Below are 43,653 nucleotides of genomic sequence, written 5' to 3'. Positions count from 1 at the left end.
GGCTTGTTCAACACTTGGGATTTAGTGTTGGCTACGCAACACCTTAATCCTTATTAGTTATGTGCTTGACTGAGCCTTACTAATTTTTAGCCAAAATGACTCTTGGCATTGATTCGTAAAGTTCTTTTTCTTGGGCGCTATATTTAAAGCGTGCGGCTGTTCGGTTACTTCATATGAAATCCAGCACTCCTCACAAACTGCGTCCGTTGTACGTCCTGATAATTCACGCTCAGTTAGCTTTCTTACAGCGACACCATTGTTAAACTTTACGAACAACTCACTGTTTTCCATGAGAATACCATCTTCGTCGAAAGTCCGTTTGTTTAAGACTTTCTCTACTACCGACAGACCTTCAGGCTCTTCTTTCATCGCCGATATATACGTGAACAAATTATTCATTACACCTGCCTGTTTGAGATTATTTGCACATAACGCCCAATTAAGTAGCTGACAACGCTACCAATACACTCAAATTGAACACCGAAATCACTTAAGCTGAACCGAACTAAAAATGCCAAGCGTTGACAGTCTGCTTAAATTGCTTGTATGCTGCGCTCTCATTTAGCTTGATGTACCTTGTTTCAGGCGGTAAATCTAATAAGCCTGAGCATAAAAACCTAGGTCTAATATCGATGTTTGCTAAATCAGTTAATGGGAACCAGCGAAACTCTAAATCTACGTCAGACTCTATACCACGAAAAGCCTCGGTTTTTGGCAACTTCTGTGGAGAACTCAAACGCACCAAAAAGTAATTGGCTAATTCGTGATACTTTTTACCAGAAAATTCAAAAAAGCTTTCAACATACCAAAGGTGTCTTTCAACAACTGAGTCGATAGATAACTCTTCAAGCAGTTCTCTTTTCAATGTATCGTCTGAGTTTTCAAAAAACTCTACTTTACCGCCCGGTAATGCCCAAAAAGGATCGCCTACAAGTCTATGCAACAACACATGATCTTCATCAATTATCACGGCAGCACTACGACAATTAAATCGAGCGTTGCCTTGGTCAAATCTCAACATTTTTACTCCTAGCAGCATAACAGCTATATTAGACAGAATAATTCTGTACTTAAATATAGAATTATTCTGTCTAGTATCTTAATAACGTAAAACATACATCTGTTTTACTATGAATAACAATAGTTTAACTTCTACAGTTCCGTACCTACATCACTAAATACAGATTTTTCTGTATAGCATGAATTGATCGGCAAAATATGTTCAAGCCTGATGCACGAATAAGTGTTAGACGATTTGCCAGCAAGCAGTTGCCACAATAGTTCTCATGCTAAATTCATACGTTCTAAACACATATTGGGGCACAGGCTTTTCAGAAGAAAAGCCTGTTTCAGCACCTGTCAGCAGTCTGTTTTCTCAGACAACCTCAGAGCGTCTTCTAGTTCAACGCCAAGGTATCGAATTGTGTTATCTAGCTTCGAATGTCCAAGTAAAATCTGTACGGCCCTGATGTTTTTCGTTCTGGCATATATTAACGTGGCTTTGGTGCGGCGCATGGAATGAGTGCCGTAATAGTCAGCATTCAGTCCCAGTTTTACAGCCCAGTTCCTGATAATTGAACGATAGAATGAGTAGCTGATAGGTTGCCCAAAGCGTCGGCTACTCGGGAATAGAAAGCTGCTTGCCTCTAGGGATGCTGCAAAAATCCATCGGCTAATACTTTGCTGTGTTCTCGGAGTAATCTCATAGTGGACATCGGTTCCAGTTTTTTGCTGGATGCACTGAACCCTTTCATAGATAACCCCTTGCGAAGAAACATCGTAAACGTGTAGCTTTAGTAAGTCACTCGCTCTTAATTTGCTATCTATAGCTAGGTTCAGTAATGCGAGCTGCATCAGATCATTTTCAATCTCCAGCCTAGTTCTGATCCGCCAGATCTCTTCAAGCTTAAATGGCCTTTTGATGCCACTGCATTTTCCAGAAGATAACTTTCTCATGATGACCTCCTCTCAGTGTTTTGGTCAACATGAAGTTTGGCCGTCAAATTTAGTAGGGTTTAGGAAGCTCTTAAATGTCGGTGGACAGAAACTGAAAGGCTGAACTCTGAGATATCAACTTAATTAATGTAAAGTTTGTGAGATTGTATGCAACTCCCATTGAATTTCTTCCCTTGCAATTGTGACAGCGAGCTGACACCATGTAAGCCTGTTGTCATTTTTGAGGTGTAATTTATGAAGGAATCTATTTATCTAGCTGTATATGACGGAATCTCTGATTGGGAGTATGGGTATGTCTTGGCTCATATCAACTCTCAAGAGTTTCAAGCTTTCCCTGACAGGTTTGAAATAAAGACGGTTGGGCGAAATAAAGAATCGATTAGAACTAAAGGTGGATTAACTGTCGTGCCAGATTTATCTCTCGATAAGCTAAATCCCTCTGATGGTAAAATGCTTATTCTTTGTGGTTCAGATAATGCTGCTACAGGCGGCATCGATGATTTTATCGATGTAGCCAAGCGTTTTATCGACAATGGTATTTGTGTTGCAGCTATCTGTGGTGCAACCGCTGCTTTAGCGAGAAAAGGTATATTAGATAATGTTCCGCATACTAGTAATGCAAAAGAATTTCTGGAAATGACAGGATATGCAGGTAGCCAGAACTATATCCAAGAACCCGTTGTATCGACAGACTATTTGATCACCGCAGGGGGTATTGAACCTATTGCTTTTGCGGCAGAGATATTCAGGAAGTTGGAGATCTATTCTGAAACTACGCTAGATTCTTGGTTGAAATTATTCGAACAGCGGGACATAACTGGTTTTTACGAGTTAATGGAGAATTCCCTTCAATGAGTGACCCAAGACATGACCTCAGTACTTTGGCCCTAACTATTTTTTCTTTAAATGGTCAGTTTTTATCAATAGCCGAGAATATTGCTTCTCGGGCAGATCTCACCGCAACTCGCTGGCAAGTGTTGGGGGCTCTTGTTAATGATCCTCTTACACAAGCTGAAGTCGCACGTCAAATGGGGATCACACGTCAAAGCGTTCAAAGAACCAGCAAACAGCTTACCGATGAAGGTATGTTAGAAACATTAGCAAATCCATCTCATCAAAAGGCTATGCTACTTCAGTTAACGCCAAAAGGTCATAATGCTCTGTCAAAAATAAGACCATTTCATAAAGCATATGCTGAGCAACTAATTGAAACGGTTGGGGAAGAAAAAGTAGCTGAAATGGTTAAAGCCATAACTGAGCTATCAACCGCAATGAAAAGCCTTTAATCTATATGAGTGATACAGGGCGCCAATCATGAGAAAATGTAATCTGATTTCAGTGGCACGATTCACCAACGAATAATCACTCTAACGCGGAATGGGGCATTTTCGTGTTTGATGCCCCTCAGCAAATCTGTGATCACCAAGCGATTCTGTCGCCCCTACGCTGTGATCTAGTTCCTACCCTAATTTAGATTTCCTACTCACCTCCCACTCAAAAAACCAATTGACTTTATTCATCTTTCAAGGTAAATAGACTACAATGATTACACAACAATAAAGTTGGGTTATGATTCCTGAGTTTAACGAGCAAGGAAATCTTCCTGAGGGTATTCACTACGCCTCAATGCAAGAATTGATTGACCGTTTTGGTTACAACGCCAAAAGAGCATGGTTACTCGATGGGCTAAGTTTGTTAATCAAGAACTTGGGCTCAGCAGGGTGCAATTTAATTTATGTTGATGGCAGCTTTGTTACCGAAAAGGAAATACCTGGCGATTATGATATGGCTTGGAGCATTCAAGGCGTCGACCCAAACAAATTAGACGCTTGTTTACTACTAGCGCTTCCCGCACATAGGAATGAGATTGAACTTAAGTATAGAGGTGATGTTTTCCCAGCAGAAATACCAGAAGGTGCTAGCGGTAAGACCTTCCTTAACTTTTTCCAACAAGATAAAAATACAGGTCAAAAAAAGGGAATTGTGGCGATTAATATTGGGGGTGAGCAATGATTAAAAACTCAAGACAACTCGCACTAACGAAAAATCAAGTACAAGAATTCAATACTACTATCCATGCTCTTGAAGAGGGTACAAGCGACACTCATCCCCTTCTTATGCAAGCACAAAAAAATGCTCTTATTTTTCAACGAGACGACCTCTTGAAGGAAATAGAAGAGTACGAACAACTCCTATCAGGGGAGTTTGCTGTTTTCGATGTCGATAATATTGCTGATTTACCAAAGGCTCTTATTCGCTCAAGAATATATTTGGGCTTAACTCAGAAAGATCTTGCTGAAAAGCTAGGTATGAAAGAACAACAAATACAACGATACGAAAATACTGAGTATTCATCAGCAAGCTTCTCTACCATCGTTTCTATAATTAGAGCTCTAGACTTAAAGATAACTGAAGATGTCTTTTTACCGAAAGCATCCCGAACTAAAAATCTTTTATTAGCTAAGTTATCCGATGCCGGGTTAGAGGAATCTTTCATTGAAAAGAGGATAGCTCCGCGTGAAATACATAACTTTGATCGCGATTCTTGGGTTGAAAGAGTTTGTGAGAAAGTCAGTACCATTTTTGGGTGGACCAAAGAACAACTTCTTGGTGATGAACCTCTATCTATAGGACGAGATGGAGCATTAGTTGCTAGATTTAAGATGCCCGCAGGGGCTAATGAGCAATACGCAAGCGCATATACACAATATGCTTATACTGTTGCTAAATTAGCTATTAGATACTTCAACAAGCCTAAAGAAGTATTAAATGAAGATGCTGAAATCATCAGAAATGAAATAATCGGCAAGTACGGTGATGTTAGTTTTGAGTCTTTACTTTCTCATGCCTATGATAAAGGTGTTATCGTTCTCGGCTTAAATGATTCAGGTGCATTTCATGGCGCAACCTGGAGAATATCACACCGAAATATTGTCGTACTCAAACAAAAGACACTCCATACTTCCCGCTGGTCATTTGATTTACTGCATGAGCTATATCACGCTAGCCAACGACCAGAATTAAGTGAATTTTCATTAATTGAGTTAAGTGAAACCAGTGATGAAAGAAGGCTAGATCAGGAGGAGATCGAAGCTAACAAGTTCGCTTCTAAAGTATTATTAGGGATGGAAGCGGAAAATTACGTCAATATGTGTTTTGCAAGCGCGAATGGTAACCTTGCATGGCTCAAAAATGCTGTCATACAGATAGCAGAGCAATATGATTTAGATTGCGGTGTCTTGGCGAATCAAGTTGCAAACAAACATGACATTATGGAAAGAAAGGTCGGTCGAAAATCGACTTGGTGGGGAACCGCTCACAACTTACAACAAAAAAACTGTGATCCTAGAGAAGTGTGCAACTCAAAACTTAAAGAGCACATATCCATTGAAGATATGGATGAGTTTGATAGAGAGTTCTTTGAACAAGCCATATACACGTAAGTAAAGTTTTAATTCTTTTTAAAGCCAGCCTTTAGGTCAGTTTAATTCGGAGTTAGAGCATTAATAACTAAACGTTTTTTGTTTATTTTCACCTAGTTGTCATTTAACAGGCTTATAGTTGAATAAGGAATGGTTGTTCACGCTCGAAGAATTCAGTGAACAAGCTGAAGAAGCTGAAGAAGCAATTTTATACTCGGCAACAGAAGCTAGCCTACGATTAAACGTAGATCACGCAATTGCCATCATGAAAGAGTTAGAAGCTAATGAAGACACAGAGAGTATTCAATAGACTAGTATCAAATGACTTCGCTAATGCATCGCCTGAAGATGTTAAAACAGTTGCGTTGGCTGTTTGGCATGAGTCTTTCGTACCGACTGTAGAACACTTGAGGAAAGAAGCTTTGAAACGTGCTGGTTACTTGGTTGATAAGCTAATGCGGTTTAATTGTGTTCCTACTGCTGTAAAGCAGCAGCTGTGTAATCTACGTGACCAATTATTACAATTCGCTGAAGCAGTAACATCAAAATGTGAAAAACTAGCCAAACAATGGGGTTTAACCAGCGATCTTAAACGCGAAGTTAGTTCTTTGCTTGAATTCCAAACTAGGCACTACCAACACGCATAAACTCAGATTCAAATGAAGAGGGATTATTTATCAGTTCTATAAGTCAAAGCTTCCGAAAACTTCGACAAGGTAACGGTAGCTTTGCTTACTAGCTAAACTGATTACTTTCTTTTTTTGATGTTAATCTATAAATCATACTTTCAAAGCTCATTTCAATTGAAGCGGCTTTCACTACGACACTCCATTTTAGCTCTAAACAGTGCTATTCATTAGCCATTAAACGAGTTTTCTATCATAACCTCTTCAACAAACAACGAAGCTCTAACTATCCATTTCTAGACATATTTTGCTTGCTAGTTAAATCTGACTAAGAGTTATGGCGTTTTTAAATACAAAAAAACCAGCTCATGGCCGGTCTTATGAATTAGGTACAAGTAATAGCTCATTGCGGAGAAAGAGTAATTTTCTTTGCTTTACCAGCTTTAATTGCAGCATTACAAGCTTGCGACAACTTACGCATAGCTTCAAGCTTACGTTTGTTAGTTACTTCATTTTTTTTTAAACGCATAATTTATTCCTTCAGTGCCAAAACTACACCATGAATCATATTCTAGTTGATCTGCGTACTTCCTTGCAAGCAAATTATAGAACAATACTAACCTTTCATCTACAGCAGAAGCCGTATAAACAATCACATTTTTACTTCTCGAATGTGACAGGATCAAAGCTGCTATGACTCTACCTAAAAGGTTTAACTGCTGTCTAGTAATCGCTCTTTCTGGTTGCTCAAAGAGTGTTTGATTTTCGATGTTTGACTTTAAGTCAAACTTAATCTCAAAACAATTTTCGTTGAGTTTCATTCCTATTCGCTCTTCGGTATCCTCCAGCCTACCATCACTAAAGTCACCTTCTGTCGACGGAGTTAGGTAAACAGTGTACTCGCTCTCCATGATGTTGCATTCTATTTGATAAACAATAAAACCTAAATCAACTTCTGTTAACTCTATAGGTGGTAAGTTTCGATGATCTAAAAACTTGAATACTTCTGAAACATCACCGATTACCGTAGGATTACTAGTTTCACTATTAGAAACAATGTTGTAGTTTACAAATTTAGCTCCAGACGCCAAAGCATTTGCCTCTAATGCAGCTAAAGGAAAACCATTGTTACTAACACCAAGTACTATTAGGAGATCGTTTACTTCCCACTCAATATTGAAAAGGTCTACACAAGGGACATCTTTGCATTGAACGATACTGTCTGGTTCATTTATACAACCATGAAGATGTACCGCACTCCCTCCAGCTTTCTCAATTAAGTCATCAATATTTAAAGTGTAATGTAGAAACTCAACTCCTAGTGATTGACAATATGTTTCGAGATACATACATTCGTAATGTGCTCGATTCGGTAAAAATTGCTCATATTTATGCCGAATTTTCTTTACAAGAGCCAATACTTCACAAGGTGAAGCTCCTTGGAATGCTTGGTATTCAGGTGTATTTTTAATATCTTCATATGCAGGCAGTTCTGAAGGAACAGAAAGCCCAGCACCTGATAAAATAATCACTTTCATAGTTTGGATACGTTATTGTCTATCATAATTACCAACTTTCTGGCGTTTCGCGGTATTTTATCAATATAATACAGTCATTGGTAGTAAAGCATTGATACTTGGTTATGCAACAAGAAGATAAGACAACCATAAATCCCCCAACACTTCTAGTTTCAAGTTGCTTTGCGTAACCTAAAACGTAAAAATTAACTCAAACGCCTTAAATTGCTTCTAGCCAGAACTTGCCGATGGTTTAACTTCCTGTGAATCTACTTCGAATTAACTTTAATCTTTATCTCTCCAACAATTTATCCTTCTTAAAGAGAAGATTTTATGGCGACAAATTGGCGACAGAATCTCCCGAAATACAAAGTTATATGTTTTTATACGCAGTTAAACTTTCCATAACCTATTGATATTTATTCTAACACCTTGAAATACAAGACAGTCGATTTGATCGATTAAGTTCTAAACTATAACGATTAATTACACTTCAGCCCTTGTTTAACCTTTTATTGCCTCCATATTTTCCATACAATCCTAAGCGATTATAAATAAAAACAATTTCAATTTCGGAGTCCTCATGAGCGACGTAAAGCACTGTAATTTATTGATTCTTGGTTCTGGCCCTGCTGGCTATACAGCTGCAGTTTACGCTGCTCGTGCAAACCTAAACCCTGTACTGGTTACCGGTATGCAGCAAGGTGGTCAGCTTACAACCACGACAGAAGTAGAAAACTGGCCGGGTGATCCTGAAGGTTTAACGGGTCCAGCTCTAATGGATCGCATGAAAGAGCACGCAGAGCGCTTTGAAACAGAGATCCTGTTCGACCACATTAACGAAGTCGATCTATCAAACCGCCCTTTCCGTCTTAAAGGCGATTCTGGCGAGTACACGTGTGATGCATTGATCATCTCAACGGGCGCATCGGCTAAGTACCTAGGTTTAGAGTCTGAAGAAGCATTCAAAGGCCGTGGCGTTTCTGCTTGTGCAACGTGTGATGGTTTTTTCTACCGCAACCAGAAAGTGGCGGTTGTAGGTGGTGGTAACACGGCTGTTGAAGAAGCACTTTACCTATCGAACATCGCGTCTGAAGTTCACCTAGTTCACCGTCGTGACACGTTCCGCGCTGAAAAGATCCTAGTGAAACGTTTAATGGACAAAGTAGAGAACGGCAACATTGTTCTTCACACTGATCGCACGCTAGACGAAGTTCTGGGCGACGACATGGGCGTAACTGGCGTTCGTATTAAAGATACTCAGTCTGATAAGACAGAAGACATCGAAGTAATGGGCGCATTCATCGCTATCGGTCACCAACCAAACACTGAAATCTTCAAGGGCCAAGTGGATATGAAAGATGACTACATCATCGTTCAGTCAGGTCTTGAAGGTAACGCGACACAAACCAGCATCCCAGGCGTGTTCGCTGCAGGTGATGTAATGGACCACAACTACCGCCAAGCAATTACTTCTGCAGGCACGGGTTGTATGGCTGCATTGGATGCTGAACGCTTCCTAGATGGTCTTAACGATAAGTAAATCTGAGATTGCAGATTTGATTATCGGAGCTCTCGCCTCAGTAGATGCAGGGCATCATCACAATTTGTTGTAAATCCCTAGAGCCCAGCGGTATATCCACTGGGCTTTCTTTTGTATACTACCCGCCCTCAACAAATAATAATTATCATTAAGCCTTCATAATGGATAAGAAAAAACAACGCAGCTTGAACAAGTGGCTTAAGCAACAGAGTAAGTTAGCGAAACGCTGGCTTATGATTGCGATTAGCCTTGGCGTACTTTCAAGCGTGTTTTTAATTGCTCAAGCAGCTCTTCTCGCCTCTATTCTTCACCAGCTGATCATCGAAAATGTCGATAAATCTGAACTGGTTGGTCATTTCGCAGGCTTGGCATTATCGGTCGTTGGCCGTGCTGGCTGTACATGGGGACGTGAGATCGCAGGTTATCGCTGTGGTGAACAGATCCGTGTCTACATCAGGCAACTCATCCTTGATAAGTTACGTGAGTTGGGCCCTGCTTATATCAAAGGCAAACCTGCGGGTTCGTGGGCAACCCTGTTGCTAGAACAAGTAGAAGACATGCAAGACTTCTTCTCTCGTTACTTACCTCAGATGTCTTTGTCGGTAATGATTCCATTCATTATTTTGGTTGTGGTGTTCCCAGTAAACTGGGCAGCAGGACTGATCTTCTTGATTACTGCTCCACTGGTACCGATGTTCATGGCACTTGTGGGTATGAAAGCAGCCGATGCAAACCGTAAAAACTTCAAAGCACTGCAACGTCTTTCTGGTCACTTTTACGACCGTTTGCAGTCAATGACAACCATCCGTCTATTTGATCGCACTAACGCTGAAACAGAGGTACTTAAAGGTGCATCTGAAGTGTTCAGAACGCGTACCATGGATGTGTTGAAAATCGCTTTCTTGTCTTCTGCTGTCCTTGAGTTCTTCACGTCGATCTCTATCGCAATGACAGCGGTTTACTTTGGTTTCACCTACATCGGTGAGCTTAACTTCGGCCACTACGGCGCAGGCATTACGCTATTCGCAGGTTTGTTTATCCTTATCTTGGCGCCAGAGTTTTACCAACCTCTGCGTGACTTAGGTACTTTCTACCACGCGAAGCAACAAGCGGTTGGCGCAGCGGAAAGTATTGTCGAATTCCTAGAAACAGACATCACTAAGGTTAAATCAGGCGACACTCAGCTCGACACAGCTCAAGGCATCAATATTGAAGCTCAAGATCTCAAAGTATTAAGCCCTGAAGGTGTTCAATTGGTTGGCCCTATCTCGTTTGCGCTTAACACTCGTCAATCGACTGCGTTAGTTGGCCCAAGTGGTGCGGGTAAAACAAGTTTGATCAACGCTATTCTTGGTTTCATGCCTTATGAAGGAAGCTTGAAAATCAATGGAATTGAACTGCGTGACCTAGACTTAGCCTCTTGGCGTAAAACCATTAGCTGGGTTGGTCAAAACCCGTTGCTACTGCACGGCACAATTCGTGACAACGTCACTCTAGGTAAGCACGATATCACTGACCAAGTTGTCGAGAATGCACTTGAGCAGTCTTTTGCTAACGAATTCGTAAACGAGCATGGCTTGGATTACATGATTTCTGATCGCTCTGGCGGTCTGTCTGTTGGTCAATCTCAGCGTTTGGCTCTGGCTCGCGCAATGATTCAAGACGGTCAGTTCTGGTTGCTCGATGAACCAACAGCCAGCCTAGATACTCGTAGCGAACAGTTGGTAATGAAAGGCATCAATAGCAACATCGAAAGCCGCACTGCCCTGCTTGTGACGCACCAACTTGCCCCGCTTCAATCGGTCGATAACATTCTGGTTATGCGCGATGGTGGTCTGGTTGAACAAGGTCATTACTCTCAGCTTTCGACTGCGGGTGGTTTATTCGAAGAGATGCTTAACGCGAACTTAGCTCAACAAGATAATAAGGGTAATTTAGATGCGTGATTTACTGCCTTACCTGAAACTCTATAAAAAGCATTGGTTTGGCCTATCGTTAGGCATGCTATTGGCTTTTGCTACTCTGTCGGCTTCTATCGGCTTGTTAACGCTATCAGGCTGGTTTATTTCAGCTTCTGCGGTTGCTGGCCTTACGATTGCGCGTGAAACCTTCAACTACATGCTACCGGGCGGTGGTGTACGTGGTTTGGCAATGAGCCGTACTGCGGGTCGTTGGGGTGAACGTGTTGTTAGCCACAATGCGACATTCAAACTGTTAACTGATCTGCGTATCTTCTTCTTCAAGAAACTGGCTCCGCTGATCCCAGGTCGTATCTCAAACCTTCGTGACGCAGACTTACTCAACCGTTTGGTTGCTGATGTCGACGCCATGGACCACGTGTACTTGCGCTTAGTAAGCCCAGTGACGGTGGGCGTGTTCGGGATCTTCTTCCTGACTCTGTTCTTGATGTGGTTCGATAGCTCACTAGGTTTAATCTTAGGCTCTATCCTTCTTATTATGCTGTTGGTTTGGCCAATCTTGTTCTACAAATTGGGTAAACGTAACGGTGGTGAACTGACACAGAACAAAGCGGATCTTCGTGTGACTACGCTAGATTGGATTGAAGGCTACAGCGAACTGACTCTGTTCGGTGCTGAAGAGCGTTACCGTAATGCGATTCTAGAAACGCAACGCAAGCTGATGGCGAATCAGTTTGTGAACGCTAACCTAACCGGTATGGCTTCAGCAGCGCTAATGCTGTTCAACGGTTTAACGCTGGTTCTTATGCTTTGGCTTGCGGCAGATGGCGTGGGCGGTAATGCACCCGACCCGTTCATCGCGCTAATGGCATTCGCAACTATGGCAAGCTTCGAACTGCTGATGCCAATCGCAGGTGCGTTCCAGCATTTAGGTCAAACTCTGTCTTCTGCTCGTCGCTTGAATGAAGTGATTCTGTCTGAGCCTGAAGTTCAGTTTGCTGAAGAGAAGCTCGACATCAACAAGCCACTTGATATTACATTCTCAAACGTGACGTTCAACTACCCTGACTCTGAGCGCAATGTTCTGAACGCTGTCGACCTAACGATCCCTGCAACGAACAAGGTTGCGATTGTGGGTCAAACGGGTTCTGGTAAATCAACACTGATTCAGCTTCTGACTCGCTACTGGGATCCTAAGAAGGGTTACATCTCAATTGCGGGCATTGAACTGACTCAGTGGAATGAATCACAGCTTCGTGAATCAATCAGTGTGGTAAGCCAACGTGTCGACATTCTAAATGGTACTTTGCGTGACAACTTGTTGATTGCAAGACCAGAAGCAACCGATGATCACTTAGCGAATATCTTAAAAGACGTTGGCCTAGAAAAGCTGCTTGAGAATAACGCGCTTGATAGCTGGTTAGGTGATGGTGGTCGTCAACTGTCTGGTGGTGAGAAGCGCCGTATTGGTATCGCACGTGCGATTCTTCATGATGCTCCTATCCTGCTTCTAGATGAGCCAACAGAAGGCTTAGATAAGCAAACAGAGCAAAGCATCATGACGCTGTTCGAGAAGCACTTCGAAGGTAAGACGGTTATCTTCATCACGCACCGTTTGATTGGTCTGGAAACGATGGATTCTATCGTTCTGATTGAACAAGGTGAGATTGTAGAACACGGCTCTCACGAGAAACTGTTAAACGAAGCAGGACGTTACTTCCAACTTCGTCAGGCAATCTAGCTCCTCATAAGTTATAAAGAAAACCATTCAAAGCCCGAGTTTATACTCGGGCTTTTTTGTGTCTTTATGTTTTTGTATCTTCACTCTTGAGCAATCTATTAGGCAAGTTTGGTTTTAAGCCTCTTTACTAAATCACTGACTTATCGAATTGGTTTTAAACAAAGTTCTGTTTGAGCTTCTCTTCTAACGCTTGAACGCACAGTTTGATGGCAATCGGTGTGTTTGAGGCGAATGGGTTCAACGCATAAACCGTGTTAGTGGGTAGTTGAAAACTTGGTAAGAGATCGACCACTTCATTTGATAGTTGATGAAGATAGAAGTCTGGGATCACACCAATGCCAACGCCAGATTTGATCAACGCGAGACAACTATGAAAGGAGTTCGTAGTGCAGCTTGCTTGTTGTTGGTAAATAAAGTTTTGATCTGTTTGAGAAGTAAAGTGATGAGAGACTTGCTTACCTTGCCATGAGTTAGCAATGTAAGGAATAGATTCAAGCTCACGAGAACGCATGCTTTCAACGCCACACAACACGTCTTTAAACTCGCCCAAGCGTTTCTGCTTTAGGTTACTGTCACGAGAAGTTCCTACTCGTACTGCGAGATCAATATCGTGTTCCATGAAATCTAAGTGCTGATCATCGCTTATCAGCTCGGGTTTTAGCTTGGGATATTGCCTCATTAGATCTGCGACAACAGGGGCAACGAGCAAGTCCATAAGAGCATTCGGTGCAGTAATACGAATCCGACCTTGTGGCTCCTCTAGCTCAGCTTTGGCCATATCCCAAGCCGAGTCAGCAATCACGTTGATGTCTTTGCAACTCAAATAAAAACGCTCACCCATACTGGTCAGAGATTGCCTCCGTGTTGTGCGTTTGAGAAGTGAAGCACCTAGTTCTTGTTCCAGAATTTTGAGGTGCTGACTGACGACGGACTTAGACAACTCAAGCTTTTCAGCCGCAGCTGATACTGAGCCCTGCTCTACGATGTGAGCGAAAATCGACATCTGCTTTAGCTTACTCATCTTATTGTTCTCTTTTTACATACAGTATTTTCTATTATCTCTGTTTTTCAACTTAATTTCCAAGGCTAAACTGAATCCAACTTATCGAGACACCCAAATCAAAGACACAGTGTTTGAAAGAAGACTGTTATGGAGAAAGACAATGTTAGACAACCAAATTTTAGAAGCATGTAAGCAAGGCATTAACGCGTGGCAGAAAGCATTCAACAGCCAAGATGCGAAAGGTTGTGCAGATCAATATGCTGAAAGCTGTGTAATGGAAGCGCGTCCATTTGGTACTTTTGAAGGTCGAGAAGCGATTCAAGCATTTTGGCAAAACATCATCGACCAAGGCTTCAAAGACGTTGATTACACAGACGTTACGTGGGAAGAGCACCCAGAAGGCGGCTACATTTTGACGGCTAGTTGGACAATGAACAAAGCGTTTGGTGTTGTGCATCGTGAGCACTGGGCACTAGAAGCAGATGGTTGCGCTCGTTTAGTCAGCGATGATTTTGAGGTTCAAGGCGAACGCTAGCCTGCTCGCTTTTAAAAGAACAAGCCGCTTTAAAAAATAATGCGATAACAGTAGTTATGTCGCTAGAAAATAGTTATGTCGCTAGAAAATAGTTATGTCGCTAGAAAAACAAAGGCCGGTAGTCTGAATCAGACTACCGGCCTTCTCTTTTTATTCCAGCCTGTTATCGACTGCTTACGAAAAACAACCGTTATAGTGCCGCTTTCTTCGCTTCTGTAATCCAAGCATCAAACGTATTTCGGTTCGCTTTGATCCAACCGTTTACGTGCGCTTCGATATCAGCCGAGCTGTTCTTACCTTTACTCATCATCATGTTCTGAGCACTTACATCATTGATGTTAAGTTTGATGATTTCAAAAAGCTTCGCCGCAGATGGGTTGTTCTTAGCAAACTCTTTGTTCGCAATAATACGCATCGAGTTCATTTCGAAGCCGTAGTTCTTACCGTTAGACAAAGTCGTATCAACATTCGCACGATCACCCGGAAGTGAAGAGAATGGAACTTCTAACCAAACTACGTCTTCGTTAGGAACCAATACACCACTTACCCAATAAGGTGTCCACGTGTAGTAAAGAACTGACTCGCCCTTTTGGTAACGTGAAATCGTATCTGCGATGATCGCTGCATAGTTACCTTGGTTGTGAGTAACGGTATCGTCCAATTTGAATGCAGAGATTTGGTGTTCGATGACCATCTCACAACCCCAACCAGGGTTACAGCCCGTCAGGTCTGCTTTGCCATCGCCATCAGCATCAAACAGCTTAGCGATTTTTGGATCAGTCAATTGACCTATGTTAGTGATGTTGTACTTTTCAGCGGTTTTCTTATCAATAAGGTAACCTTGAGCGGCACCACTTACATATTGGCCTTCACGGTAGAATTTGTCATCGCCACCCGCCATTTTGTATTTGTCAGCGTGTAGTGGGAACCAACCTACTGTTAGGAACGTTGCGTCACCTTTTGCGATAGAAGTGTAAGCTACGTTGTAGTCCACTTCTTGCGTTGATTTCACATCGTAACCAAGCTCTTCTAAAGCACGGTTAACAATCAGTGTTTGGAACGTTTCTTCAGCAACTGAAGATTGAACGGGCTGAACTGATACACCTTCACCCGGTAAGCTTGCAGCCCACACGTTCGTTGATACAGCCAGTGTCGAAACGATGCTAACGGCTAGCTTACTCTTCCATGAATTATTCATTGGTGTTTTTCCTTAGTTGTAGTTCTGATTGTTTACCGCGATTTAAAGCTTTTAGCACAAGGGAAACAGGCCCCATGTGATACCAGCGTAATTTTGTATTACCTGCATTTACCCCGAGAACTTGGGTAATGCGGTCAAGTAGGATTGCAAGAATAACAATGCCTAGGCCACCAACAGCGGCTAATCCCATATCCAGTCGGCCAATACCTCTCAGTACCATTTGACCTAATCCACCTACCGCGATCATTGATGCGATAACCACCATCGATAGCGACAACATCAGTGTTTGGTTCACGCCCGCCATGATGGTTGGCAGTGCAAGTGGTAGTTGAATTCGGTAAAGCATCTGCTTTTTGCTGGCACCAAATGAGTGACCCGCTTCGATCAGATCTTCCGGTACTTGCTGAATACCCAAGATAGTCAAACGTACAACAGGAGGAAGTGCGAATATGATCGTCACCACCACACCCGGAACGTTACCGATACCAAACAACATTACGATGGGTACAAGATAAACGAAGGCTGGCGTCGTTTGCATGGCGTCGAGAATTGGGCGTACGAATTTAGCCGCGGTATTGCTGCGGGCGAGCCATATCCCCATGGGTAAGCCGATCAGCAGACAGAAGAATACCGATGTCATGACCAGTGAAAGCGTGGTCATCGCTTCAGACCAAGCGCCAATCAAGCCAATAAAAGTCAAAGAAACGGCTGTAGCCAAACCAAGCTTCAGGTTCGAAAACTGCCATGCAACTAAAAACAAGATGATCAACATGAATGGTGCAGGTGTCGACACCAACGCCGTTTCAAATGAACTTAGAATGAAATCGATAGGCACACGGATTGCTTGAAACAATGGACGTCCGTGCTCAACTAACCAATTCAGTCCAGACTCTACCCAAGTGTCGACGGGCAACACTGCTTCTGCAAAAGGGTTAAGTGGGTCAAAAGGTGTCGTTTCGACTGTTTCGCTGCTTAACCAATCTGCTGATGGTGAGGTATCCGCTGCTTGACCCCAAGGATCACTTGCAGGTTGAGCTGCTGGAGCTGATTGAGACCATGGGTCATTATTTGTTTGTTCAGACGACATGATCTACCCCTTATCCAATGTTTGTAACAGTCGTGACTTAGTTACCACGCCAAAGTAATTACCTTGCTCATCCACAACAGGAACGGAGTAAGGCACACCGCCAACAAGGCCAAGCACATCATTGATTGGTAAATCTGGGTTCAGCGTTAAACCATCATCGAGCTGAGCGCTGACGAGTGATTTGTTCTCTTTGTGTGCTTTACGAAGGGAATCAATAGAGACAATGCCGGAGTAACGACTGCTTTTCTCAACAACAATGCCGTATTCACGGTCGTTATCCATCAAGATTTGTAGAGCGGACGCTGGGCCGTCATGCTCAGATTTCTTAAATACCGCTGCAGGTTTCTTACGTGCAATGTCTTTCACCGTAAGAACACTTGCTACATTTACACCACGGAAGAAGGCTTCGACATAATCGTTCGCTGGGTTGTTAAGAATTTCGTCTGGGGTACCCACTTGAACCACCTCACCGTTTTGCATAATGGCAATACGGTCACCGATTCGCATCGCTTCATCCAAATCATGGGAGATGAAAACAATGGTTCGTTTGTCATCATTTTGAAGACGAATCAGTTCATCTTGCATTTCAGTACGAATCAAAGGATCGAGTGCAGAAAACGCTTCGTCCATTAACAGAATATCAGGGTCACATGCTAGAGCACGAGCCAAACCAACACGCTGCTTCATACCGCCAGACAATTCATCAGGGTAAGATTCTGAATACGGCCCGAGACCGACTCGTTCCAACGCTTCAAATGCGGACTGTTTTCTCTTATCGACTTCAACACCCGCTAGTTCAAGACCAAACGCGGCGTTTTCAATCACTGTCATGTGAGGCATCAATGCGAAGTTTTGGAAAACCATGGAGATGTTGTTGCGACGGACTTCGCGGAGCTCATCTTCTGAGGTGTGGGCAATGTCTTTGCCTCGAAGAAGCACATTACCTTTGGTAGGTTCAATCAAGCGGTTAAGAAGGCGTACTAGGGTTGATTTGCCAGATCCTGACAGGCCCATTATGACGAAAATCTCGCCTTCTTGAATGCTAAGAGAAACATCGTTAACGCCGATCGTTAACCCTGTTTCTTCGAAAACTTTATCTTTGTTCGCGCCTTCATTAATCATTGTAAAAGCACGGTCGGTGTCTTCACCAAACACCTTGTACAGTCCCTTAACTTCCAGTATGGGATCCATGTAATCTAATCCTTTCTTAGTTATTTAAACTAATAGTTATTTAAACTCAAAACCGATTAATTAAACTTAAAAACGGTTGTTTAAACTTTAAAATGGTTATTTAAACCCAAAAAACGATTAGCACTCTAAGCAATTAACCCATGCAAATCAAGGGGCATCGTTCTGTAAAGTCGATGAAAAACCGTTAAAACCCCAGCCCAAACAAAGGTCAAATATCAAGCCCATACAAAGCAAAATATTGATAATAAAGAAATTTAAATCACACTCAACACCTGCGGCATTATGTATTACTTACAGATAGATTATTGAATATTTATTTCACATCAGAACAATTAATAGGCTAAATAGACCAAGAATATGCACAAATAGTTCGTGTACAAATAGTTCGTGTACAAATAATTCGAATACAAACCAATTAAGAGGATTTAAACGCCACTAAGACCGGTAAATTAACACCATTACTAGGCGCGCACTCCCAATGACTTTTACACACATATGAAGGGCAATCTGGATAGAGTCCGTCCAATTAGGCACAGATCGGATTGATACCTTCATCTCCGATATAGAAGACATAACACCAACTGTGATACTTGCTGCAAACTGTCAAAAGTCGATTACCCAGGCCGAAAGACAACTTGTAGAGTACACATTGCTGTTCCATTCTTTATCTAAAGGTTGGGCACTCTTTCGGACGGATAAAAGGACAGGTATTAGAATGATAAAAATGCTGGTGTGTGACTTTGATGGAACGCTTGATGGCGGCTCGTCTCATGGGGTTGATCAGTTGTTTAACTACTTAACAAAGCAACCGGATATCCGCTTTATCATCGCGACAGGTAGAACACTGCCCTCAATTCGTGTGGGTTTAGCTTCTGACAACTACCCGAAACCACACACGATTATCAGCGACGTAGGCACGAGAATTCATCACGAGCACTCCCAAACACCGGATCACACCTGGCACAATCAATTAGAAGCGTCTTGGAACAAGTCAAAGGTTGAGTCTGCACTTGCATCGCTCGATTTCATGGGAGAGCGCTTAGAGAGCCATCAAGGGGAATACAAGATCACTTTCGAAGGAAAACTCTCAGAGCCTCAACATGAGCTGATCGCATCTCGTCTGGAATCACACGGTTTAGATGTACACCTTACTTATTCCCACGATTGGTACTTAGATATCACGCCTAAGGGTGTCAACAAGGCCACAGCGATTCATCATCTACTTAAACAACATCAGTTAAGCATTGAAGAGGTATGCGTGGCTGGCGACTCAGCGAACGACACCTCGATGCTAACCATAGATGGCGTAAATTCAATATTGGTCGCGAATCATTACCCTGAGATCGCTCACCTGTCCGATCGAGATAACGTATACACCAGCAGAGCAACACATGCAGAGGGTGTGTTAGAAGGCCTTAAATACTGGCAAGGGCTTGCTGCGTCGGGTAATTAATACCAGTGTATCAAGCAGATCGCCTCGACTTGATACACTTATTTCCAACCAGGAAGCCAATGATCCTTATCGGTTAGATCGCGCCAGTTAATGTCTTCTTCTCGTTTCGTCATCACCGCTTCTATCAAGCAACGAATGACCTCCCCTTCTTCGAATTCGACCTCCGTGATCATAAAGTGCTTTTCTTTCTTTACTGGGCTAACGGCCGTCCATTTACTGCGAAGTAGTTTCTTTGGATTGATTCGATTCATTGATCTTATCTCTCGCTGTGATGTCGTTGATTAATATGAGTTGTCTACTCGACACTGGGTAATAGTCTCTATGACGCAAAAAAGATCATAAAAAAAGCCAGCGATTAAAGCTGGCTCTATTCTGGTGATTGTTTCTCGTTAGAGATTAACCATTTTTAGGTGGATCAAATGCCGTCAGTTCTAATGCTGGGCCTGTGTATTTTTCAATTTTCACAAGCGCAGAATTCGCAGCACAACCATTTGCCAAACGAGAAGTTGGAATATCCAACGTGAGCACGTTACAGCCACCATTTTTACATAAACCTGTCTCTTTATCTAAATCTGGCCAACCGCCTTCATGGATACATACAGCACCCTGTTTGATACCATCAGTCACTAATGCACCAACCAGTACTTGTCCACGATCGTTATATGCACGAACCAAATCTCCGGTTTTGATGCCACGTACTTTCGCGTCTTCTACGTTAATGGAGATAGGTTCACGGTTACCAATAGCGTACTCTTCACGCAATTTTGCATAGTTAAATTGACTGTGTAAACGGTGGGCCGCATGCGCTGTCATCAACTGAAGTTCATCACTCTTCGCTTTACCAAAGAACTCTGTAGGCTCAATCCACGTTGGATGCGCTGGACAATCCGCAAGATTGTAGCCTTCGATTGTTTTAGAGAAGATCTCGATCTTACCACTTGGTGTACCTAGCGGATTCATCACAGGGTCTTTACGGAAATCAGCATGGCGAACGAACTGTGCAGCTTTCTTGTTGTATTTCATTTCAATAAGCTGGTTATCATCCCAGAACTTACCAAACTTAGGCATACGTACACGTGCAGATTTACCCGCTTTTTGCGCTGCATCGTAGAAGCCTTTCAACCAAGCCATTTCGTCTTTACCTTCAGTAAAGACATCGCGACCACCGGCTTTGATCATCTCAGACATATCTGCAAATACATCAAAGTCGTTACGCGCTTCACCTTGAGGTTCAACTACCTTCTTCATTGGTACTAAATGTTGGTTACTGTAGTCACCTGTCATCGTCATATCATTACGTTCAAATGACGTAGTGATTGGCAATACAATATCCGCATGCTTAGCCGCTGCAGTCCAGTAGATCTCAGAGATAACCACAAGTTCAGGTTTTTGCCACGCTTTGATCAAACGGTTGGTATCTTGGTGATGAGTAAAGTTACCACCGCCCGCCCACCAAATCATTTTCAGGTCAGGGAACGTCAGTTCATGACCATTGTGCATATATGATTTGCCTGGGTTTTCCAGTGCTTCTGTAATACGAGCAACAGGGAAGCTGTTCACCGCACCTGAAACTGCCCAGTCGTTACCTGCTGAAGAACCACCACCGATCGAAGCTGAAATCGCAGGTAATACACCAGCATCGCGTGTTGGGTTACCACCATTAGAATAGTGGTAAGACAGACCAAAACCACCGCCAGGAAGACCAATCTGACCAAGCATTGCAGCTAACGTCGCAATCATCCAGTGGCGTTGCTCACCGTATTGTTGACGCTGAATGCCCCAACCCGCCATAAGCATAGTGCGGTTCTGGCTAAAGATGTCTGCTAGAAGCTCAAGTTGTTTCGCAGGAACGCCTGTGATCTCTTCAGCCCATGCTGGCGTCTTTTCAACACCGTCTTCTTTACCCATTAGGTACGCTTCAAACTTATCGTAACCACTGGTGTACTTATTCAGGAACTCTACGTCATGCTTACCCTTCTTAACTAAAGAGTGCGCGATACCCATCATCATTGCGACATCGGTCATTGGGCGCGGCGCAATCCACTGAACTGTGTCACCAAAGAAATCAACGGTTTCGGAACGCATAGGGTCAATCGCGATGATTGTCTTGCCGGACTTCTTAAGTTGATGGAAGAACTCTAGGCCTGAACAGTCGGTTGAACTCCATGCAATCTTAAGCGTGTTCATTGGGTTCATACCCCACAACACAACAACGTCTGAGCTCTCTAGTACCACAGGGTGAGTGGTTTGCTGTTCATAAACTTCGATCGATCCCATTACGTGCGGCATGATCACTTGTGCCGCGCCCGTTGAGTAATCACCTAAGTGACCAGAGTAACCACCAGCCAAGCTCATGTAACGTTGCAGCAACGTTTGTGCTTTATGCAGTACGCCACTTGAACGCCAACCGTAAGAGCCCGCAAATACAGATTCAGGTCCGTTCTCTTTACGAATACGCGTTTGCTGTTCGTGGATCAGCTTATAAGCTTCATCCCAAGACACTCGAACGTAGTCGTCATCACCACGAGAGCCTGTTGGCGCCGATGGATTGTCTAGGAAACCTTTACGTACCATTGGGTATTTGATACGCGCTTTGGTATGAACCTGATCAGGGCCTGTCGTTTGCAAGCTGTTTGGCACTGTTTGTGCCAGAGCATTAGTCGTTGAAACCAACTTGCCATCTTTTACTTCACACAACATCGGACCCATACGACCTGCTGTTAATATACCTTTACCACGCTTATTCGCAGCCGATGCTGTCATTGGCGTCAATGATGTGAATGCCAGCGCACCAGCAGCCATGCTTGTTCCTTTGAGGAATCCGCGACGAGTAATATCTGTCATAATTATTTCCCTTTTGTTTCTTAGTGGCCAGCCACATCTTTTGCGTGGTTCTGGAAGTATTTAGTAAGAAGTTCTAAATCTTGGTCTGAAATGTCAGTTCTTTCGCCCATGCCTTTCGCAACGGGGCCCCAAGCATTAACGGTGAAGTGGTTCGCGCCAATTTTTGCGTGGCATGTCGAGCAGTAAACGTTGTCGAGTTCTTCAGCGTACTCCCAGATTGGCTCGAGTGAATCCAGTACAGGCGCATCAACATTCGCGGTTAGCACCGCCGTTCGCCATTCATTGCCGTATGCATCCGTTTTAAAATCACCAACGTCAAGGTTCTGTTGCCCTTGGTCTGTCAGCATCGCAACGATTGAGCGCTGACCTTCGCCGTAGTAAAGCACCTGTTCTGCACCCTTCATTTGGTAAGCATGCAACTCGATTGTGCGCTCAGTACCTTCAACACTTTTCACATCTAGGCGTGCCGTTGGATTAATAGTGCCAAGGTCACCAATACTGATGGTTTCTGCTGAGTAAACGACTTTCGCATTCGGGTCTGTTTTTTCGGTGAATGCCATCAAATTATCAAAGGCTTCGCTGTCCATTTCTGGCTCAGGAGCAAAGTGAGCAACACCTTTGTGGCAGTCGATACAAGTCTGATTATTCTCTTGTCCGTACTCATGCATTTTTGCTGCATCTTCAGATTGCTCGTAGCTGTCCATCGCATCGAAAGTATGACAAGAACGACACGTGGCTGAATCGCTTTCACGCAGTTGTGCCCACACTGTTTCTGCCATTGCCATACGATGTTCTTCGTATTTATCTTCTGTATCAATTTTGCCGGTTACGAACTCATGATAAATATCTTTAGACGCACGAATTTTTGTGATTACGTAGTCAATTGGATCAGAAGGAATATGACAGTCAGAACACTCAGCTCGAATGCCTTTTGCATTGCTGAAGTGGATTGAACCTTCATATTCTTCATACGGAATTTGCATAGTGTGGCAAGAAGTACAGAACTCAGTACTCGATGTGTAGTGCATAACGGCTGCAGTACCGCCCAGCGTTAGCCAACCAATACCTATACCAACAGCGGCAATAAGAGCGATATATCGTTTTTTAATAGACATATTTAGAAATCATCTTCAACAATTAGTAACAATTGCGATCAGAATAATACTTTAGGGGTAGTCACTATTGATTCACGTCATAAATTGTCTTTATTGACAATAAAGAAAGTGAGCAATGAGACTTCAATACAACTCACTTATAACCGTGACTGCGCAACCAATTGGTTTGATATTCACAAAACAAATAAAGCCAATCTCATTTATAAAATTCAACTAAAAATAACTACACGCCTTCCTATTTAAATCGCACTAAAATCAAGATAAGGAGTAACGAACCCGCCTATAATATTTGCAAAATTACGGCATTGAATTAGGCATGAACCAAACAGAGTTCCAACAAAAAATAGCGAGTTTTACTTCGATTGAACAAGCCCTTGATTACTTTGAAATTGGGTTTGATAGCAAGTTCATCGACCAAAATAGAATAGAGCTTGTGAAGCGCTTCAATGGTTATCTGATCCTGTCAAAGCCGGATGATTGGTTTGCTGGAAGAAGAGCGCTGAAAAATGCGTACTGTAAGGTGCAACGCAGTAAACTCGATCGCTATACACGCTCTGCCTGTCGTGGTTGCACGACTTGCCAACGTCGATAGCTCAAAGTTAACCGTTAAATAGCTGTCGATTTAAAAGTAGGCAGCTAAAAAACAGATAGCTGAAATAACATCTCATTACGATTTAGTTAGTGGTTTGCTCGAAAAAAAGTGTGCTAATCTTACGGCAACTCAACTACGAGATAAAAACTACAATGAAAATTTTAAGCAACTTCGAAAGCGGCAACATTCACGTCGTTTCAGCAGATTCACCACAAAACATTCAACTAACTATTCCAGCGGATAATCAAACTGAAATCGCACAATGGTTTCATTTCCGCTTAGAAAGTGAAGCTCAACAAGCTCACCACTTTGAAATCGGCCAATTGGCAACATCTGCCTACCCTGAAGGCTGGAAAGATTATGATGTGGTTGCATCGTATGACCGTGAAGAGTGGTTCCGCATTCCATCTCAATTCGATGGCGACACTTTAAGCTTTGATATCATTCCTGAACACGATTCAATGTACTTCGCGTACTTCGCACCGTATTCATACGATCGTCATCAAGATCTCTTGCACAGTGCTCAAACGCACCCTGCTTGTAAGCTAGAAACTCTGGGCCATACGTTAGATAACAACGACATCACTTTGCTAACCATCGGTGAGCCAAGTGCAGAGAAGAAAAACATCTGGGTTATTGGTCGCCAACATCCGGGCGAGACCATGGCTGAATGGCTGATCGAAGGTCTGCTACAACGCTTGCTTGATGAAACAGACACAGTTGGTCGTTCACTTCTAGACAGCGTTGTATTCCGCGTTGTACCTAACATGAACCCAGACGGCAGTATCCGTGGCCACCTACGCACTAACGGTATTGGCGTTAACCTAAACCGTGAATGGCAGTCACCTTCTATGGAACGCAGCCCTGAGGTTTTCTTTGTTCGCGAGCGCATGCTAGAAACTGGCGTTGACCTTTGTCTAGACATTCACGGCGACGAAGCAATCCCATATAACTTTGTTGCTGGTAGCGAAGGCACACCTTCATACAACGAGCGCATTGCAAAACTAGAGAATCACTTCAAGCAAGCTCTTCTGACTATCACGCCAGAGTTCCAAGATGAATTTGGCTACGATAAAGACGAACCGGGCAAAGCAAATATGACCGTCGGCACAAACTGGATCGGCGAACAGTTCAAGTGTTTGGCATACACTGTCGAGATGCCATTTAAAGATCACATCAGCCACGCTGACGAACTGTACGGTTGGTCTCCAGAGCGCAGTGTTGCATTTGGTCACGACATGCTAGCAGCGGTTTGGGCAACAGTAGACGAGCTATAAGACGAAACAAACTCGTTAGTTTGTCTTTAGAAGTAGTTTGTTCATATAGATGACAAAGCCCAGCACTCGTCAAAGTGCTGGGCTTTTTATATCAGATAATGATGAGTTACTTGGGTTTTAGGCGTTTAGAAGCTTTGCTTATGCCACTCTGAGGTTCGCGAAGAAAACCGGGTACCTTTGCCTAATGTGTCGTTGTTCAGCCACCATATCTTTGAAACTCGGGCCTTGTGATAACAGAACGATCACTTCATCGCCTTCTTGCCTCAATACAGAACCACGAATATCAATGCTGTTATTACCATGCAACCATAAAGTGCCTGCCATTGAGAAGCCTCGATAGACCGGGATGATGTTACTCATCATCAAGCGCACGCCTTTTTCAGAAACTTCACTGACATGAAAAAGTTCATCTTTGATTCGTATCACTGGGCGCGCCTTTTTAGGGTACTTCAGGCGGTAATACTCACGTTTCTGGGTGAATGACTCTTCACTCATCGATGACTCCCTGTCTCTATTTTTATTTCTATTTATTAAAAAACAAGCTAGTAAAACAACTCAAAAACACACCATACCGTTGGCTCTATTCATCCTTTAACTTCTAAGCTAGATTCAAAACAAAGATGCCAACCAAATGGATAACTGATAATTATATCGACTTTGTGATCAATTGCTTTAGGTTTTTACTCCAAAATATTCATAGTCTTTAGGATTCAATAAAAAATGGGATGTAAGTCGTCTATCTCAAATTCGATTTCGCCATATTAAGACTAAAGGGCAAGCTGAAGTTCACCGATAAACTGATTCTCTAACTTTTGACGTCCTGTTAAACTCCACCTCCCTTTTGATACTTGGTTCATTTATGTCATTTGATAGCCTAGCCCTTAACCCAAAAACCGTCTCCGCGATCCCATCTCAATTCAATAAGCCGACAGAGATACAGCAAGCGGTAATTCCTGCAATTATTGCGGGGAAAGACGTGCTGGCGTTGGCTCAAACGGGTAGCGGAAAAACGTTGGCATTTGGCTTACCTTTGCTGAACAGCATCAAGCATGATGTAAATGAACTACAAGCGATAATCATTGTTCCAACCCGTGAACTTGCCTCTCAAGTAGCCAAAGCACTAGAACCCATCGCAACCACACTTGATATCAAAACGGTGACACTGACTGGTGGAGTTGATATCGAGATCCAGCAACAGCAATTGTTAGAAAAGCCACAACTCGTGATCGCAACTCCTGGCCGCCTACATGCCGTTATTCAAGAGAACAAGCTCGAGCTAACCCAATGCAAGTCTTTAGTTCTTGATGAGGCAGACCGTTTACTCGACATGGGATTTTGGCCAGATGTTCAAACCATTATTTCTGCTCTTCCTAAAAAGCATCAAACACTGCTGTTTTCGGCTACGCTGCCAAAAGAGCTGATCAGTCAGACTGAGGCGCTTCTTGTTAATCCAGTAAAAGTTACGACGCATCAAGAAAACAGCGTGGTCGCGGCTATTGAAGAAACTCTGTACTTAGTGAACAAAGGCAGTAAAGCTCAAGCGCTGATCGCCCTAGTCAATCAGCACGCATGGTCGCAGGTCTTGGTATTTATTGGCGCAAAAGACAATGCAGATGCATTAACCAAGCGATTGAATAAAGCCAAAATCAGTGTGAATGCGCTACACGGAAATAAGAGCCAAGAAGAGCGAGAGCAAGCATTAGAGAGTTTCAAAAATGGCAAGACTCGTGTGCTTATCGCCACCGACGTTATGGCTAGAGGCATCCATATTGATCAACTACCTGTCGTAATTAACTTTGATTTGCCATCGCATTCGGCGACTTACGTCCACCGAGTTGGTCGCACAGCAAGAGCAGGAAGTACTGGCAGCGCGATCTCTCTGGTTAGCCACAGCGAAACTGACTACCTGAATGCAATTCGTACTCTGACCAATAAACCTCTTATGCTACAAGCGTTGGAAGGCTTCCCTGTTACAGACAAACCTGCATCTGAAACGGCAGCTCGCAAACGTCCGCCTAAAGACAAAATGGCTAACCGAAGAACCGCAAAAAAGAAGAGTGTTAAGCAATTTAAGAGCAAACCAAGTTCTTCGAAATAACCTGTTCTTCAAAATAACCACAGAAAATCGAATAGCCCAGTTTGCACTGGGCTTTTTTATGGTTGATCTCATATTAGCAGGACCAAAATACAAACTTACGCCCTCAAACCTCCATAAAGATGCCAACCTAAATGACACTTTTATGAATTATGATGCCAAGGTATTGATTCTTGGTTGCTCAAAAAAAATACTCTGAAATCACGTTGACGCCCCTATATCTGACAACTAGATTTTTCTATTAGTGTCTAAAAACCGGGAGGTAATTGAAATGAAACGTGCAAGCTCTACATATCGATTACAACTGATTAAGGAAGTGGCAACTCGCCGAGATCGTCAGCGTTCTAATGACCCGATGGCAAACTACATACAAAACCTAATAGACAACAAAGATGACTGTGATACCTCGGTGGAGCGTAACCAGAGATTCAGTGGCAGTCATTTTGATGAGCATATTGGTGGTTGGGTTAGCGACCATTGGGGTAGCAAGTAAGCCTACATCTCTAGTCACTGATATAGTCGATAGAACAGCATCGTTAGCTGTAAAATTAATATCTGCATTAACCTATTATCTGCAACAATTCCCTATCCAAGAGTAAGCAGAAAGTGTCTGAGTTAAAAAGAGAAAAAGAAGTGATGGTTGCCTTCCAAGTGATCCCTCGCGTTAAAGAAGGCAACAACTTCGAAGTGGTTGATAAAGCAATTGAAGTTGTGAAAGCTGCCGATGTGCCTTTCCAAGTCGGAGCTATGGAAACCACGATGAAAGGTGAACTCAACCAACTGCTAGATATCGTTAAAAAAGCAGAACAAGCTTGCTACGATGCAGGGGCTGTAGAAGTGATCACAAACATTAAAATTCACAGTAAAACCACCGAAGCCGATGATACATTTTGCACGTACCATCGTGGTGTAACGAAAGCGAATCACATGTTTGTTTAGCAATATGTTTATTTCAGAAAGCTGTTTATTTAAGAAAACAGGGCTTTAAGAAAGACTCTGAAGAACCAGTGATGTTATTGAAAAGGCATGTCTGAAAGGTGAGAAAGGATTTCCATTCGCTCTTCTTCTGACATCGAATGCCAATCACGCGGAGTCTCTTCAGGGTCATCTTTCGCCCCGATTGGTTTTCGATCCAGTGCTTTAACTGGCTCTTTTTTGAATTTTCCGTTCTTTTTATTCATACCGACACCACTCCTTCAGGTACAAAGGTACCTACCTTAATATTACACCCCAACCATTATGTAAAGTAATAGTTACCTCGAGGTTAAATAAAATTTCAATACTTCCTCTTTAGCCGAAAAGATCTCTTTGGGGACTTGTACTTCCCTCTTCGTCAACCGACTTACCAACCAAATTTTTTTGCTTCATTATTTTTCTTCTATAGCGCTGACGACACAGCTTTATGACGTGTAACTGTTCTGACGGCGTCATCGACATCCAATTAAAGCGCTCCTCCCTTTTACGCATACAGCCATTGCAATAGCCTTTGTCATCGCTTGAGCAAACCCCCACGCAAGGGCTTGGAACTTGGAAAAACTCTAACTGCTCCACCGCGCCTCCTTACATAATCAAAATTACGCTTACTATCTCAAAAATAAGCGATTAATTTGTCGCCTAGCTCATGAAATCCATACTAAACTATGACCTTATACTGACACATATAGTGTTTTGTAAACTATACTTTGAACCCATCAAGTTACACTTATTCGGTAACTTCGTTCTTTCCTTTGGAGCCTTATAATATGAAGTTTAGTTCAAAAAAATTACTAGCAGTAGCCGCTTTACCTATGATGCTAGCAGCATGCACAACAACAGGTGATAACGCGATGCAAGTAACACCAACCGATCTACAGCACCATAATTGGGAACTTGCGCAAATTGATGGCAAGAACATTGAGAAAAGCGAACACCAAGCGACACCTCGTCTAGAGATCGGCGAAAAGATGACGGCAAACGGCATGGCTGGTTGTAACAACTTCTTCGGTCAAGGCGAACTAAAAGACGGTCAATTCCGCATTAAGCAAATGGGCATGACCATGAAAATGTGTCACGGCTCAGCAATGGAAATCGAACAATCGGTTTCCGCGACTCTAAGCGAGTGGAGCGACGTAACACTAACAAACGATACGCTAGTATTGAAAAACGATGTACACACGCTAACGTACACAATTCGTGACTGGGTAAACTAATCAGTCAAAGAAACCAAATATTGATTGAAGGAGCCCTAGTGGCTCCTTTTTTATTGCTTTTTTACACTCATGATTCCTTCAAAACTGACACTCATCGCTTACTTTTCGTACCAACCTCCAATAAACCTAAAAAATCTATCATTTGAGTGCAATAAATTCATCAGTTCAACGGTCTGTTGCTAGGATGGTAATAGCCCTTAAGTAATTGATTGAATTTACTGTTGAATTAGAAATTATTTCAGAAACAGATAGAATAACTGTAGGGAGTTCGAAATAACAATGCTCTTGCCCGTTCACTACCAAATGGAAAAGTTTATGAACAAGATAGTAAGTACGTTAGGAATCATGGCAACCGTTGCATACAGCGCAGCCATTTACGCTGATGAAGCAACATCAACCAATAGCTGGAACCAAATAGAACAGCAGGCAGAGGGACAAACTGTCTACTTTCACGCTTGGGGCGGAAGCCAAGAAATTAATCGTTACCTACAATGGGCAAGCAAGGAGTTACAAAGTGACTACGGTGTGACCTTAAAGCATGTAAAAGTAACCGACATTGCTGAAACGACTACTCGACTACTTGCAGAAAAAGCCGCGGGCAAGAACAGCGAAGGCAGTGTCGATATCGTTTGGATTAATGGTGAGAACTTTCGCTCGATGAAAGACAATGCGCTGTTATTTGGACCATTCACAGAATCACTTCCAAACTGGCAGTACGTTGATAAATCTTTACCAATTGATGTCGATTTCTCGGAGCCAACCGAAGGCTTAGAAGCACCTTGGGGCGTCGGACAACTGGTGTTCATTCACGACCAAGAGACGCTAAACAATCCGCCACAATCTTTTTCAGAGATGTTGAGCTACGCTCAAGCTTTCCCTAACCGCTTAAGCTACCCTCGCCCACCTGAATTTCATGGCACCAGCTTCATCAAGTCTCTACTGATTGAGCTAACAGACAACAACCCTGCACTGGCTCAACCTGTTTCGGAAGACAACTTCCAAGAAGTTACAGCACCACTGTGGGCTTACTTAGATAAATTCCATAAAGTGGCATGGCGAGGCGGAAAGCAATTTCCTGCAGGTACATCTGAAAGCATTCAACTTCTGGATGACGGACAGCTCGACCTCGCGATTACGTTCAATCCAAACTCTGTTTATTCAGCACAATCAAGTGGCCGCCTAGCTGAAACTACCAAGGCCTATGCTCTAGAAAGTGGCGCTCTGTCTAACATTCACTTCCTTGCGATTCCTTGGAATGCTAATGCAAGTGCTGGCGCTCAGGTAACCATCAACTTCTTGTTGAGCCCAGAAGCACAATCGCGCAAAGGCGACCTCAATGTTTGGGGCGATCCTTCAGTGTTGAGCAGCAAATACCTGACCGGTAGCGCTAAAAATACCCAGCAATTTAAATCGATTGATGAACCACACCCTAGCTGGCAAAACGCGCTCGAGAAAGAGTGGCTTAAGCGATACGGTAACTAAAATTCATGCTACGCGCTCTATATTTTGTTGTTATAGCTGTGTGCATTGTCCCTACGATTCCTGGGGTAGCGGGAGTAGTAGCCTCGTCACTGAGTTTCATCCCGCCCCTAGGTTTAGAGGAACCAACACTCAACGGTTTTAACCAAGTCTTTCAATGGGAAGGGGCTTGGCACTCTATTGGTTTGAGCCTCGGTTCAGCGGTCGCCAGCAGCTACATTGCCTGCTTCCTGACCTTTTGTATTCTTCAGGCTTCTTGGGGAAACAAGTTTTGGAGAAAGATTGAGCTAACGCTATCGCCAATGCTTGCCATTCCGCATGTGGCTTTCGCTATCGGCTTTGCTTTTCTGTTTAGCCCAACAGGGCTTGGCGCAAGAGCCGTGCATCACTTACTTGGTGAATCGGCTACAAGCTCTGAATTGGCTTTGCTGATAAAAGATCCTTACGCGTTTGGCCTAATCATTATGCTCGCACTCAAAGAAGTGCCCTTCTTATTGCTGATGAGCATTTCGATACTTCAACAAATCGATGTTGAACGCATCACTAAGGTCAGTGCCTCTCTGGGTTATAGCCGTGCTCAGATCTGGTGGAAGTGTATTTTCCCACAATGGTTTACCAAGCTTCGCTTCCCTATGTTGGCGGTGCTTGCTTACAGCGTATCGGTTGTCGACATCGCTCTGATCATTGGCCCAACCAATCCGCCGACCTTTGCCGTTTTGGTATGGCAATGGTTTAACGACCCAGACCTTAATCTATTGCCACGAGCTGCCGCTGGCGCCATCGTTTTATTCGGTTTGGCTTCGTTGATCATCGCCCTAGCGCGTCTAATCGAATGGGCAATTCTCAAGTACTTTAGAACTTGGCAATATTCAGGAAGAACAGGTATTAACCTTCCAGGAAAAACGGCCTTCGCAGTGCTTGCTGCATTGTCACTGCTGTTCATTCCACTAATGGGGATTTGGAGTGTTGCCCAACGTTGGCGTTTCCCTGATTTACTTCCAAGTCGCTACAGCATGCGTTTCTGGGAGTTTGAGTGGGATGGCATCATGAGCACCGTCGGGCAAAGCTTGTGGATTGGCCTTATTGCCGCTTCCGTTGCTTTATTACTCGCGCTGGTAGCTCATGAGTACCGAATCAAATACAAGTGGCAAGTTCCGGGCTTTATTATCGCGATTCCCATGTTGATACCTCAACTCTCGGTATTGTTCGGCATGCAAGTGACCACGCTTTATATCGGCAGCAGCGCCTATGAATTTTGGGTAATTTGGGCGCATGTTTTCTTTGCTTTCCCGTTTGTGTATCTGTCTTTGGATGGCCCTTGGAAAAGCTTCAATGACGGCCTGATAAAAGCCTCGTTGAGCTTGGGTAAATCGCCATTTCAAAGCTGGTACTCCATCAAGCTGCCTATCTTGTTACCCGCTATTGCCTTTGCTTGGGCGGTCGGGATCAGCGTAAGTTTGGCTCAGTACTTACCCACCTTGATGCTCGGCGCGGGCCGTATTAGCACAATCACCACAGAAGCCGTTGCCCTTACCAGTGGTTTCGACCGCAGAGTGACAGCTATCTATGCCATTTGGCAGGCCCTATTGCCTCTGTTCTTTTTCTCTTTAGCGATATTAGTCAGCCGACTTCAACTCAGATATCGCCGTCTTACTTTTAAAGGTTTTCTAACGAATGAGTCTGCATCTCAACGACCTCGCCATCCGTAAAACCGATGGAGATTCGCTGTTCTCAGCGCTAAACGTAACATTAGAATCAGGCCAAGTATTGGCTTTGATGGGGCCGAGTGGCTGCGGAAAGTCGACCTTGTTGGACGCCGTAGCTGGGCACTTAAATGATGAGTTTTCGTATTCTGGCACCGTTATTTTGAACGACATTCAGCTGGATGACCTTCCATCACATCAGCGTGAAGTCGGTATTCTTTTTCAAGATGACTTGTTGTTCCCTCACCTCAAGGTATGGGAAAACTTGGCGTTCTCTCTGCCTAATTCAATTAAGGGCTCCGCTCGTCAACAGCAAGCGATGGCTGCACTAAAAGACATAGAGCTAACTCACTTGGCAGAGTCTTTCCCGGATCAAATATCTGGCGGTCAACGTGCAAGAATCAGCTTAACTCGTATGTTATTGGCGAAGCCGAAGCTCGCCCTACTCGACGAACCGTTTAGTAAGTTAGACCAAGAGTTAAGAGCACAATTTCGCGATTGGGTCTTCGAACAGCTGACAAAAGCAAATATCCCAACATTAATGGTCACGCACGACGAAGCTGACGTACCTCAAGGGGCGCAAGTGCTGTCTTGGCCATGGAGAAGTCATCATGCTGGATAAGTACTCCATCAAGGTCATTAAGTGGCCATTAAACCAATCAGCTAAGTTGCTGAGTCAATTCGGTATCACGGCAAATCAAACCACCTTATTTGGCTTTCTGGTCGGGTGTTTAGCGTTTCCGGCGTTGGCATTTCAACATTACGAATGGGCGCTAGGCTTCATTGTGTTCAACCGAGTATGTGATGGGCTTGATGGGGCCTTGGCTCGAATCCAAGGCATTAGTGACGCTGGCGGTTTTCTCGACATCAGCCTCGATTTCCTTTTCTATTCGTTAATTCCTTTTGGCTTTGTTATTGCGAACCCAGAACACAACGCCATTGCCGGTGCGTTTTTGATCTTCTCTTTTATCGGTACTGGCAGCAGCTTTTTGGCGTTTGCCGTGATGGCAGGCAAACGAGGCATCGAAAACCCAGTCTATAAGCATAAGTCTCTGTACTACATGTCAGGGCTAACCGAAGGCACTGAAACCATCGCTTGTTTCATCGCGTTCTGTATTTGGCCTCAACACTTTGCGGTTATCGCTTACACCTTTGGTGCAGCTTGTTGGCTAACCACGTTCATGCGTATTTATTTTGGGTTCCAGACACTCAAGGCTCAAACTAGCTAGGGCGTGTTGATCTTTCGAGCTGATTTTTGCAGCGAGTTACTGGATATTTATACAAGACAGAGGCTTTGATGTGTAGCTAGCCTACATGAGAAGCCGATAACGTAGTAGAAATAACCAGTAAACGCTGCCCGGAGGGTTCGACTAAAAGCGTTTTACTCTTTGTTGAGGGAGATTTGCTTAGAATGACTAGGCTACATATCCCTCGCCGCGATTAAAACGCTTTTATATCGAACAAAATTTAACCACGAAAGGTCAACACGCCCTAGTATTAGTTTCTGTATTTCTCATAAATAAAAACGCCGCTCAAATGAGCGGCGTTTTTTCGTGTCAGTTTTTGAGGAATTAGGAGTTAAGACTTAAAAATCCAAAATGTAACTTACGAATAATTCATTTAATAAGCAGTTATTTAATAAGCAAAGCGAGTCTCTTCTTTAAATAAGCTAGCTATAACCTCTTGGTATTGCATAAGGTTAAACGTAGAGTTGTCATTGTTATATTTTTGTTGCTTGTTTGCTAGATATGGTTGAGACACTAACGACGTAACCAGCATCTGGTAATAATGAAAGTTTGACTCGTTACAGCCATCAACTAAATAAAGAAGATTTTCAAGAGTCTTATTGTAGGTGTAACCAAACTTAGACTCTTTAAGGCGTTGAACATTTTCGTAATTGTATGAACTTCCGCCAAAAGTGAATAGTAAAAAGATGTTAGGCGAAGCTTCCCAAAACTCGATAAGTTCAGAAAGTAAGTGTTGTAGTTGTATTCCATCCACTCTCTGATACTTTGAGAACTGCTCTTGAAAACGACTTGTATGCTCTTCGATGAGCTGATCAAACAATTGCTCTTTGTTATTAAAGTAATAAAGAATTAACGCGGGGCTTACACCCGCAGACTTAGCAATAGACCGAATTGAAACTTTACTATAAGGCTGAGAAATAAATAGCTTTTCTGCTGAGCTCAAGATTTTTGTTCTTTTGTCATTTAGCATCAGATTGTATCCTCACCTATTTGTTTATATTACCCGCGCATTCTATAACTCAACCAAATAATCTCAACATGCCCATTTTTATATCAAACAAACTAAATGAATAAAAATATAAAAAATTTGGATTTTTTAGAAAATAGAACAAAAAACAATCGGTAAGATTGCCTTATAAAACAATAGGATAGGAAATTAACAAGCGAGTGTAAGCGGTAAGTAAGAGAGTTCGAGCAGTATGTAAGCCAATGTAAGAGTGGCGCCCTATTAGAGCGCCACACGAAAAGCCTTTACTTTGCAGCTCAAGCTTTTATTTTAAAGCTCAAGATTAAAGCTTTAGAAGAACCTTAACTGAACTATCAACTAAAGAGTCATCGATATAAGCAATTTTGTTTGAAGAGCTAGCGACCATGTCTTTCGCTAAGCTTTCTTGACCTACAGCTTTAGGTGGTTGACCTTTACCCGTAAATACTCGCTTTGCCCAGTAAGCTTGAAGCTGTGCTTCTGTCTTCTTTGTAATTGCTTGGTGAAAAGTACCCTTAAGTGGGTGACCGTCTTCCAAGTCTACCGCTTCAATCTGTAGAGACTTTGCTTTACCTAGATACAGTTTTTTAACTGTTGAAGCGTCCAGCTCACTCATTGATGGATTACCAACAACAACCAAACCAGCGAAAGCGTTCATGCTGCTAAGAAGAGCAGCGGCTACCAATGCTTTTTTAAACATAATTCTCTTCCTTAAAATACAGCGTCGACTTTAACCGTGTACAAGATGTTGTCTTCGTTCTTGTAAGACGCGTTAACACCACCATTAGTTGAACCGAAGTTGGTTAGGTAGCTAACATCACCTTTAAGCGCGATATTAGGCATGAAGTCCCAACGAGTACCGATGCTGTAAGTTGTGCGCTGGATATTCATGTTACTCGCAACCTTGACAGCAGAACCATAGGCATAAGCCGCTGATAGAGTCGGTTTTTGTTTGTAGTTTGCACCAGCACGTTTTACTTGATTATTACGCTCTGCGTCATCGGTCGTTTCCATGTGCGCAACAGTTACGTAAGGTGTAAATTCATTCACACGGTACGCTGCTGTCAGGTAAGCTGAATCTACGTCGTGGTAGAAGCCTTCAACCGTGGTACGAGTCACTTCTGAAACTAGCGCTAGGTTACCGTTGTCGTATCGACCACCAACACCGTAGAACTTCGCTTTTTCGTCGTTAAACGTTGTGTTTAGAAGAGACTTGTTGTTTGCGTTCCAGTTTGTCGTTGAGCTTACTACTGCTTGAGCGTAAACCGCACGTAGCGTCCAAGTGTCATCAGTCCAGTTGATTACACCACCAGCGATATCATCAAACTGTGTGTCTGCGTTGTAGCTATGCTTAGAAGCTGAAAGCTTTTGTGAACCTACGAAACCTTGGAATGATACTGTGCTGTCGTCTAACTCAACGTCATAGATGAAATCACCACCAGTCAGTGACGTAAGAACTACTGAACCGTAAACTTCGCTAGGAACGCGTACGCTTGTTTGAGCGTAACCCACTTCTAGGTAGTCAGAGTACATGAACAGAGGAAGACGTAGCTTACCGCCACGGACTGTCAAATTTGGTGTTACTTTATGGCTTAGAAATGCCCACTCAACATCCGGTGTCCAGTTTTCTTTCTTGTTACCGCGCGCAACCATTTGCACGACAGCTGAAGTAGAGTCGTTAACTTCAAACTCACCTTGCAAACCAATTAGAGAACCTTCATCAAAGCGTACTTTGTTTTGTGACTTCATGAAACCATGGCTATTGTTACCAAGTTGCATGTTCAAAGACGCAAAACCATTGAAGCTAAATTTATCAGCGACTGAATTTAGTTCTTTTGCTTCAAGAATAGCGACCTTGTTTTCAAGCTCAGCCAATTTTTGCTCATCTGTAGCGTGTGCAGCGAATGAAGTCGCAAGTGCTACCGCTAACGGCAATAAGCGAAAAGAGGAGTTAGTCATTGTTGTTCTCCGTTATACTTTAAATTGTGATGTTGATTTACTCAGCTCTGTAACGATGCCACTCAGTTGGTGACTTAGAGCTTCGAGTTGATCTGTCGACTGAGACACTTGATGAGAGCACTGTCTAAAATCATCCATATGGGTGTGGATTTGTTTTGAAGCACGAGCTTGATGCTCTGTAGTACTTGCAATTTGTTTGTTGAGCTCGGTAATTTCTTCTACCTGGCCACTAATTTCTAATAGATAGTCACCCGCGTTTTGCGCGTCTCCAACCGCCTGTGACGAGCTCGCTAAGCCTTGGTCCATAGCGCCAACAGCAGCGTTAGAGCCGGACTTAAGGTCGACCAACAGGGCATTAATTTCTGTTGCGGATTGTTGAGTATTGTTCGCTAACACGCGCACTTCGTCGGACACAACAGCAAAGCCTCGGCCATGTTCACCAGCTCGCGCAGCTTCAATTGCAGCATTTAGTGCTAATAAATTCGTTTGCTCAGCGACACTTTGTATTGTGTTTAGTATTGAGCCAACATTGCTTGCATTCTGATCGAGTTCTTTCAATTTACAGGCCGTATCACGGATGTTTGTCGCAAGCTCTTCAATTTCTTTACTCGTTTTAAGAACCACTTGTGTTCCTGTTTGAGCACTAGAATTGGCTTTTTGAGCTTGAGAATCTGCATGCGATGCAAAGTTAACAACTTGTTCTATGAGGTCGATGATGTTATTGACCGCCTCGGTAACCTCTTCGATGTGATCACGTTGAGTGCTATTTAGAGCCAAGGTTTGATTCGACTCGCTACGAATCTTGTCGCTGACAACCTCAAGCTCGTGTCCAATGCTTAACGTACTCGCGATAATGCCTTGTAGCTTTTCAATGAATTGATTGAAACTCTCAACAAGCGTTGATATCTCATCTTTTCCTGCGTAGTCGATGCGTACCGTTAAGTCACCATCCCCAGTCGCAATCGCCTTCATCTTTTCTGTCACAAGCAATATTGAGCTAATAACCGATTTGAATATTGCGTAACCAACCGAAATCACAGAGATCAAAAAGAACACACCTAACCAAATAGATTGATTCGCAGCGTCGTTTGCGGCTTTTTCAGAGTGCAAGATAGTGTCTACGACCTTCTGACTCGCGGATGCACGTAACGTCTCGCTTAACGCAACTAATGAATCATATTCAGTGCTAAGTTGGTTCGCTCTGGAGGTCAGGCTCTCGAAAGAGTCATTGAGATTAATAAAATCTTCGCTTAGCGCGTACGCAGAATCCGTGTACCTTGCTAGTTGTTGTGACAGTTTATTAAAAGCTGTCGCTTGTGAAGGTAAAACATCGGCACCACGACTCGCTTCAACTTGCAGTTCAGAAGAAATTTGACGTGCAAAATCGAGAGCTTGCTCATCTTCCATCACGACAGCAGCTTCGAACTGTTGCTTCACGTTAGGTAAAAGAGAATATATTTTCGTCGCATGCTCAAGTGCAGGGTAGTAACTTGACTCTAACTGCTTTAGGCGCTGACTATTATCATTATGAATAAAGACATTTATTGAGATAATGGCAGCTAGGCTAAGAGATATTATTGAGAGCAGTACAATAAACTGTACTTTAATGTTGATATAGCGAGACAATAGCATAAGGTTTTTTCATTAGCGCTGGTTGTGGCTGATGGTAACGCTTGTTCATATTTAATAGCGAACACATTCACTAAACAAATTTACCGTTATGTTCAAAGCCCGCTTATTTAATTTCTTTAATTAAGTTCAGCTCTTTAATTTTTCTGTCCCAGTCTTCTTTCCACTCTAATAGTTTACGAGCAGGCATTGGACGAGCGATAAAATAGCCCTGAACCAATGTGTCGACATTACTGATTTCACGAATGTCCATCCAAAGAGAATGATCCTCAACCCCTTCAGCAACCGTACTCAGTTCTAATAAGTGAGCCAAGTAGAGAGTAGCGCGAACAATGGCATGGCTTGAACGACTGCTCTGAATGTTTTTCACAAAGTCGATATCCAGTTTCAGTGCTGAAAATGGCAGGTCATCTAATTGCTTGAGTGAAGAGTAACCTGTTCCAAAGTCGTCAATCGCCAGGGGAATACCGCGCATGCATATCCTCGTGGTGGACGCTAAAGCAAGAGCGACACTTTCAACTAAATCAGATTCTGTTAATTCCAATTTTATCTGCTCTGTCTCAAGTTCACCTTGGTCGATCAAAGCGAAGATATAATCAACAATATCACCGTCAATAATATCTTTAGCTGTCAGGTTTATTGCAAATCTCCGCTCTCCGAGAAATGACTTCTCATTGATCGCTTGATTGATTAAATACTTCATCACCTCTCCCATTTTTCCTGACTCAAGTAACCGAGACAAAAAGAAAAAAGGGCTGAGTACGCCATAACGAGGGTGCTGCCATCGAATTAGCGATTCACTTTCTCGCCATTCACCACTATGGATACACACTATCGGTTGGTAATAGAACATAAACTCTTGGTTGCTTACCGCTTTTGCTATGTCTTCATCCGTAATAACGATGTCGCTATTAGAATTAGAAGCAGCCGCTTCTTTTGTAGAGTTAAGGTTAATTAACTTTGACAGCGACTCTTTTGCTATTGGCTTCTCAAGAACACCAAGCAAATTCAGGTTAAACGCTTTACACATCTTCCTTGCGGCATCGAGCACTGTTTTGCTTTCCGCACTTGTGATGATGATATTGCCTTGAAAATCGGCCTCAGCAAGGCGTTTTAGGAGTTCGATACCATCGATCATCGGCATATTCAGATCACATAAGATCAAATCGACAGAAGAGGCTTCAATAAACTCTAGAGCCTTATATCCACATTCAAAAGGTTGGACATTTTCCATACCCAAACTCTTTAAAACCATCCCCATTACATTCAATTGAAAAGGGTGATCTTCTATCACTACAACATGCTGGTTCATGGTAGCTCCTTAAATGGTTTGATTGATTCTGAACAATAAGTCTTCAATTGGTTCGTCAGCTGTTCGAGGTTATCGTAATGTGCTTGAATACCATCTAAGTCACTTAAGGAGACCAATTCCATTGTTTGCAATTGATTGGCAATGTCCTCTGTGCCTACCATTTTTGCAGCTCCCTTCATCTTATGAGCTACCTGTTTAATGGCTTCGAGATCTCGCTGTTCACACGCAGCTTGAAGCAGAGGCATGTCAGCTTGATGGCTCTTGATAAAGTCAGTGATGATCTGCATGACGAGATCTTGATCACCAAACAATTCGGTTAAGTTGGCGAGATCAATCGGAGCAGAGCTCGGCTCACTTTTAGGCTCCGAGGAACTAATACAAGGCTTATCGACAACAGATTGCACCTTATCAAGATGTTTGATTATGGTGTCGCCAATCACCCTTAATTTGGTTGGTTTTGATAAGAAGTCATCCATACCAATCTCAAAGCACTTATCATTTTCCCCTTGCACAGCGTTTGCGGTTAACGCAATGATCGGAAGACGAGGTTGGTTTTGAGTCTGCTCTTTTACTCGGATCTGCCTCGTTAATTCGTAGCCATCCATCTCAGGCATGTGGCAATCGGTAATTAGCAGCCCATAATCTTCATTATCTAAGGCAACAAGTGCTTCCTTGCCGTTATCTACCATGTCGGCATGGAAACCTAATTGCTCAATTTGTTGAAGAATTATCTGTTGATTGGGTGATCTTCCGCTATTAAGATAAGTCTTTGATTCTGTTTGGCAGACTCGCGCGACTCAGTACTCAATTTCAGATTATTATCATCTTGGACAACATCTTCCACAAACGCAGGACAGTTGTGCAAACAGTGCATCAACTGCGAAGGCAACAATGGGTTTGCTGACAGATTCCAGCCCAATTTGCATGGCGCAGGCGAAAGCATTCCTTGTTCACTGACACAAATAAACTGCACGCTTTCGGCGAACGTATCAATGCTCTGATCTAGCTCATGAGGAATAAACACAAAATCAGGCTCAATGGTATCGACCCAGTGTGCGAGCTCTTTAGTCACCTGAACATTCTTTGAGATAACCTTAATACCCCAAGATGTTAGATAGTTCTCTAATTCAGATTGCTGCATGAACGTTTTGGTAAGTAGCGCCACCTTGCCATTCATGTCCGCCCTGTTATTTTCAGCGAGCGTTTTAAGCGGCAGCGTAATAGAGAACGTTGAACCAATGTTGATCTTACTCGTTACGTTAAGACTGCCACCCATTTGTTCAATAAGTTGCTTCGAGATAGTCAAACCAAGGCCTGAACCACCATATTTCCTCGTGGTTCCTTCATCGGCTTGAACAAAAGGTTGGAATAGGTTTCGAATGTGTTCTTCACTGATACCGATGCCACTGTCAAACACCTCGAAACAAATTTGTTGCTGTTCACCATCCAGGTCGAGTAACTTTGCCGCTAAACCTACGGTTCCATATTCTGTAAATTTAATGGCATTGCTCAACAAGTTATTTAAAACCTGTCCAATACGAATATCATCCATTAAGACTAAATCATTCAACTCAGGGTCTAACCAAAATTTGAACTGTAACCCTTTGGCGTGAGCTTGCCTCGCCTGCAACTGAGTCACTCTAAGGGTCAATGTATCTAGACTTGCAGGCTGATAATCTAGGGTCAGCTTACCGGCTTCAATTTTCGAGAAATCGAGTATATCGTTAACAATATGCAGTAGGTTATTCGCCGATTGACTCAGCGTTGTATGGATTTTCTGAACTTCATAACCAACTTCATATTGCTCTGACAATTCCAACAAGCTAACAATCCCTCCCAATGGAGTGCGGATTTCATGACTCATGTTTGCCAAAAATCGAGACTTGGCCTCAGTTGCGGCGATAGCACTTTGTCTTGCTTGTGTTAGCTCTTCTTGCTGTTGTTTAAGCTCTGTTATATCAGTAAGAACAGAGTCCCATTCATAATAATCGCCAAGATCAGAAATCTTGCTCTGCAAATTGAGCCATCGGTTTTGGTTATCAATATTCACTCCAATATCGAGGCTTAATTTTCCCTCTTTATTTCCACTACGTACCTTCTTAATTAAGGTTCGACGATCCTGAGCATTAAGCGGTGCGAAAAAACTAATTGGAGAGCGGCGCAATTGAGCAGGAGTAAGCCCTAAAAGCTCCTCTACCCCATTACTAATAAAGACGAATTCAATATCGTGAAGACTTCGTTTGGGCTGAATATGCTGTATAACCGCGCCACGCAAATTGTTCGCCAGTTTCTGTACTCGGTCATCGGCACTTTTTGCAATTTTTTTCGCTTCGTAAAGCTCAGTAAGATCATCAAGAATGGTCACTGAGCCTTCGATATTCCCGTTGGAGATATAAGGGCACTTCCAATACGCGTAGTGTTTACTGCCTTGCGGCGAAACGACTTCTTTTTCTAAGCGAGGCAAAACAACCCCGTGATGGATCATTGTGTCTTCATCGGAGTTATTAACGATAGTTCCTTCGATTAACTCAAAACCAGTAAGCTGCTGCGCGGCACTGTTCAGACTGATTATCTGGTTATCCAAGTTACGCACAACAATAGGAAACGGCATTGCGTCCAACAATGAACGCTCGAACTCCACTTGATGTTTGAGAGCGGATTCAGTTCGCTTTCGATCTTCAACTTCACGTCTTAGTTTCCAGCTCCATGCCATTACAAGCATAATGAGCACCGATGCTACAGAGATTAAAATGGCAGCACCCAAGATAACATCTGCCGTATCCACGCCTGATTCATAAGACACATCCAACCAATGCTTCTTGATCTGCTGATACTTGTGATGAGGTATGGCGAACAGCGCTTTGTTAATAATATTGTTCAGCACTTCTTGGTCGGCTTCGACACTGTAGGCGACTGGAATATCGTTGTCTTTAGATAGCAGGCTTGTTACGCGTAAGTACCCTGAATACTGGCCCTGTAATAGAGGAGACGCTAAATAGAGCGAAAGCATCGCTGAGTCTACCTCTCCTGTATCCACGGCATCGAGCAAAAGCAACTCAGAGCTATAGGTCTTAATTGGGCAAGCCTCACAATAGCGTTTCACAAGCTCTATTCCGACACTGTCGTTTATAGTTCCAATAACGGAGCTCTTCGTTAACTCACCGAATACCGCCAATTTACTCGTATCACTTTTACCAACCAGTGCCCACGGCTCAACCATGAAAGGCTTAGAATAGAGGTGATGCTCATCGTCACCAGTAGAAGGTGTCGCCTTAGTATGAATTACTGGAAGAGAAACTGGATGAGCTTGGTTGCCCTGTAAAACGAGGTCGTTGTCGTAAATAAAGTTTAACCCCGTAAGTCGGGATATTTCACTCAATATATCAATCGAAATACCATCAGGCTTACCTTCACTATTCATGAAAGATATAGGTTTAGAGTCTGCCGTCGATGATACATATATGTTCGGATTAAGAAGAAGGAACTGCTGTTCTTTTTCAGTTAATAGCAGCTTGTTTTTACTAACGACTAACAGAAGACGCCTTTGTATTTCGTTCAACCACTTTTTGCGAATATTAACAAGCTTGCTTGAGTTATCTTGGTTTATAGCGTTATTGATAATACCCAGCAACTTCCTATTTTCAGGCGTATCCAGCAAGGCAATAACATAATTATTTAAGGGTAAACCATCATGTAAGTTGACCGACAAAAATAACTCATAGGGGCTATTCATTAACTTGTTGTGCAGTAACACTCCATCATCAACAATGGCTAACGCGTTCTCTCGAGCTACAGCAGCAATCGCGGTTTGATAGGATGAATATGACTTAAAAGAAGAAAATGGGAGAAGCGATTTCACAGAAGACGCGTTACTCGAGTCTTCAAAATAAGCCAGGTTTCGTCCCTTCATTAATAAGTGGCTTTCAATAGGCTCACTACTTAGGCTAACCATTCGACTAGATAAGATAGGTTTAGAGTAAATTGATCTGCTCCAGTCAGACTGGACACTTAGCTAAGCGACATTTCGCTTTTCAAA

43 protein-coding genes are annotated in these 43,653 nt (G+C 43.0%); 21 read left to right on the top strand and 22 right to left on the bottom strand.

From position 1 onward, the window contains the following. Positions 1-57: 57 nt before the first annotated feature. The 3 genes from ACED28_RS17740 to ACED28_RS17730 all read right to left on the bottom strand — a co-directional run bounded on the left by ACED28_RS17740 (position 58) and on the right by ACED28_RS17730 (position 1,956). Positions 58-399, bottom strand: a complete 342-nt coding sequence (locus ACED28_RS17740; protein ID WP_122046328.1) for a hypothetical protein — start codon at positions 397-399, stop codon at positions 58-60. A gap of 106 nt (positions 400-505) precedes the next feature. Beyond that, positions 506-1,021 (bottom strand): NUDIX hydrolase, encoded by a 516-nt coding sequence (locus tag ACED28_RS17735; protein ID WP_305368093.1) that lies wholly within the window; start codon positions 1,019-1,021, stop codon positions 506-508. Positions 1,022-1,359: 338 nt separating this feature from the next. After that, positions 1,360-1,956, bottom strand: coding sequence for a tyrosine-type recombinase/integrase (locus ACED28_RS17730; RefSeq protein WP_070967984.1), 597 nt, complete (start codon positions 1,954-1,956; stop codon positions 1,360-1,362). Between the two features lie 234 nt (positions 1,957-2,190). On the opposite strand from ACED28_RS17730, the gene ACED28_RS17725 reads away from it, so the two are divergent. The 6 genes from ACED28_RS17725 to ACED28_RS17700 all read left to right on the top strand — a co-directional run bounded on the left by ACED28_RS17725 (position 2,191) and on the right by ACED28_RS17700 (position 6,025). Next, the gene (locus ACED28_RS17725; protein ID WP_305368094.1) at positions 2,191-2,811 is read left to right on the top strand and encodes a DJ-1/PfpI family protein; all 621 of its coding nucleotides are present in this window, start codon (positions 2,191-2,193) and stop codon (positions 2,809-2,811) included. Next, the gene (locus tag ACED28_RS17720; protein ID WP_305368095.1) at positions 2,808-3,242 is read left to right on the top strand and encodes a MarR family winged helix-turn-helix transcriptional regulator; all 435 of its coding nucleotides are present in this window, start codon (positions 2,808-2,810) and stop codon (positions 3,240-3,242) included. The genes ACED28_RS17725 and ACED28_RS17720 overlap by 4 nt, the downstream gene beginning before the upstream one ends. Positions 3,243-3,525: 283 nt before the next feature. Further along, a complete protein-coding gene (locus ACED28_RS17715; protein ID WP_102556165.1) occupies positions 3,526-3,969 on the top strand; it encodes a hypothetical protein in 444 nt (147 codons plus the stop codon). Continuing rightward, positions 3,966-5,399: an XRE family transcriptional regulator gene (locus tag ACED28_RS17710; RefSeq protein WP_017083871.1), complete on the top strand. Its 1,434-nt coding sequence runs from the start codon at positions 3,966-3,968 to the stop codon at positions 5,397-5,399. The genes ACED28_RS17715 and ACED28_RS17710 overlap by 4 nt, the downstream gene beginning before the upstream one ends. 118 nt (positions 5,400-5,517) lie before the next feature. Next, positions 5,518-5,688: a hypothetical protein gene (locus ACED28_RS17705; protein WP_157939774.1), complete on the top strand. Its 171-nt coding sequence runs from the start codon at positions 5,518-5,520 to the stop codon at positions 5,686-5,688. Beyond that, positions 5,663-6,025 (top strand): hypothetical protein, encoded by a 363-nt coding sequence (locus ACED28_RS17700; protein WP_017083873.1) that lies wholly within the window; start codon positions 5,663-5,665, stop codon positions 6,023-6,025. Before ACED28_RS17705 ends, ACED28_RS17700 begins: the two co-directional genes overlap by 26 nt. Before the next feature lie 382 nt (positions 6,026-6,407). On the opposite strand, the gene ACED28_RS17695 is transcribed toward ACED28_RS17700, so the two are convergent. After that, a complete protein-coding gene (locus tag ACED28_RS17695; protein ID WP_017083874.1) occupies positions 6,408-6,533 on the bottom strand; it encodes a hypothetical protein in 126 nt (41 codons plus the stop codon). Further along, positions 6,514-7,542: a hypothetical protein gene (locus tag ACED28_RS17690; protein ID WP_371710370.1), complete on the bottom strand. Its 1,029-nt coding sequence runs from the start codon at positions 7,540-7,542 to the stop codon at positions 6,514-6,516. Before ACED28_RS17690 ends, ACED28_RS17695 begins: the two co-directional genes overlap by 20 nt. Before the next feature lie 562 nt (positions 7,543-8,104). Between ACED28_RS17690 and trxB the strand changes: the two genes are divergently transcribed. The 3 genes from trxB to cydC all read left to right on the top strand — a co-directional run bounded on the left by trxB (position 8,105) and on the right by cydC (position 12,724). Then, complete coding sequence (trxB, locus tag ACED28_RS17685; protein ID WP_061021606.1) at positions 8,105-9,064, top strand: thioredoxin-disulfide reductase; 960 nt, start codon at positions 8,105-8,107, stop codon at positions 9,062-9,064. A gap of 161 nt (positions 9,065-9,225) precedes the next feature. Then, a complete protein-coding gene (cydD, locus tag ACED28_RS17680; protein WP_371710369.1) occupies positions 9,226-11,010 on the top strand; it encodes a cysteine/glutathione ABC transporter permease/ATP-binding protein CydD in 1,785 nt (594 codons plus the stop codon). Continuing rightward, positions 11,003-12,724 carry a cysteine/glutathione ABC transporter ATP-binding protein/permease CydC gene (gene cydC, locus ACED28_RS17675; RefSeq protein WP_371710368.1) on the top strand — a complete coding sequence of 574 codons (1,722 nt, stop codon included), beginning with the start codon at positions 11,003-11,005 and terminating at the stop codon, positions 12,722-12,724. The genes cydD and cydC overlap by 8 nt, the downstream gene beginning before the upstream one ends. A 154-nt stretch (positions 12,725-12,878) precedes the next feature. On the opposite strand, the gene ACED28_RS17670 is transcribed toward cydC, so the two are convergent. Next, on the bottom strand, positions 12,879-13,745 hold the full coding sequence (locus ACED28_RS17670; protein WP_371710367.1) for a LysR family transcriptional regulator: 867 nt from the start codon (positions 13,743-13,745) through the stop codon (positions 12,879-12,881). 142 nt (positions 13,746-13,887) lie between these two features. On the opposite strand from ACED28_RS17670, the gene ACED28_RS17665 reads away from it, so the two are divergent. Beyond that, positions 13,888-14,262 (top strand): nuclear transport factor 2 family protein, encoded by a 375-nt coding sequence (locus ACED28_RS17665; RefSeq protein ID WP_371710366.1) that lies wholly within the window; start codon positions 13,888-13,890, stop codon positions 14,260-14,262. A 190-nt stretch (positions 14,263-14,452) separates the two neighbouring features. Here the strand turns inward: ACED28_RS17665 and proX are convergent, their stop codons facing one another. From proX to proV, 3 genes are read right to left on the bottom strand one after another with little or no spacing between them, the layout of a single operon-like run. After that, a complete protein-coding gene (proX, locus tag ACED28_RS17660; RefSeq protein WP_009846457.1) occupies positions 14,453-15,460 on the bottom strand; it encodes a glycine betaine/L-proline ABC transporter substrate-binding protein ProX in 1,008 nt (335 codons plus the stop codon). Beyond that, positions 15,453-16,547 carry a glycine betaine/L-proline ABC transporter permease ProW gene (gene proW / locus ACED28_RS17655; protein WP_371710365.1) on the bottom strand — a complete coding sequence of 365 codons (1,095 nt, stop codon included), beginning with the start codon at positions 16,545-16,547 and terminating at the stop codon, positions 15,453-15,455. Before proW ends, proX begins: the two co-directional genes overlap by 8 nt. Positions 16,548-16,550: 3 nt before the next feature. Continuing rightward, positions 16,551-17,738, bottom strand: a complete 1,188-nt coding sequence (gene proV, locus ACED28_RS17650) for a glycine betaine/L-proline ABC transporter ATP-binding protein ProV (RefSeq protein WP_371710364.1) — start codon at positions 17,736-17,738, stop codon at positions 16,551-16,553. 715 nt (positions 17,739-18,453) lie between these two features. On the opposite strand from proV, the gene ACED28_RS17645 reads away from it, so the two are divergent. Further along, entirely contained in the window at positions 18,454-19,191 is a 738-nt protein-coding gene (locus tag ACED28_RS17645; RefSeq protein WP_029223161.1) for an HAD-IIB family hydrolase, read from the top strand. A 38-nt stretch (positions 19,192-19,229) separates the two neighbouring features. Here the strand turns inward: ACED28_RS17645 and ACED28_RS17640 are convergent, their stop codons facing one another. The 3 genes from ACED28_RS17640 to ACED28_RS17630 all read right to left on the bottom strand — a co-directional run bounded on the left by ACED28_RS17640 (position 19,230) and on the right by ACED28_RS17630 (position 23,150). Continuing rightward, on the bottom strand, positions 19,230-19,442 hold the full coding sequence (locus ACED28_RS17640) for a TIGR02450 family Trp-rich protein (protein ID WP_009846453.1): 213 nt from the start codon (positions 19,440-19,442) through the stop codon (positions 19,230-19,232). A gap of 145 nt (positions 19,443-19,587) precedes the next feature. Continuing rightward, positions 19,588-22,035 carry a molybdopterin guanine dinucleotide-containing S/N-oxide reductase gene (locus ACED28_RS17635; protein WP_371710363.1) on the bottom strand — a complete coding sequence of 816 codons (2,448 nt, stop codon included), beginning with the start codon at positions 22,033-22,035 and terminating at the stop codon, positions 19,588-19,590. Positions 22,036-22,055: 20 nt separating this feature from the next. Then, positions 22,056-23,150 (bottom strand): NapC/NirT family cytochrome c, encoded by a 1,095-nt coding sequence (locus ACED28_RS17630; RefSeq protein WP_102250602.1) that lies wholly within the window; start codon positions 23,148-23,150, stop codon positions 22,056-22,058. A 316-nt stretch (positions 23,151-23,466) separates the two neighbouring features. On the opposite strand from ACED28_RS17630, the gene ACED28_RS17625 reads away from it, so the two are divergent. Both ACED28_RS17625 and ACED28_RS17620 read left to right on the top strand, forming a co-directional pair. After that, the gene (locus tag ACED28_RS17625) at positions 23,467-23,742 is read left to right on the top strand and encodes a nitrogenase-stabilizing/protective protein NifW (protein ID WP_065679126.1); all 276 of its coding nucleotides are present in this window, start codon (positions 23,467-23,469) and stop codon (positions 23,740-23,742) included. A 152-nt stretch (positions 23,743-23,894) separates the two neighbouring features. Then, on the top strand, positions 23,895-25,019 hold the full coding sequence (locus ACED28_RS17620; RefSeq protein WP_371710362.1) for a M14-type cytosolic carboxypeptidase: 1,125 nt from the start codon (positions 23,895-23,897) through the stop codon (positions 25,017-25,019). Positions 25,020-25,157: 138 nt separating this feature from the next. Here the strand turns inward: ACED28_RS17620 and ACED28_RS17615 are convergent, their stop codons facing one another. After that, on the bottom strand, positions 25,158-25,514 hold the full coding sequence (locus ACED28_RS17615; RefSeq protein WP_012603678.1) for a hypothetical protein: 357 nt from the start codon (positions 25,512-25,514) through the stop codon (positions 25,158-25,160). A gap of 364 nt (positions 25,515-25,878) precedes the next feature. Here ACED28_RS17615 and ACED28_RS17610 point away from each other — a divergent pair, with 364 nt between their 5' ends. The 3 genes from ACED28_RS17610 to ACED28_RS17600 all read left to right on the top strand — a co-directional run bounded on the left by ACED28_RS17610 (position 25,879) and on the right by ACED28_RS17600 (position 28,053). Continuing rightward, positions 25,879-27,117 carry a DEAD/DEAH box helicase gene (locus tag ACED28_RS17610; RefSeq protein ID WP_371710361.1) on the top strand — a complete coding sequence of 413 codons (1,239 nt, stop codon included), beginning with the start codon at positions 25,879-25,881 and terminating at the stop codon, positions 27,115-27,117. 268 nt (positions 27,118-27,385) lie between these two features. Next, positions 27,386-27,607 carry a hypothetical protein gene (locus ACED28_RS17605; protein WP_009846448.1) on the top strand — a complete coding sequence of 74 codons (222 nt, stop codon included), beginning with the start codon at positions 27,386-27,388 and terminating at the stop codon, positions 27,605-27,607. Positions 27,608-27,750: 143 nt separating this feature from the next. Beyond that, positions 27,751-28,053, top strand: a complete 303-nt coding sequence (locus ACED28_RS17600; RefSeq protein ID WP_017065764.1) for a thiamine-binding protein — start codon at positions 27,751-27,753, stop codon at positions 28,051-28,053. Positions 28,054-28,127: 74 nt separating this feature from the next. Here the strand turns inward: ACED28_RS17600 and ACED28_RS17595 are convergent, their stop codons facing one another. Together ACED28_RS17595 and ACED28_RS17590 are read right to left on the bottom strand one after the other, a co-directional pair. Beyond that, positions 28,128-28,295, bottom strand: coding sequence for a hypothetical protein (locus ACED28_RS17595; RefSeq protein ID WP_017098648.1), 168 nt, complete (start codon positions 28,293-28,295; stop codon positions 28,128-28,130). 109 nt (positions 28,296-28,404) lie between these two features. Beyond that, positions 28,405-28,665, bottom strand: a complete 261-nt coding sequence (locus ACED28_RS17590) for a DUF1289 domain-containing protein (protein WP_017098649.1) — start codon at positions 28,663-28,665, stop codon at positions 28,405-28,407. A 191-nt stretch (positions 28,666-28,856) separates the two neighbouring features. On the opposite strand from ACED28_RS17590, the gene ACED28_RS17585 reads away from it, so the two are divergent. From ACED28_RS17585 to ACED28_RS17565, 5 genes are all read left to right on the top strand, one after another. Further along, positions 28,857-29,303: an META domain-containing protein gene (locus ACED28_RS17585; protein WP_009846444.1), complete on the top strand. Its 447-nt coding sequence runs from the start codon at positions 28,857-28,859 to the stop codon at positions 29,301-29,303. Between the two features lie 315 nt (positions 29,304-29,618). Then, a complete protein-coding gene (locus tag ACED28_RS17580; RefSeq protein WP_371710360.1) occupies positions 29,619-30,785 on the top strand; it encodes an ABC transporter substrate-binding protein in 1,167 nt (388 codons plus the stop codon). A gap of 5 nt (positions 30,786-30,790) precedes the next feature. Continuing rightward, complete coding sequence (locus tag ACED28_RS17575) at positions 30,791-32,491, top strand: ABC transporter permease (protein ID WP_371710359.1); 1,701 nt, start codon at positions 30,791-30,793, stop codon at positions 32,489-32,491. Next, positions 32,457-33,107 (top strand): ATP-binding cassette domain-containing protein, encoded by a 651-nt coding sequence (locus tag ACED28_RS17570; protein WP_371710358.1) that lies wholly within the window; start codon positions 32,457-32,459, stop codon positions 33,105-33,107. The genes ACED28_RS17575 and ACED28_RS17570 overlap by 35 nt, the downstream gene beginning before the upstream one ends. Next, on the top strand, positions 33,097-33,714 hold the full coding sequence (locus tag ACED28_RS17565) for a CDP-alcohol phosphatidyltransferase family protein (RefSeq protein ID WP_371710357.1): 618 nt from the start codon (positions 33,097-33,099) through the stop codon (positions 33,712-33,714). The genes ACED28_RS17570 and ACED28_RS17565 overlap by 11 nt, the downstream gene beginning before the upstream one ends. 406 nt (positions 33,715-34,120) lie before the next feature. Here ACED28_RS17565 and ACED28_RS17560 read toward each other — a convergent pair whose 3' ends face one another. The 7 genes from ACED28_RS17560 to ACED28_RS17530 all read right to left on the bottom strand — a co-directional run bounded on the left by ACED28_RS17560 (position 34,121) and on the right by ACED28_RS17530 (position 43,476). Then, positions 34,121-34,702 (bottom strand): TetR/AcrR family transcriptional regulator, encoded by a 582-nt coding sequence (locus tag ACED28_RS17560; protein ID WP_009846439.1) that lies wholly within the window; start codon positions 34,700-34,702, stop codon positions 34,121-34,123. 319 nt (positions 34,703-35,021) lie between these two features. Then, positions 35,022-35,417 carry a phosphate ABC transporter substrate-binding protein gene (locus tag ACED28_RS17555; RefSeq protein WP_017104256.1) on the bottom strand — a complete coding sequence of 132 codons (396 nt, stop codon included), beginning with the start codon at positions 35,415-35,417 and terminating at the stop codon, positions 35,022-35,024. An 11-nt stretch (positions 35,418-35,428) separates the two neighbouring features. After that, positions 35,429-36,676, bottom strand: coding sequence for a hypothetical protein (locus ACED28_RS17550; protein WP_371710356.1), 1,248 nt, complete (start codon positions 36,674-36,676; stop codon positions 35,429-35,431). Positions 36,677-36,688: 12 nt separating this feature from the next. After that, positions 36,689-38,308: a methyl-accepting chemotaxis protein gene (locus tag ACED28_RS17545; protein ID WP_009846436.1), complete on the bottom strand. Its 1,620-nt coding sequence runs from the start codon at positions 38,306-38,308 to the stop codon at positions 36,689-36,691. A 103-nt stretch (positions 38,309-38,411) separates the two neighbouring features. Then, positions 38,412-39,617, bottom strand: coding sequence for an EAL domain-containing protein (locus ACED28_RS17540; protein WP_065679109.1), 1,206 nt, complete (start codon positions 39,615-39,617; stop codon positions 38,412-38,414). After that, the gene (locus ACED28_RS17535) at positions 39,614-40,306 is read right to left on the bottom strand and encodes a response regulator (RefSeq protein WP_371710355.1); all 693 of its coding nucleotides are present in this window, start codon (positions 40,304-40,306) and stop codon (positions 39,614-39,616) included. The genes ACED28_RS17540 and ACED28_RS17535 overlap by 4 nt, the downstream gene beginning before the upstream one ends. 38 nt (positions 40,307-40,344) lie before the next feature. Further along, positions 40,345-43,476: an ATP-binding protein gene (locus tag ACED28_RS17530; RefSeq protein ID WP_371710354.1), complete on the bottom strand. Its 3,132-nt coding sequence runs from the start codon at positions 43,474-43,476 to the stop codon at positions 40,345-40,347. Positions 43,477-43,653: the final 177 nt, after the last annotated feature.

Origin of the sequence: Vibrio sp. 1F253, from assembly GCF_041439295.1 — a bacterium.
Lineage (GTDB): Bacteria > Pseudomonadota > Gammaproteobacteria > Enterobacterales > Vibrionaceae > Vibrio > Vibrio tasmaniensis_A.
Note: the sequence above shows the minus strand (reverse complement) of the source record. Positions and strands in the feature narration are given on the sequence as shown.

Bases quoted from the DNA above. Each gene is read 5' to 3' on its own strand.
- trxB (WP_061021606.1), top strand. From the start codon at position 8,105: ATGAGCGACGTAAAGCACTGTAATTTATTGATTCTTGGTTCTGGCCCT.
- ACED28_RS17715 (WP_102556165.1), top strand. From the start codon at position 3,526: ATGATTCCTGAGTTTAACGAGCAAGGAAATCTTCCTGAGGGTATTCAC.
- ACED28_RS17545 (WP_009846436.1), bottom strand. From the start codon at position 38,308: ATGCTATTGTCTCGCTATATCAACATTAAAGTACAGTTTATTGTACTG.
- ACED28_RS17600 (WP_017065764.1), top strand. From the start codon at position 27,751: ATGGTTGCCTTCCAAGTGATCCCTCGCGTTAAAGAAGGCAACAACTTC.
- ACED28_RS17575 (WP_371710359.1), top strand. From the start codon at position 30,791: ATGCTACGCGCTCTATATTTTGTTGTTATAGCTGTGTGCATTGTCCCT.
- ACED28_RS17740 (WP_122046328.1), bottom strand. From the start codon at position 399: ATGAATAATTTGTTCACGTATATATCGGCGATGAAAGAAGAGCCTGAA.
- ACED28_RS17560 (WP_009846439.1), bottom strand. From the start codon at position 34,702: ATGCTAAATGACAAAAGAACAAAAATCTTGAGCTCAGCAGAAAAGCTA.
- ACED28_RS17540 (WP_065679109.1), bottom strand. From the start codon at position 39,617: ATGAACCAGCATGTTGTAGTGATAGAAGATCACCCTTTTCAATTGAAT.
- ACED28_RS17630 (WP_102250602.1), bottom strand. From the start codon at position 23,150: ATGTCTATTAAAAAACGATATATCGCTCTTATTGCCGCTGTTGGTATA.
- ACED28_RS17555 (WP_017104256.1), bottom strand. From the start codon at position 35,417: ATGTTTAAAAAAGCATTGGTAGCCGCTGCTCTTCTTAGCAGCATGAAC.
- ACED28_RS17730 (WP_070967984.1), bottom strand. From the start codon at position 1,956: ATGAGAAAGTTATCTTCTGGAAAATGCAGTGGCATCAAAAGGCCATTT.
- ACED28_RS17585 (WP_009846444.1), top strand. From the start codon at position 28,857: ATGAAGTTTAGTTCAAAAAAATTACTAGCAGTAGCCGCTTTACCTATG.
- ACED28_RS17620 (WP_371710362.1), top strand. From the start codon at position 23,895: ATGAAAATTTTAAGCAACTTCGAAAGCGGCAACATTCACGTCGTTTCA.
- ACED28_RS17690 (WP_371710370.1), bottom strand. From the start codon at position 7,542: ATGAAAGTGATTATTTTATCAGGTGCTGGGCTTTCTGTTCCTTCAGAA.
- ACED28_RS17725 (WP_305368094.1), top strand. From the start codon at position 2,191: ATGAAGGAATCTATTTATCTAGCTGTATATGACGGAATCTCTGATTGG.
- ACED28_RS17735 (WP_305368093.1), bottom strand. From the start codon at position 1,021: ATGTTGAGATTTGACCAAGGCAACGCTCGATTTAATTGTCGTAGTGCT.
- ACED28_RS17605 (WP_009846448.1), top strand. From the start codon at position 27,386: ATGAAACGTGCAAGCTCTACATATCGATTACAACTGATTAAGGAAGTG.
- ACED28_RS17615 (WP_012603678.1), bottom strand. From the start codon at position 25,514: ATGAGTGAAGAGTCATTCACCCAGAAACGTGAGTATTACCGCCTGAAG.
- ACED28_RS17665 (WP_371710366.1), top strand. From the start codon at position 13,888: ATGTTAGACAACCAAATTTTAGAAGCATGTAAGCAAGGCATTAACGCG.
- proW (WP_371710365.1), bottom strand. From the start codon at position 16,547: ATGTCGTCTGAACAAACAAATAATGACCCATGGTCTCAATCAGCTCCA.
- ACED28_RS17710 (WP_017083871.1), top strand. From the start codon at position 3,966: ATGATTAAAAACTCAAGACAACTCGCACTAACGAAAAATCAAGTACAA.
- ACED28_RS17645 (WP_029223161.1), top strand. From the start codon at position 18,454: ATGATAAAAATGCTGGTGTGTGACTTTGATGGAACGCTTGATGGCGGC.
- ACED28_RS17580 (WP_371710360.1), top strand. From the start codon at position 29,619: ATGAACAAGATAGTAAGTACGTTAGGAATCATGGCAACCGTTGCATAC.
- ACED28_RS17550 (WP_371710356.1), bottom strand. From the start codon at position 36,676: ATGACTAACTCCTCTTTTCGCTTATTGCCGTTAGCGGTAGCACTTGCG.
- ACED28_RS17570 (WP_371710358.1), top strand. From the start codon at position 32,457: ATGAGTCTGCATCTCAACGACCTCGCCATCCGTAAAACCGATGGAGAT.
- ACED28_RS17720 (WP_305368095.1), top strand. From the start codon at position 2,808: ATGAGTGACCCAAGACATGACCTCAGTACTTTGGCCCTAACTATTTTT.
- ACED28_RS17700 (WP_017083873.1), top strand. From the start codon at position 5,663: ATGAAGACACAGAGAGTATTCAATAGACTAGTATCAAATGACTTCGCT.
- ACED28_RS17610 (WP_371710361.1), top strand. From the start codon at position 25,879: ATGTCATTTGATAGCCTAGCCCTTAACCCAAAAACCGTCTCCGCGATC.
- ACED28_RS17670 (WP_371710367.1), bottom strand. From the start codon at position 13,745: ATGAGTAAGCTAAAGCAGATGTCGATTTTCGCTCACATCGTAGAGCAG.
- proX (WP_009846457.1), bottom strand. From the start codon at position 15,460: ATGAATAATTCATGGAAGAGTAAGCTAGCCGTTAGCATCGTTTCGACA.
- ACED28_RS17640 (WP_009846453.1), bottom strand. From the start codon at position 19,442: ATGAATCGAATCAATCCAAAGAAACTACTTCGCAGTAAATGGACGGCC.
- ACED28_RS17635 (WP_371710363.1), bottom strand. From the start codon at position 22,035: ATGACAGATATTACTCGTCGCGGATTCCTCAAAGGAACAAGCATGGCT.
- ACED28_RS17535 (WP_371710355.1), bottom strand. From the start codon at position 40,306: ATGGTAGATAACGGCAAGGAAGCACTTGTTGCCTTAGATAATGAAGAT.
- proV (WP_371710364.1), bottom strand. From the start codon at position 17,738: ATGGATCCCATACTGGAAGTTAAGGGACTGTACAAGGTGTTTGGTGAA.
- ACED28_RS17625 (WP_065679126.1), top strand. From the start codon at position 23,467: ATGAACCAAACAGAGTTCCAACAAAAAATAGCGAGTTTTACTTCGATT.
- ACED28_RS17565 (WP_371710357.1), top strand. From the start codon at position 33,097: ATGCTGGATAAGTACTCCATCAAGGTCATTAAGTGGCCATTAAACCAA.
- ACED28_RS17595 (WP_017098648.1), bottom strand. From the start codon at position 28,295: ATGAATAAAAAGAACGGAAAATTCAAAAAAGAGCCAGTTAAAGCACTG.
- ACED28_RS17695 (WP_017083874.1), bottom strand. From the start codon at position 6,533: ATGCGTTTAAAAAAAAATGAAGTAACTAACAAACGTAAGCTTGAAGCT.
- cydD (WP_371710369.1), top strand. From the start codon at position 9,226: ATGGATAAGAAAAAACAACGCAGCTTGAACAAGTGGCTTAAGCAACAG.
- cydC (WP_371710368.1), top strand. From the start codon at position 11,003: ATGCGTGATTTACTGCCTTACCTGAAACTCTATAAAAAGCATTGGTTT.